General features: G+C 70.5%; 59 protein-coding genes, 3 tRNA genes and 2 riboswitches (1 of these 64 running past the window's edge). Of the genes, 26 read left to right on the forward strand and 36 right to left on the reverse strand.

Annotated elements, in window-relative coordinates:
* The 8 genes from N2041_RS05945 to N2041_RS05980 form a co-directional block, all read right to left on the reverse strand.
* Positions 1–476: cbb3-type cytochrome c oxidase subunit I (locus N2041_RS05945; protein ID WP_297676791.1), on the reverse strand; the 476-nt coding region annotated here is incomplete at its 3' end.
* Positions 477–564: 88 nt separating this feature from the next.
* On the reverse strand, positions 565–1,365 hold the full coding sequence (gene coxB, locus N2041_RS05950; RefSeq protein ID WP_297676793.1) for a cytochrome c oxidase subunit II: 801 nt from the start codon (positions 1,363–1,365) through the stop codon (positions 565–567).
* Between the two features lie 209 nt (positions 1,366–1,574).
* Positions 1,575–2,471, reverse strand: a complete 897-nt coding sequence (locus N2041_RS05955; protein WP_297676795.1) for a heme o synthase — start codon at positions 2,469–2,471, stop codon at positions 1,575–1,577.
* On the reverse strand, positions 2,468–3,412 hold the full coding sequence (locus N2041_RS05960) for a heme A synthase (protein WP_297676798.1): 945 nt from the start codon (positions 3,410–3,412) through the stop codon (positions 2,468–2,470). The genes N2041_RS05955 and N2041_RS05960 overlap by 4 nt, the downstream gene beginning before the upstream one ends.
* A 175-nt stretch (positions 3,413–3,587) precedes the next feature.
* Complete coding sequence (locus tag N2041_RS05965) at positions 3,588–4,556, reverse strand: M23 family metallopeptidase (RefSeq protein ID WP_297676800.1); 969 nt, start codon at positions 4,554–4,556, stop codon at positions 3,588–3,590.
* Between the two features lie 56 nt (positions 4,557–4,612).
* Complete coding sequence (locus N2041_RS05970; RefSeq protein ID WP_297676802.1) at positions 4,613–5,173, reverse strand: hypothetical protein; 561 nt, start codon at positions 5,171–5,173, stop codon at positions 4,613–4,615.
* Between the two features lie 13 nt (positions 5,174–5,186).
* Positions 5,187–5,666 carry a MaoC family dehydratase gene (locus tag N2041_RS05975; RefSeq protein ID WP_297676804.1) on the reverse strand — a complete coding sequence of 160 codons (480 nt, stop codon included), beginning with the start codon at positions 5,664–5,666 and terminating at the stop codon, positions 5,187–5,189.
* A 53-nt stretch (positions 5,667–5,719) separates the two neighbouring features.
* Positions 5,720–6,892, reverse strand: coding sequence for an acyl-CoA dehydrogenase family protein (locus tag N2041_RS05980; protein ID WP_297676806.1), 1,173 nt, complete (start codon positions 6,890–6,892; stop codon positions 5,720–5,722).
* Between the two features lie 151 nt (positions 6,893–7,043).
* Between N2041_RS05980 and N2041_RS05985 the strand changes: the two genes are divergently transcribed.
* Positions 7,044–8,384: an MFS transporter gene (locus tag N2041_RS05985; RefSeq protein WP_297676808.1), complete on the forward strand. Its 1,341-nt coding sequence runs from the start codon at positions 7,044–7,046 to the stop codon at positions 8,382–8,384.
* Between the two features lie 80 nt (positions 8,385–8,464).
* Here the strand turns inward: N2041_RS05985 and ccrA are convergent, their stop codons facing one another.
* The gene (gene ccrA, locus N2041_RS05990; protein ID WP_297676810.1) at positions 8,465–9,727 is read right to left on the reverse strand and encodes a crotonyl-CoA carboxylase/reductase; all 1,263 of its coding nucleotides are present in this window, start codon (positions 9,725–9,727) and stop codon (positions 8,465–8,467) included.
* A gap of 154 nt (positions 9,728–9,881) precedes the next feature.
* The gene (locus N2041_RS05995; protein ID WP_297676812.1) at positions 9,882–10,955 is read right to left on the reverse strand and encodes a Gfo/Idh/MocA family oxidoreductase; all 1,074 of its coding nucleotides are present in this window, start codon (positions 10,953–10,955) and stop codon (positions 9,882–9,884) included.
* 298 nt (positions 10,956–11,253) lie between these two features.
* On the opposite strand from N2041_RS05995, the gene N2041_RS06000 reads away from it, so the two are divergent.
* Together N2041_RS06000 and N2041_RS06005 are read left to right on the forward strand one after the other, a co-directional pair.
* A tRNA-Asn gene (locus tag N2041_RS06000) sits at positions 11,254–11,328 on the forward strand.
* Positions 11,329–11,423: 95 nt separating this feature from the next.
* Positions 11,424–11,528, forward strand: a riboswitch (SAM-I-IV-variant riboswitch).
* A 152-nt stretch (positions 11,529–11,680) separates the two neighbouring features.
* Positions 11,681–11,776: riboswitch (SAM riboswitch) on the forward strand.
* A 7-nt stretch (positions 11,777–11,783) separates the two neighbouring features.
* Positions 11,784–12,035, forward strand: a complete 252-nt coding sequence (locus N2041_RS06005; protein ID WP_297676813.1) for a hypothetical protein — start codon at positions 11,784–11,786, stop codon at positions 12,033–12,035.
* Between the two features lie 61 nt (positions 12,036–12,096).
* On the opposite strand, the gene N2041_RS06010 is transcribed toward N2041_RS06005, so the two are convergent.
* Positions 12,097–12,172, reverse strand: a tRNA-Phe gene (locus tag N2041_RS06010).
* Positions 12,173–12,249: 77 nt separating this feature from the next.
* Here N2041_RS06010 and N2041_RS06015 point away from each other — a divergent pair.
* On the forward strand, positions 12,250–13,386 hold the full coding sequence (locus N2041_RS06015; protein WP_297676815.1) for an epoxide hydrolase family protein: 1,137 nt from the start codon (positions 12,250–12,252) through the stop codon (positions 13,384–13,386).
* Between the two features lie 7 nt (positions 13,387–13,393).
* Here N2041_RS06015 and N2041_RS06020 read toward each other — a convergent pair whose 3' ends face one another.
* Genes N2041_RS06020 through N2041_RS06030 form a run of 3 tightly spaced genes read right to left on the reverse strand, consistent with a single transcriptional unit; the run spans position 13,394 to position 15,151 of the window.
* Complete coding sequence (locus tag N2041_RS06020; RefSeq protein WP_297676817.1) at positions 13,394–13,747, reverse strand: nuclear transport factor 2 family protein; 354 nt, start codon at positions 13,745–13,747, stop codon at positions 13,394–13,396.
* Between the two features lie 60 nt (positions 13,748–13,807).
* A complete protein-coding gene (locus N2041_RS06025; protein WP_297676819.1) occupies positions 13,808–14,350 on the reverse strand; it encodes a hypothetical protein in 543 nt (180 codons plus the stop codon).
* A 45-nt stretch (positions 14,351–14,395) separates the two neighbouring features.
* Positions 14,396–15,151, reverse strand: a complete 756-nt coding sequence (locus N2041_RS06030) for a response regulator transcription factor (RefSeq protein WP_297676821.1) — start codon at positions 15,149–15,151, stop codon at positions 14,396–14,398.
* 198 nt (positions 15,152–15,349) lie between these two features.
* On the opposite strand from N2041_RS06030, the gene N2041_RS06035 reads away from it, so the two are divergent.
* The 13 genes from N2041_RS06035 (at position 15,350) to tilS (ending at position 24,095) form a co-directional block, all read left to right on the forward strand.
* Positions 15,350–15,496 carry a hypothetical protein gene (locus tag N2041_RS06035; protein ID WP_270056702.1) on the forward strand — a complete coding sequence of 49 codons (147 nt, stop codon included), beginning with the start codon at positions 15,350–15,352 and terminating at the stop codon, positions 15,494–15,496.
* A gap of 105 nt (positions 15,497–15,601) precedes the next feature.
* Positions 15,602–17,257: a methylmalonyl-CoA mutase family protein gene (locus N2041_RS06040; protein ID WP_297676826.1), complete on the forward strand. Its 1,656-nt coding sequence runs from the start codon at positions 15,602–15,604 to the stop codon at positions 17,255–17,257.
* Entirely contained in the window at positions 17,257–17,790 is a 534-nt protein-coding gene (locus tag N2041_RS06045; protein WP_297676828.1) for a DinB family protein, read from the forward strand. Before N2041_RS06040 ends, N2041_RS06045 begins: the two co-directional genes overlap by 1 nt.
* Positions 17,791–17,804: 14 nt before the next feature.
* A complete protein-coding gene (gene mce, locus N2041_RS06050) occupies positions 17,805–18,221 on the forward strand; it encodes a methylmalonyl-CoA epimerase (protein ID WP_297676830.1) in 417 nt (138 codons plus the stop codon).
* Between the two features lie 10 nt (positions 18,222–18,231).
* On the forward strand, positions 18,232–18,654 hold the full coding sequence (locus tag N2041_RS06055; protein ID WP_297676832.1) for a VOC family protein: 423 nt from the start codon (positions 18,232–18,234) through the stop codon (positions 18,652–18,654).
* Positions 18,651–19,046, forward strand: coding sequence for a VOC family protein (locus N2041_RS06060; protein ID WP_297676834.1), 396 nt, complete (start codon positions 18,651–18,653; stop codon positions 19,044–19,046). Before N2041_RS06055 ends, N2041_RS06060 begins: the two co-directional genes overlap by 4 nt.
* 46 nt (positions 19,047–19,092) lie before the next feature.
* Positions 19,093–19,503 carry a cobalamin B12-binding domain-containing protein gene (locus tag N2041_RS06065; RefSeq protein ID WP_297676836.1) on the forward strand — a complete coding sequence of 137 codons (411 nt, stop codon included), beginning with the start codon at positions 19,093–19,095 and terminating at the stop codon, positions 19,501–19,503.
* Position 19,504: 1 nt separating this feature from the next.
* On the forward strand, positions 19,505–20,446 hold the full coding sequence (gene meaB, locus N2041_RS06070; protein ID WP_297676838.1) for a methylmalonyl Co-A mutase-associated GTPase MeaB: 942 nt from the start codon (positions 19,505–19,507) through the stop codon (positions 20,444–20,446).
* A gap of 26 nt (positions 20,447–20,472) precedes the next feature.
* On the forward strand, positions 20,473–21,165 hold the full coding sequence (locus N2041_RS06075) for a TIGR03936 family radical SAM-associated protein (protein WP_297676840.1): 693 nt from the start codon (positions 20,473–20,475) through the stop codon (positions 21,163–21,165).
* Entirely contained in the window at positions 21,138–21,662 is a 525-nt protein-coding gene (locus N2041_RS06080) for a GNAT family N-acetyltransferase (protein WP_297676842.1), read from the forward strand. Before N2041_RS06075 ends, N2041_RS06080 begins: the two co-directional genes overlap by 28 nt.
* Complete coding sequence (locus N2041_RS06085; RefSeq protein WP_297676844.1) at positions 21,659–22,306, forward strand: histidine phosphatase family protein; 648 nt, start codon at positions 21,659–21,661, stop codon at positions 22,304–22,306. Before N2041_RS06080 ends, N2041_RS06085 begins: the two co-directional genes overlap by 4 nt.
* Before the next feature lie 3 nt (positions 22,307–22,309).
* Positions 22,310–22,651 carry a septum formation initiator family protein gene (locus tag N2041_RS06090; RefSeq protein ID WP_297676846.1) on the forward strand — a complete coding sequence of 114 codons (342 nt, stop codon included), beginning with the start codon at positions 22,310–22,312 and terminating at the stop codon, positions 22,649–22,651.
* Positions 22,575–24,095 (forward strand): tRNA lysidine(34) synthetase TilS, encoded by a 1,521-nt coding sequence (gene tilS / locus N2041_RS06095; protein WP_297676848.1) that lies wholly within the window; start codon positions 22,575–22,577, stop codon positions 24,093–24,095. The genes N2041_RS06090 and tilS overlap by 77 nt, the downstream gene beginning before the upstream one ends.
* Here tilS and N2041_RS06100 read toward each other — a convergent pair.
* The 4 genes from N2041_RS06100 to N2041_RS06115 all read right to left on the reverse strand — a co-directional run bounded on the left by N2041_RS06100 (position 24,070) and on the right by N2041_RS06115 (position 28,288).
* Positions 24,070–25,020, reverse strand: coding sequence for an LLM class flavin-dependent oxidoreductase (locus tag N2041_RS06100; RefSeq protein ID WP_297676850.1), 951 nt, complete (start codon positions 25,018–25,020; stop codon positions 24,070–24,072). The genes tilS and N2041_RS06100 overlap by 26 nt on opposite strands.
* A gap of 19 nt (positions 25,021–25,039) precedes the next feature.
* Positions 25,040–25,807 (reverse strand): inositol monophosphatase family protein, encoded by a 768-nt coding sequence (locus N2041_RS06105; RefSeq protein ID WP_297676851.1) that lies wholly within the window; start codon positions 25,805–25,807, stop codon positions 25,040–25,042.
* 34 nt (positions 25,808–25,841) lie between these two features.
* On the reverse strand, positions 25,842–26,747 hold the full coding sequence (locus tag N2041_RS06110; protein WP_297676853.1) for an LLM class flavin-dependent oxidoreductase: 906 nt from the start codon (positions 26,745–26,747) through the stop codon (positions 25,842–25,844).
* 71 nt (positions 26,748–26,818) lie between these two features.
* Complete coding sequence (locus tag N2041_RS06115; protein ID WP_297676855.1) at positions 26,819–28,288, reverse strand: amidohydrolase family protein; 1,470 nt, start codon at positions 28,286–28,288, stop codon at positions 26,819–26,821.
* A 72-nt stretch (positions 28,289–28,360) separates the two neighbouring features.
* On the opposite strand from N2041_RS06115, the gene N2041_RS06120 reads away from it, so the two are divergent.
* A complete protein-coding gene (locus N2041_RS06120) occupies positions 28,361–30,436 on the forward strand; it encodes a thioredoxin domain-containing protein (protein ID WP_297676857.1) in 2,076 nt (691 codons plus the stop codon).
* A gap of 13 nt (positions 30,437–30,449) precedes the next feature.
* Here the strand turns inward: N2041_RS06120 and N2041_RS06125 are convergent, their stop codons facing one another.
* The 4 genes from N2041_RS06125 to N2041_RS06140 form a co-directional block, all read right to left on the reverse strand.
* Positions 30,450–31,199 (reverse strand): acetoacetate decarboxylase family protein, encoded by a 750-nt coding sequence (locus N2041_RS06125; RefSeq protein ID WP_297676859.1) that lies wholly within the window; start codon positions 31,197–31,199, stop codon positions 30,450–30,452.
* A complete protein-coding gene (locus N2041_RS06130) occupies positions 31,199–32,311 on the reverse strand; it encodes an LLM class flavin-dependent oxidoreductase (RefSeq protein ID WP_297676861.1) in 1,113 nt (370 codons plus the stop codon). Before N2041_RS06130 ends, N2041_RS06125 begins: the two co-directional genes overlap by 1 nt.
* A 92-nt stretch (positions 32,312–32,403) precedes the next feature.
* A complete protein-coding gene (locus N2041_RS06135; protein ID WP_297676862.1) occupies positions 32,404–33,093 on the reverse strand; it encodes a hypothetical protein in 690 nt (229 codons plus the stop codon).
* 1 nt (position 33,094) lies between these two features.
* Positions 33,095–33,958, reverse strand: coding sequence for a DegV family protein (locus tag N2041_RS06140; RefSeq protein ID WP_297676864.1), 864 nt, complete (start codon positions 33,956–33,958; stop codon positions 33,095–33,097).
* 79 nt (positions 33,959–34,037) lie between these two features.
* Here N2041_RS06140 and N2041_RS06145 point away from each other — a divergent pair, with 79 nt between their 5' ends.
* Complete coding sequence (locus tag N2041_RS06145; RefSeq protein WP_297676866.1) at positions 34,038–35,195, forward strand: LLM class flavin-dependent oxidoreductase; 1,158 nt, start codon at positions 34,038–34,040, stop codon at positions 35,193–35,195.
* A 16-nt stretch (positions 35,196–35,211) separates the two neighbouring features.
* Here N2041_RS06145 and N2041_RS06150 read toward each other — a convergent pair whose 3' ends face one another.
* From N2041_RS06150 to N2041_RS06175, 6 genes are all read right to left on the reverse strand, one after another.
* Positions 35,212–35,616 carry a DUF6285 domain-containing protein gene (locus N2041_RS06150; RefSeq protein ID WP_297676869.1) on the reverse strand — a complete coding sequence of 135 codons (405 nt, stop codon included), beginning with the start codon at positions 35,614–35,616 and terminating at the stop codon, positions 35,212–35,214.
* Positions 35,616–36,626, reverse strand: coding sequence for a phosphotransferase family protein (locus N2041_RS06155; protein ID WP_297676871.1), 1,011 nt, complete (start codon positions 36,624–36,626; stop codon positions 35,616–35,618). Before N2041_RS06155 ends, N2041_RS06150 begins: the two co-directional genes overlap by 1 nt.
* A gap of 4 nt (positions 36,627–36,630) precedes the next feature.
* Positions 36,631–37,593 (reverse strand): hypothetical protein, encoded by a 963-nt coding sequence (locus tag N2041_RS06160; RefSeq protein ID WP_297676872.1) that lies wholly within the window; start codon positions 37,591–37,593, stop codon positions 36,631–36,633.
* Between the two features lie 71 nt (positions 37,594–37,664).
* The gene (locus N2041_RS06165; RefSeq protein WP_297676874.1) at positions 37,665–39,836 is read right to left on the reverse strand and encodes a copper resistance protein CopC; all 2,172 of its coding nucleotides are present in this window, start codon (positions 39,834–39,836) and stop codon (positions 37,665–37,667) included.
* Complete coding sequence (locus N2041_RS06170) at positions 39,833–40,402, reverse strand: copper resistance CopC family protein (RefSeq protein ID WP_297676876.1); 570 nt, start codon at positions 40,400–40,402, stop codon at positions 39,833–39,835. Before N2041_RS06170 ends, N2041_RS06165 begins: the two co-directional genes overlap by 4 nt.
* 127 nt (positions 40,403–40,529) lie before the next feature.
* Positions 40,530–41,702 carry an acyl-CoA dehydrogenase family protein gene (locus N2041_RS06175; protein WP_297676878.1) on the reverse strand — a complete coding sequence of 391 codons (1,173 nt, stop codon included), beginning with the start codon at positions 41,700–41,702 and terminating at the stop codon, positions 40,530–40,532.
* A gap of 166 nt (positions 41,703–41,868) precedes the next feature.
* Between N2041_RS06175 and N2041_RS06180 the strand changes: the two genes are divergently transcribed.
* Genes N2041_RS06180 through N2041_RS06190 form a run of 3 tightly spaced genes read left to right on the forward strand, consistent with a single transcriptional unit; the run spans position 41,869 to position 45,072 of the window.
* On the forward strand, positions 41,869–42,957 hold the full coding sequence (locus N2041_RS06180) for a TIGR03617 family F420-dependent LLM class oxidoreductase (RefSeq protein WP_297676880.1): 1,089 nt from the start codon (positions 41,869–41,871) through the stop codon (positions 42,955–42,957).
* Positions 42,958–43,002: 45 nt separating this feature from the next.
* Positions 43,003–44,685, forward strand: a complete 1,683-nt coding sequence (locus N2041_RS06185; RefSeq protein WP_297676882.1) for an alkaline phosphatase — start codon at positions 43,003–43,005, stop codon at positions 44,683–44,685.
* Between the two features lie 33 nt (positions 44,686–44,718).
* Complete coding sequence (locus N2041_RS06190; protein WP_297676884.1) at positions 44,719–45,072, forward strand: DUF192 domain-containing protein; 354 nt, start codon at positions 44,719–44,721, stop codon at positions 45,070–45,072.
* Here N2041_RS06190 and N2041_RS06195 read toward each other — a convergent pair.
* The 5 genes from N2041_RS06195 to N2041_RS06215 form a co-directional block, all read right to left on the reverse strand.
* The gene (locus N2041_RS06195) at positions 45,069–45,575 is read right to left on the reverse strand and encodes a hypothetical protein (protein WP_297676886.1); all 507 of its coding nucleotides are present in this window, start codon (positions 45,573–45,575) and stop codon (positions 45,069–45,071) included. The two genes, N2041_RS06190 and N2041_RS06195, sit on opposite strands and share 4 nt — an antisense overlap.
* A gap of 118 nt (positions 45,576–45,693) precedes the next feature.
* Entirely contained in the window at positions 45,694–46,656 is a 963-nt protein-coding gene (locus tag N2041_RS06200; RefSeq protein WP_297676888.1) for a sulfurtransferase, read from the reverse strand.
* A gap of 15 nt (positions 46,657–46,671) precedes the next feature.
* Positions 46,672–46,956, reverse strand: a complete 285-nt coding sequence (locus tag N2041_RS06205) for a sulfurtransferase TusA family protein (RefSeq protein ID WP_297676890.1) — start codon at positions 46,954–46,956, stop codon at positions 46,672–46,674.
* Between the two features lie 22 nt (positions 46,957–46,978).
* Positions 46,979–48,163 carry a YeeE/YedE family protein gene (locus tag N2041_RS06210; protein WP_297676892.1) on the reverse strand — a complete coding sequence of 395 codons (1,185 nt, stop codon included), beginning with the start codon at positions 48,161–48,163 and terminating at the stop codon, positions 46,979–46,981.
* Between the two features lie 394 nt (positions 48,164–48,557).
* Positions 48,558–48,634: transfer RNA gene (locus N2041_RS06215), tRNA-Met, on the reverse strand.
* A 329-nt stretch (positions 48,635–48,963) separates the two neighbouring features.
* Between N2041_RS06215 and N2041_RS06220 the strand changes: the two genes are divergently transcribed.
* Positions 48,964–50,211 carry an exonuclease domain-containing protein gene (locus N2041_RS06220; RefSeq protein WP_297676894.1) on the forward strand — a complete coding sequence of 416 codons (1,248 nt, stop codon included), beginning with the start codon at positions 48,964–48,966 and terminating at the stop codon, positions 50,209–50,211.
* On the opposite strand, the gene N2041_RS06225 is transcribed toward N2041_RS06220, so the two are convergent.
* The 3 genes from N2041_RS06225 to N2041_RS06235 are packed head-to-tail and all read right to left on the reverse strand — an operon-like array spanning position 50,162 to position 52,141.
* On the reverse strand, positions 50,162–50,977 hold the full coding sequence (locus N2041_RS06225; RefSeq protein ID WP_297676896.1) for a DNA repair exonuclease: 816 nt from the start codon (positions 50,975–50,977) through the stop codon (positions 50,162–50,164). The genes N2041_RS06220 and N2041_RS06225 overlap by 50 nt on opposite strands.
* Positions 50,970–51,476: a DinB family protein gene (locus tag N2041_RS06230; RefSeq protein ID WP_297676898.1), complete on the reverse strand. Its 507-nt coding sequence runs from the start codon at positions 51,474–51,476 to the stop codon at positions 50,970–50,972. The genes N2041_RS06225 and N2041_RS06230 overlap by 8 nt, the downstream gene beginning before the upstream one ends.
* Entirely contained in the window at positions 51,473–52,141 is a 669-nt protein-coding gene (locus tag N2041_RS06235) for a bifunctional 2-polyprenyl-6-hydroxyphenol methylase/3-demethylubiquinol 3-O-methyltransferase UbiG (protein ID WP_297676900.1), read from the reverse strand. The genes N2041_RS06230 and N2041_RS06235 overlap by 4 nt, the downstream gene beginning before the upstream one ends.
* Positions 52,142–52,230: 89 nt before the next feature.
* Between N2041_RS06235 and N2041_RS06240 the strand changes: the two genes are divergently transcribed.
* From N2041_RS06240 to N2041_RS06250, 3 genes are all read left to right on the forward strand, one after another.
* Complete coding sequence (locus tag N2041_RS06240; RefSeq protein ID WP_297676902.1) at positions 52,231–52,533, forward strand: putative quinol monooxygenase; 303 nt, start codon at positions 52,231–52,233, stop codon at positions 52,531–52,533.
* A gap of 56 nt (positions 52,534–52,589) precedes the next feature.
* Positions 52,590–53,414: an undecaprenyl-diphosphate phosphatase gene (locus tag N2041_RS06245; RefSeq protein WP_297676904.1), complete on the forward strand. Its 825-nt coding sequence runs from the start codon at positions 52,590–52,592 to the stop codon at positions 53,412–53,414.
* A 61-nt stretch (positions 53,415–53,475) separates the two neighbouring features.
* A protein-coding gene (locus N2041_RS06250; protein WP_297676906.1) for an SDR family NAD(P)-dependent oxidoreductase crosses the window boundary here: on the forward strand, positions 53,476–53,708 show its beginning. The gene runs 610 nt beyond the window's last position; the window shows 233 of its 843 coding nt (coding positions 1–233); its start codon is at positions 53,476–53,478; its stop codon lies beyond the right edge, outside the window.

Below are 53,708 nucleotides of genomic sequence, written 5' to 3' on the forward strand. Positions count from 1 at the left end.
GCGATGATCCACAGGTCGAGGCCCACGCCCGCCCCCCTCGCCAGCGGGCTGTAAGCCGTCCAGCCCGCATCCGCCGCACCGCCGAAGAGGAACCCGGAGAACATCAACAGGCCCGCCGGCGGGATCAGCCAGAACGAGAGCGCGTTGATCCGCGGGAAGGCCATGTCGGCCGCGCCGATCTGGAGCGGCACGATGTAGTTCCCGAACCCCGCCCACACCGGGATGATGAAGAGGAACAGCATCGCCGACGCGTGCATCGTGAAGATCTGGTTGTACGCGTCGTTGTTCACGAACGTGTTGTCCGCCACGGCCAGCTGCGCGCGCACGAGCAGCGCCAGGATGCCGCCGACCGCGAAGAAGAACATCGTCGTGTAGAGGTAGAGGATCCCGAGCTTCTTGTGGTCGACCGTCGTCAACCAGTCGAGGATCCAGGGCCGTTCGGCATACGCCGGTCGTGGGATTGCGATGCTCGTCATGCTTCCTCCCGGGCCTCCTTGGCCTCAGCGTTGCTGACCCGCCGGGCTGCCGTCCGGCGTTGAGCCCATCGTGATTCCGCCGCTCCGCTCACGGCTGCCGCACGGTGGCCGTATTCGCCACCTGGTCCGCCACCCATTTGTCGAACTCCGCCCGCTCGACAACCCGTAGATGGAATCGCATCAGCGCGTGGTTCAGGCCGCACAGCTCTGCGCACTGGCCGGTGAACTCGCCTGTCTGGTTCGCCGTGATGACGAACCGGTTGTCGCGCCCCGGTACCACATCGAGCTTGTAGTGGAAGTTCGGCAGGTAGAACGAGTGGATCACGTCGTTCGACTTCAGCCGGAACTCCACCGGCTCGCCCACCGGGATGACGAACGTCGGCTCCTGCGCCGCCGTGCCGATGATGGAGAAGGTCCCCTCCTGCGCCGGCGCCTGCCCCTGGCCGAGCCGCGCGAGGTCGTACGTGAACTGCCACGAGAACTGGAACCCGTCGACTTCGATGCTCAGGGCATCGCTCGGCGCCTTCTTCTCGACATCCCGCAGCACGATGAACGAGTACGAGAACAGCGTGATGACGATGAGCACCGGGATCGTCGTCCAGACGATCTCGAGCGCCGTGCTGCCGTGCGTCTGCTTCGGGAGCTCATCGCTCCGCTTCCGGTAGCGGAAGATGGCGTAGAGCAGCGCGCCTTCGACCGCAAAGAACACCGCCAGCGCGATGATAAGCGTGAACACCCAGAGGTCCTGGATGCGCTTCGCCTGGTCGGTAATCGGTTCCGGCATGCCCCAGCCGGCGAAGGCGGGCGAGATGCTTGCGATGGCCAGGAGTGCCGCGGAAATCAGCAGGTTGACCCGGCGGATGACTCGCAGTTTCCCCGTAGACGGCATACTCCTGGCTCCCCTCCCGACCCGTCGCATCCCCGGCTCGCAGGCACACTTCGCGCCAGGGTTTCGGTTGTGAACGGCGTCGCAATCGAGTTATAGACCCGCCCCTCTACCCTGTCAAGGAACGGAAACCCGGCCCCTGAACGTTGCCCCATCGGTCCTTGTCAGCTGGCTGGCACCAGCCCTCGAACGGCGTTCGAACCCCGCTCGGGCTACAGCGCCGCGTCCACGCCCATGGCGACGAACAGCAGCCCGAGGTACAGCAGCGAGAACTTGTAGACCCGCATCGGCGGCATCGAACCCGGCTCCCGCCAGAGCCGCCAGGCCATCCAGGCGAACGCGGCGCCCAGCCCCGTCGCAGCTGCATAGTAGACCCAGCCCATGTCCGCCGCCGGTCCGAGCAGCAGCGTCACCGGGATGAGCATGAGCGTGTACCGCAGGATTTGCGCCCGGGTGTACGCCGGCCCATCCGTCACGGGCAGCATCGGCACGCCGGCCCGCGCATAGTCGCCTTCCAGCCGGAGCGAAAGCGCCCAGAAGTGCGGCGGCGTCCAGAAGAACACGATGGCGAACATGATCCACGCCGCGAGCGGCGCCTCGCCCGTCACCGCCGCCCAGCCGACGACCGGCGGGAACGCCCCCGCTGCGCCGCCGATGACGATGTTCTGCGGCGTCCGCCGCTTCAGCCATACCGTGTAGATGAAGACATAAAACAGCAGTGCGGCCAGCGCCAGCACTGCCGCCGCGAGCGTCGTCGTCGCCCACAGGAACACGAACGCGCCGGCGCCCAGCGCGATGCCGAACGCCAGCGCATGCCCCGGCGGCACGGCCCCCGTCACGGTCGGCCGCTCCCGCGTCCGCCGCATGATGGCGTCGATGTCGCGGTCGTACCAGCAGTTGATGACGTTCGCGCCGGCCGCCGAAGCCGTCCCGCCGATGAGCGTCGCGAGCACCAGCCACGTGCCGGGCCAGCCCCCCGCGGCCACCACCATCGCCGGCACCGTCGTCACCAGCAGCAGCGAGATCACCCGCGGCTTGGTCAGGATGATGTAGTTGCGGACCGTCGCCGCCAGCGAACTCCGGGCCGCAAAGGCCATCTCAGCCGTCATGCGGGCGCCTCAGCCCGCGGCAGGGAGCGCGCCCCGGCCGCTGCCCGGTACGGCTCGTAGAAGGCCAGCGCTGCCCCGGCGCTCAAGACGCCCCAGATGCACCCGGCAATCGCCGTATGCGCCACCGTGAGCGGGTCCGGGAACGTGTACCAGACGTTCAGCGCCCCGACCAGCACCTGCGCCGCGTAGAGCGTCCCCAGCGCCAGCGCATACGGCTTCGCCCACGGCAGGTCGCCCCGCCGTCGCCAGGCGGTCACCAGCGCCGGCACCACGAGGAACACGAAGCCCCCCGCGAGGTACCGGTGCAGCATGTGCGTAATCTCCTGGTCATCGGCCGCGGGCAGCACGCCGCCGTTGCACAGCGGCCAGCCCGAACATGCCGTCGCCGCCCCGCTTTCCGCCATGTACCCGCCGACCCAGAACGTCACCGCCAGCCAGCCCAGGCCCGCCAGCGCCCATGCGCCCGGCACTCGGCCGATTCCCCGCGTCCGTTCGAAGAAGCCCCGGTGCCGCTCGTCCTCCATGTACATGCCCACCGCGACCACGATGACGCAGGAGAGGACGACCATCGCCGTCACCAGGTGCGTCGCCACGATCTCCGGCGGCAGCTCCCGCACGACCGTGATCGCGCCCAGCAGCCCCTGGAACCCGACCAGCGGAACCGTCGCCGTCGCCAGCCACGTGATCAGCGGGACGTGGCGGTAGTACTTCCACGCCATCACCGCGACGGCGATCACCAGCACCCCGACGACCGAAGCGACGAACCGGTGCGAGAACTCGATCCACGCCTCCTGGTGCCCCGGCGGAATCGCCTGCCCGTGACAAAGCGGCCAGTCCGGACAGCCGAGGCCCGAGCCGGTGGCCCGGACGAACGCTCCAACGCCGATGAGGAAAACGGTGAGAATCGCGGTGAGGATGGCGAGGCGCTGCGCGACGATCATGCCCTGCTACGTAGCCTTTCCTGGCGGCATGGCCAGCCTCGAGCTCTGCTTCGTGCAGGCGGTCCCCGCGCCTGCGTTCCCCTGTGCTCTCAGCGTGCCACCGGGCGCAACCCTCGCGCAAGCGGCCCCGGAAAAAGGGACTGGTCGGTCCCCTGTCGCGCGGCCGTCCGGCCCCTCAGAAGCCCTGCGTCCCGTCCAGCCACCGCAGCCCGTCGACCAGCACGCCCGCCACCGAAAGCTCCCAGTGCAGGTGCGGCCCGCTCGAAAGCCCGGTCGAACCCACCCGCCCGACCACGTCGCCCCGCCGCACGGCCTGCCCGACTTCGACGCTCCGCTGCGACAGGTGCCCGTAGCACGAGAGCACGCCCCCGCCGTGGTCCACCACCACGAGGTTGCCCCGCACGAGCGTCAGCTCCGACAGCACCACCGTCCCGTGGTTCGTGCTCCGCACGGGGGTGCCTGCCGGCGCGGCGATGTCCGTCCCGCCGTGGTGCCCCGTCCGAGGCCCCCCGTTGAACGACCGCTGCTCGCCGAAATAGCCGCTCACCCACACCTCGCCGCCGAGTTCAATCGGGATGATGAACGGCAGCTGCCATTGCCGCGGCGTCACCGTCGCATACAGGGCATCGAGCCGCGGCTGCTCCGGCTCGAGCGGCGGCCCTTCCGGCGGCGGCGCGTTCGGGTCCGGCGGCGGGAGCCAGATGTCGTCCCACGTCCACTGCGTGGCGCGCACCGTAATCGGCTCCGAAAACCGGAACGTCCCCCCGACGGCGTCCGTCGCCGTCACCTCGAGCACCGCCGGCCCCGGCGGGTCGGCCACACCGAACCCGACGAACCCTTCCACGCCCCGCGGCCCCGGGCTCAGCGGCGAGACCCGCCCGAAGGCCCGGGCCGCCGCCGTCACTGCATGGTCGACCTCGAGGTAGATCGCGCCGCCCTGGAACGGCGTCCGGAACGACAGCCGAACCGCCGGCCGCGGCCCGTCCGTCCCGACGCCCGGGAGCACCACCCGATGGGGCAGCGCCGCCTGCGCCTGCGCCATCCCGCCCGGCGCCCCGGCAGCCCGCACCGCCTGGCCGAGGACCGCGCCCGGGGCTGCTAGCCCGAGCCCGAGCGCCGCAATCACCCGCCGCCGCGTCGCCATGCCGAGAGGCTACCCGCTCCCGTTCGGTCCGTCATCACCCCCGGGCAAACGGGCCGTTACCGGGTCGTATCGACCGGGCCGAGCGCCCGCCGCGCCGCGTCCCGCGCCCCGTCCACCACCGCCAGCAGCCGCGCCGGCTGCGGAATCCCCCGGAGCACGAAGTTCTGCACCACGCCCGCCGTCTGGCACTGCACGTCGCCGAAGTCGAACAGCGTCTGCAGCACGCCGTGCCGCTCGACCCGCAGGTCCTCGACATCGACGAGGTCGGTCGAGGCCATCTGGTGGTGGAACCAGTGCCGCTTCAGCGAATCGACCAGCCGCTGGTTCGTCACCACCCAGATGTCGTTCTGGTACCGGTACCACGTGAAGTAGCCGCGGACTGCCCAGTAGGCTACCCACGCCGCGATCACGAGCCCGCTCAGCAGCCCCGGCAACCCGCCGAACCCGTACGTCATCGCGACCGCCGCGATGGCGATGCCAGCCCCGCCGGCGCCCGCGATGACGATCCACGCCATCTTCAGGCTGAAGTACAGCCAGTGCCGCCGCACGAACGCCAGCACCGTCTCCCCGGGCTGGAGCGCGAACGGGAGCTTCTTCGAACTCGGGTCGCCGGGCATCGCGCCCGCCATCCTACCCCGCCGCCGGCCGCTTCGGCACCATCACCTTCCGCCGGAAGTAGCACACCTCTTCGCCGCGCTGGTTGAAGCCCCGCGTCTCCACCGTCACGATGCCGCGCGTCCCGTCCGACGTTTCCTTCTTCTCGAGCACGGTCGTCTCCGCACGGATCGTGTCGCCGTGGAAGGTCGGTTTCAGGTGCTTCAGGCTCTCGATCTCGAGATTCGCAATCGCCTTCCCCGAGACGTCCGGCACGCTCATCCCCAGCACCAGCGAATACACGAGGTTCCCCACCACCACGTTCTGCTTGAAGTGCGTCTCCTCCTCCGCGTACCACCGGTCGCTGTGGAGCGGGTGGTGGTTCATCGTGATGTCGCAGAAGAGGTGGTCCATCGCCTCGGTGATCGTCTTGCCGGGCCAGTGCTTGTAGACGTCGCCGACTTCGAAATCCTCGTAGTAGCGCCCGAACTTATCCCTGCCGTCGTGCACGGTCATGCTGCTCTTCCCTCCCTTGGCCGAAATTCCGCGTTTCGCCGCGTCCCCGAACGCTAGACGGGGTAATCCTTCACGATGTTCCGGGCGATGACGATCTTCTGGATGTCGCTCGTCCCCTCGGCGATGACCATCAGCGGCGCGTCGCGGTAGTACCGCTCCAGCGGCAGCTCCTTGCTGTAGCCGAGCCCGCCGTGGATCCGCATCGCATCGAGCACGCACTCCTGCGCGATCTCCGTCGCGAACAGCTTCGCCATGCCCGCGTCGAGGTCGCTCCGCGCGCCCGAGTCCTTCTTCCGCGCCGCATCCAGCGTCAGCAGCCGCGCCGCGCGAATCTTCGTGATCATCTCCGCCAGCCGCAGCTGCTGCGCTTGGTGCTCGAAAATCGGCTTGCCGAACGCTTCCCGCTTCTGGGCATACCGCACCGCGTCGTCGAACGCCGCCTGCGCGACGCCGACGCCGCGCGCCGCGACGTTGATGCGCCCGACTTCGAGCGCGCTCATCACGTGCTGGAAGCCCTGCCCTTCCTTCCCGCCGAGCACCTGCGAGGCCGGCACCCGGGCGTCATCGAACGTCAGCTCCGTCGTCTCGACGCCCTTGTAGCCGAGCTTCTCCAGCTTCCGCCCCGGCGTGAATCCCGGCGTCCCGGCATCGACGAGGAACGCGGTGATGCCTCGGTGCCGCGGCTGCGCCTCCGGGTCCGTCTTCGTCAGCACGAGGTAGACGCCCGCCCGCTGGCCGTTCGTCACCCACATCTTCTGGCCGTTGATGATGTAGTCGTCGCCGTCCCGCCGCGCTGTCGTCTTGATCGCCTGCGCATCCGACCCCGCATCGGGCTCCGTGATGCTGAGCGCGCACCGGATTTCCGGCTCCACGAGCCGCGGCAGGTACTTCTGCTTCTGCTCCTCGGTGCCGTACTCGCTGATGGCGTACCCCACGAGGACGTGCGTGTTGATGATGCCCGCGAGGCTCATCCAGCCCCGCGCCAGCTCCATGCAGACGCCAGCGTAGCACTCGAAGGTCAGGTCCAGCCCGCCGTACTTCTCCGGGATCTTGATGCCGAAGAGCCCCATCTCCGACATCCCCTTCACCAGCGGCTCCGGGAACTCGTCCGCGTGTTCGTAGTGGCTGGCGACCGGCTTCACCTCCCGGTCGACCCACACCCCGACGTTCGTGACGATCTCCCGCGCAATCGGGTCGGCGATGTCAGCTGCGTAGTCCCTGGCCATGCAACAGTCCTGTTTGAATTCGTGTGTGCGAAGTATCACCCACCTGCCGCCTAGGGACGATGCGCCCGCCCACCTGCCGCGCGCGAACCCGTTAGAATTGCGCGAATGAACGGCAGCCGAACCGCCCTCGGGTTCGCGGGGAGCCGCTCTGGTGGCTGAATTCCGGCCCGCCCCCGCGCTGCCCGGCCGTTCCCGCGGCCCCTCCTTCCGCGCGGCCCTCGTCGTCTTCGACAACCGGCACTACCGGCTGCTCTGGCTCTCCTCCCTTTTCTCTTTCACCGGGATGCAGATGCAGATGGTCGCCCGCGCCCTCCTCGCGTGGGAGCTGACCGGCTCGTTCGGCGCCGTCGGGCTCATCTCGCTCTCCTTCGGCTTGCCGATGCTCCTCTTCTCGCTCGTCGGCGGATCTCTCGCCGACCGCTTCGAAAAGCGGAACCTCACCCTCGCCTCGCAGGTCGCCACCGGCACGCTCGCGCTCATCAGCGCCCTCATGCTCGTGACTGGCACCATCACCATCGGCTGGCTCTTCGTCCTCGGCCTCGGCGGCGGCACGGCGATGGCCCTCGGCATGCCCGCCCGGATGCCGCTCATGGTCTATCTGGTCGGCCCGCAGAACCTCATGGCCGCCATGGCGATGTCCAACGCCGCCATGAACGCGACCCGCCTCTTCGGCCCGGCCGTCGCCGGGGCGATGGCCGCCGCCTGGAACCTCGAGTCCGTCTACTTCACCCAGGCCGCGCTCTACGCTGTTGCCTGCCTCGCCCTCCTGGGCATTCCCACCGGCCTCGGCAGCGCGATGCCCCACCCCGGCGCCGCCCGCCAGGGCATGTGGCGCGAAATCGGCGATGGCCTCCGTTACGTCCTCTCCGACCCGCGCCTCCGCACGCTCAACCTGATGATGTTCACCGTCGCCTTCTTCGTGATGCCCTACGTCATGCTCCTCGCCGGCTTCGTCCAGGAAGACCTCGGCAAAGGCGAACGCGAATACGGCCTCCTGCAGTCGGTCTCCGGGGTCGGCGCGCTGCTGGCGTCGCTCGTCATCGCGTCGCTCACCGAATTCGACCGCAAGGCGCTCCTCCAGTGGGCTTCGGGCATCGTCGGCGGCGCCGGGCTCGTCGCGCTCGCCGCCGGTTCCCAGGCGTTTGGATTCGGCGGCGCGCTCGCCGCGACGCTCGTCCTCGGCCTCGCGCTCACCGCCTACCAGACCATCAACAGCACGCTCACGATGGAGGCCGCCCGCCCCGAGTTCTACGGCCGCGTCATGAGCATCAACATGCTCAGCTTCAGCGCCATGCCGCTCATGGCCTGGCCGCTCGGGCAGCTCGCCGACGCCATCGGCGCCCGCGCGATGTTCACCGGCCAGGGCATCTTCGTCGCCGCCTTCCTCGTGCTCATGGCGCTCCTCCAGCCGCGGCACATCTTCGGCCGCTCGGCGGCGCCAGCCACGCCCGAAGCGCCGCGCCCCGCGCCGGGACCCGCGCTCGGCAACTGACCGGCCCCCGCGCGAACGAACGCCCGGCCGCATGCGGCCGGGCGTCTCGGGTTCCAGCGTTTCCGCAAGGGAACGGGGCGCTACGCCCCCTTCAGCGTCTTCAGGCCCTCGCGCGGCGCGCCGACGAGGATCGCCATGTTCCCGTCCGGGTGCCGGTTCTCGTACATCAGCTGGTGGCACAGCCCCGTCTCCTCGAACTTGAACACCTTCGAGAGGCACGGGTCGATCTTCCCGGCCACCACGAGGTCGTTGAACGCGTACGACTGCTCGTCGTTCGCGAAGTGCGAGCCCTGCAGCCGCTTCTGCCGCATCCACAGGTAGCGCAGGTCGACGTCGGCGTTGTAGCCCGTCGTCCCCGCGCAGATCACCACCATGCCGCCCGTGTCGCACACGAACATCGAGGTCGGCACCGTGTCCTGGCCCGGGTGCTCGAACACGATCCGCGGGTTCTTCCGCTCGCCGAGGATGTCCCAGATCGCCTTGCCGAACGCCCGCGCGCCGGCCGTGAACCGGGCCATCGCCTCGTTATCCTGCCAGTCCGGCAGCCGGCCCCAGTGGTCGAAATTCTTCCGGTTGATGCAGCCCACGGCGCCCAGCCGCATGCAGAAATCGAACTTCGATTCGTTCGAAACCACCGCAATCGGCTTCGCGCCGACCTGCGCCGCCAGCTGGATGGCCATCGAGCCGAGCCCGCCGGCGCCGCCCCACACCAGCACCACGTCCCCTTCCTTCACCGTATGCGGCGGCCACCCGAACAGCATCCGGTACGCGGTCGCGCCGACCAGCGTCGGCGCCGCTGCCTCCTCCCACGTCAGGTGCGGCGCCTTCGGCATGCACTGGTGCGCCTGCACCTTGGTGAACTGCGCGAACGACCCCCACGTCGTCTCGTACCCCCAGATGCGGTAGCTCGGGTGGTACATCGGGTCGAGCCCGGCCTTGATCTCCGGCGCGTGCACGTCCCACGTCCCGCAGTGGATGACGACCTCGTCGCCCACCTTCAGGTTCTTCACGTTCGAACCCACCGCCCAGACGATGCCGGAGGCATCCGACCCGCCGATGTGGTGGTCCCACGGCTGGCCTTCCTTCTGCCGCGCCGCGATGACGTCCACCGGGACGCCGAGGCCCGCCCAGACGTTGTTGTAGTTCACGCCGGCCGCCATCACGTACACCAGCACGTCGTCCGGCCCCGGTTCCGGCACGTCGATGACTTCGACCTGGAACGCCTGCGTCGGCTGGCCGAAGCGGGACTGCCGGATGACCTGGGCGTACATCTTCTTCGGCACGTGGCCGAGCGGCGGCATCTCGCCGATGTCGTAGAGATCCTTCAGCACTTGCGTCGTCATTCCTTGCTCCTCGGGCAGGCCTCGCGGCCCGTCCCTTCGCGGGTCTGGCACCGGTCCACGGGCCGAATGGACCCAATGCTAGCCGATCGCTATCGACGGGTAAACGGGCATTCGCTTCCAGCCATAGACGGCGCGTATACGACAGCGATTTCGTCTATGCCAGCGCAACCTCAGCGCCGTCCCGGGCGCTCCGGTAGCAGGCATCGACCACCCGGTGGGCCGCCAGCGCCGTCCGGAAATCCGGGAACGCCGGCCGCCGCTCGGCCGCGCACCGGAGGAACGCCACATCCTCCATCATCCCCGCCCGTGCCAGCTCGGCCGTCCCCTCGTCCAGCCCCGTCAGCTCCACGTACCGCTCGAACACCTCCTCCGCGCTCATCTCGCGCACCGGTCCGCTGCGGCCCTGCACCCGGATCGGCCCGAGGAAGTCGTGCTCGGTCGCGAAATACCCGCCTTCGAAGAACACCTCGAGGTAGCGCGTGGACGGCCGGTCGTCGAGGCCGTGCCACACCGACGTCAGCGTGGTCTGGTGCCCGCCTTCGTGCTGGAAGGTCACCAGCGCCACGTCTTCGATGCCCGGGTGCCCCGGCGTCGCCTCCCGTGTGTGGCACCGCACCGCCGTAACTTCCCCGAACAGCCATCGGAAGACGTCGACGTCATGAATCGAGTGCTCGATGAGCGTCCCGCCGCCGGCCCGTTCGAAACTCCCCCGCCACGTGCTCCGGTAGTGGCCCCGGATGGGGAAGAACTGGTCGTCCCGCAAATGCGCCGTGAGCAGCGGCCCGAGCCCCGGGTCGCGCATGAGGTCCGCCAGCACGGTCAGCACCGGCGAGTACCGCAGCACGAGCCCGACCTGGTTGATGACCCCGGCCCCCTCGACCGCCGCGACCATCTCTTCGACTTCCGGCAGCGTCCGCGCGAGCGGCTTCTCGCAGAACACGTCCAGCCCCCGCCGCGCCGCTTCCCGGACGAGCGCCGGGTGCTCCGCCGTCTCTGTGCAGATGTAGACCGCCGTCAGCCCCGGGAACCCGAACAGCTCCGCCGCGTCGTCGGTCACCAGCTCCGCGCCGACGATCGCCCCGAACGCTTCCGCCCGCGCCCGGTCCCGGTCGCACACCGCGACGTAGCGCGCCTCCGCTGCCCCGGCCCGGATGGCGCCGCGCAGGTTGCGCGAGTGGAACCGGCCGATATGGCCGCAGCCGATGAGTCCAACGACGGGAACGGGCACGGGGCGTACCGCCTTCGCGAGTTTTCCGGCATTTTACGGCCGCCTTGCCCAACGCCGGGTGAACGCCCCCGCCGCCCGTGCCATGCTCGATTCGCGGCCACCGGCGGGGGGATCCACCTGGGGGCGCACGTGACTCCCCGCCGGCGGCCGTTCCCGTTGAAACGAGACCAGATGAAACGAGGCCGGAACGCCCGCCAGTGATCTTGAGCGAGACCACGCCGGCATCGGAATCACCGCGCGCCCGTTTCGGGCATGCCCCGGTTGCGCGTCCCGCCCCGCCGTCCGAAACTCAGGGTGTTCCCCGGTAGCTCAACGGTAGAGCGCGCGGCTGTTAACCGCTAGGTTCGAGGTTCGAATCCTCGCCGGGGAGCCACCGCCTGTTGGCTGCGATCGAAACGGCGCGCTCGAGCGAGCGTGCCGTTGTTCGTTGAGGCCTTGACAGCCCCCGCGCCGTCCCTATCCTTTCCCTCGAAGCGTCCCGAGCGGCAGCGCGAGCTGCCCGGCAACCTGGTAACGCCGCCAAGGTGCCACCATGACGCGGCCCCGAACGACGGGGCAACCAACGGCGGGTAACGTCTACCCGCCCCTCGAAGCCGGAGGGGCGCCGGCATCCCGAACGCCAGCCCCTCCCCCGTGAGGGGCTTTTCGCTGCCCCGGAAAGGAGTTCGCACCCGCACGTTCGCGCCCCCGGCGCAATACCCCGCGGCACCCCGCCGCAACCCCGTCCCCAATCACGAGTGGCGCGAGGGACCTGGCCCGATGACCGCCCGGCAACCCCGGGGGAAGCCCCCGGAAGGTGCCCCAGCCAGGACCGATTGGAGGTGTCCCATGCGCGAAACCCGCTCCTTCCCTGTCACCAACCGCAAGACGCTCACGGCCCCCATCTCCGGCCGCATCGAGGCCATCCACCACCAGGGCTACGCCGTCGAAGTCCGCCTCGACACCCGCAACTCCTTCCACCTCCTCTTCGAAGACGTTCAGGACATCGTCCGCGCCTTCAAGTCTGACCTCCGCGGCCGCTTCGCCGTCTTCGATGGCCGCTTCGTCCACTTCCCGGCCGAGGCGCCGGCCGCCGCCTGACGCTTCCCCAGGAACGCAGCTGGCCCGGCCAAAATGGCCGGGCCAGCGTTGCTCGCATGCCTGGTGCTGAGGCTCGGGATCGAACCGAGGACACCGGCATTTTCAGTGCCGTGCTCTACCAACTGAGCTACCTCAGCGCCGTCGCTTCATGCTAGGTTCACCCCCGCCGCCCGGTCAAGGCGTCCCCGCCCGACCGGCGCTATCATTCCCCGCCATGAGCATCCGCCCCTTCGCCATCCACGTCCCCGACGAGGTCCTCGCCGACCTCCGCGAACGCCTCGCCCGCACCCGCTGGCCCGACCAGTTCGCCGATGCCGGCTGGGACTACGGCGCGAACCTGGGCTACATCCGCCAGCTCTGCGACTACTGGGCGAACGGCTACGACTGGCGCCTCCACGAAGGCCACCTCAACCGCTACCCCGGCTTCCTCGCCGACGTCGACGGCGTCGATATCCACTTCTGGCACATCGAGAGCGGCAAGCCCGGCGCCCTCCCCCTCCTCCTCATCCACGGCTGGCCGGGCTCTATCTTCGAGTTCTACTTCATCATCGACCGCCTCGTGAACCCGGCCGCCCACGGCCACACCGACGCCGACGCCTTCGACCTCGTCATCCCGGCCCTGCCCGGCTTCGGCTTCGGCGGCAAGCCCCGCGAGCGCGGCTGGGGCATCAGCCGCATCGCCGCTGCCTTCCACACCCTCATGACGCAGGAGCTCGGCTACCAGCGTTACGGCGTCCAGGGCGGCGACTGGGGCGGCATCATCTCCGCCAAGATGGCCTCGGCCTACCCCGGGCACGTCATCGGCGCCCACCTCAACTTCCTCTTCGTCCAGCCCCCGCCGGACCTGACCGACGACGACCGCCAGCGCATCGCCGAGCGCGACGCCTTCCAGGCGAACGAAACCGGCTACTCCCTCACACAGGGCACCAAGCCCGATTCGCTCACCCTCGCCCAGTCCGATTCGCCCGCCGGCCTCGCCGCCTGGATCGTCGAAAAGTTCCACACCTGGGGCGACGTCGGCGAGGACATCGAGAAGACGTTCTCGAAGGACGTCCTCCTCACCAACCTCATGTTCTACTGGGCGCCCAACAGCATCGCCAGCGCCGCCCGCATCTATTACGAAGCGCGCCGCGACCCCGCCGGGTTCGTCTACCCGAAGGTCGAAGTCCCCACCGGCGTCGCCGTCTTCCCGCGCGAACCATGGCGCGTCCCGCGCCGCTGGGCCGAGCAGCGCTTCAACATCGTCCACTGGACCGAGATGCCGCGCGGCGGCCACTTCGCTGCGCTCGAGCAGCCCGGCCTCCTCGCAGGCGACGTCATCGCCTTCTTCCGCCAGCCGCGCGGCTCCTGACCGGCGCCTAGGGGAGGTTGTGGGTATAGACCTCGTTGAAGGTGATGCGGTCGCCATCGAGCAGCACGAGGTCGAACCCCCGCAGCCGCCGCGTCGACCCGTCCGGCAGCGAAATCGTGCAGTACCAGCGGCCGCAGTAGCCCCCGGGAATCGGCCACACCTCATCGGGCGTGTACGCCATCGGCGGCGTCGCTGCGAACAGCCCCTCGAGGTACTGCTTCAGCGCCCCGTGGCCCTTGAGGCCGTTCGGCACCTGCGCATCCCGGTATTCCGTCTCCGGGTGGTAGAACTCCAGCAGCCGCGGCACGTCCTTCTCCGTCCACGCCCGCAGCCACTCCGCGTTGTACCGTTCGATGTCCACGCGCGCCTCCGTCCGGCTCAGCAGAGCCGGGGGCAAGTCTACCGCCTGCCCGCCGCCGCGCTAGGCCAGCTCGACGATCAGCGTCGCCCGCTCGTTGTCGATGGCGTTGATGGAGACGCGCGCCACGCCCGGCAGGTGCATCAGCCGCTCCTGGAAGTCGAGCAGCTCGCCGAATCCGCTCCCGCGCACGTCCACCTGCACCCGCTGCGGCGGCCGCGCGCCCGCGGGCTCGGCCCGTTCCGGCGGCTCTGCCGCGGGCCTCGCGCTGTGCTGACCTTTCAGTCCGCCAGCCAGCCCTTCGAGCCCCGACACCACCTGCGCGATGCCTGCCGCCGCCGCGAGGTACTCCTGCCGGAGCTGCATCAGGGGCGCGGCCAGCGCCTCCGCCAGCGCGGCGCCCACGGGCGTCGCCGGGGCTGCCTGCGCCCGGGTCGCTGCCGCCAGCCGCTCCTCGAGCTCGCCCAGCCGGTCCAGCAGCCGCTCGTAGTCCTGCCGGAGCAGGTCGTACCGCCGCCGGAGCTGGCGCACGGTGGCATCACCCGATGCCGCCTCCTGCAGGCGCTCGAGGATCACATCCTCAGGCTCGCTGTCGTGCTCTCCCACGTCAACCTTCCCGGGAGGCGAGCGCCCGGGAGCCGCGGCCGCGCTTCAGGCCTGCCGCGCCGGGAGCGCCACCCGCTCCCGCCCGCCCTCGAGCCGGTACCCGAAGCCCCGCACCGTCACGAGGTACTGGGGCGCCTCTTCGTTCGGCTCGAGCTTCCGCCGAATCCGGCGGACGTAGACCTTGAACACGTCCTGTGCTTCCCGCGGGAGATAGCGGTAGTCGTCCGAGACGGCGTTCAGAATCTCGTGGGGTTTGAGTACCCGCCCGCTGTTCCGGGCCATGTACTCCACGATGCGGAACTCCGCCGCGGTCAGGGGAACCACCATCCCCCCGCGCTGCACCTCGCACCGATCAACATCGACCACCAGGTCGCCGACCTGAAGGACCCCGCTGTTGCCCGGCGCACCTGCATCATACGCGCCCGCCCGGCGCAGCACGGCCCGCACCTGCGCCACCACCACCCGCGGGTCCGCCTCCAGCTCGAGGCACGCATCCGCCCCGGCCGCGAACGCTTCCGCCACCAGCTCCGGCTGCGCCTCCCCGAAGACCGCCACCACCGGCCGCCCGCAGCCCGCCAGCCGCGCGATGTCGACCAGCCCGCCCACGCCGTCGCCGTCCACCGCCCGGCAGACGATGTCGAACTCCCCCGATTCCGCCATCCGCAGCGCCGTCTCGCCCGGCTCCCGCTCGAGCACCGCCAGCCCCCCGCCGTGCAGCGCGCGCACGAATCCCCGCGTCTCCAGGCCAGCTGGCGCGACCAGGAGGCAGCTGAGGAAGCGGTACGCGCCGGTGTCGTCCACGTTTACCTGCCGTTTCCCAAACCTTCACCGGCGCGCACGCCGGCATGGTGGCGGAGATTATAAGCACGATTGTCAAGAGGTAAATACCCTCATTCTGTCAACCGGAATCCCCGAGGCCGCGGCCCTCGCCCGCGCTCTTGCCGAAATCAGGTCAATCCCGCATTGCAGATAGCCAGGCACCCTGCCGAACATCCCCGTATGGGACAGGCACAGCGCATCCACACCTACGACGACGATCTCCACGAACGCCGGCGCCGCCTCGCGATCGTCCGGCCCATCGTCGATTTCGAAGAGGAGCGCCTGAAGCGGCTCCGGGAGAAAGCGCGCGACACCCGCGACCCCTGACGGGCCGCTGCCGCGTTTGCCGCCCCCGCCCGCCCGCTCCTATACTTCGGAGACTGCACCGCCGTTCGCCAGAACGCGCCCAAGCGTCCCCGGAGTCGCCAGAGCATGCCTATCACCACCAAGCGCGAGTGGCTGCAGGGCCCCTACGCCAAAGCCATCCAGCGCGCCCCCGAGCGCCAGCCCTCCTTCGAGACAACCGGGCGCATGCCCATCGAGCCCATCTACACCCAGGACGACCTCGAAGGCTGGGACCCCGTCACGCAGCTCGGTTTCCCCGGCGAGTTTCCGTTCACCCGCGGCATCCAGCCCACCATGTACCGCGGCCGCTTCTGGACCATGCGCCAGTACGCCGGCTTTGGCACCGCCGAGGAGTCCAACCAGCGCTACCGCTACCTCCTCGCCCAGGGCCAGACCGGCCTCTCTGTCGCCTTCGACCTCCCGACCCAGATCGGCTACGACTCCGACGACCCGATGGCCGCCGGCGAAGTCGGCAAAGTCGGCGTCGCCATCGACTCCATCGAGGACATGCTGACCCTCTTCGACGGCATCCCGCTCGATAAGGTCACCACCTCGATGACCATCAACGCGACCGCCGCCATCCTCCTCGCCCTCTACGTCGCCGTCGGCAAGCAGCAGGGCGTCTCGCCCGACAAGCTCGGCGGCACCGTCCAGAACGACATCCTCAAGGAATACATCGCCCGCGGGACCTACATCTACCCGCCGAAGCCCTCCATGCGGCTCATCACCGACATCTTTGCCTACTGCAAAGACCACGTGCCGCAGTGGAACACCATCTCCATCTCCGGCTACCACATGCGCGAGGCCGGCTGCACCGCCGCCCAGGAGATCGCCTTCACCCTCGCCAACGGCATCGCCTACGTCGAAGCCGCCATCGGCGCCGGCCTCGATGTCGACGACTTCGCCGGCCGCCTCAGCTTCTTCTTCGCCTGCCACAACAACTTCCTCGAGGAAGTCGCCAAGTTCCGCGCCGCCCGCCGCCTCTGGGCCCACATCATGCGCGACCGCTTCGAAGCGAAGAACCCGCGCTCCCAGATGCTCCGCTTCCATACCCAAACCGGCGGCGCCACCCTCACCGCCCAGCAGCCCGAGAACAACATCGTCCGCACCACCGTGCAGGCGCTCGCGGCCGTCCTCGGCGGCACCCAGTCCCTCCACACCAACTCGATGGACGAAGCCCTCGCCCTCCCGACCGAGAAGGCCGTCCAGATCGCCCTCCGCACCCAGCAGATCCTCGCCTACGAAAGCGGCGTCGCCGATGTCGTCGACCCGCTCGGCGGCTCCTACTTCGTCGAAGACCTCACCAACCGCCTCGAAGCCGAGGCGCGCGACTACATCGCGGCCATCGACAGCATGGGCGGCGCCCTCGCGGCGATCGAGCAGGGCTTCCAGCAGAAAGAGATCCAGGAAGCCGCCTACCGCTACCAGATGCAGGTCGAAAACAAGGAGCGCATCATCGTCGGCGTCAACGACTTCGTCGTCGCCGAAGAAGAGAAGCCCGAAATCCTCCGGGTCGACCCCGCCATCGGCCAGCGGCAGGTCGAAAAGCTCCGCAAGCTCCGCGCCACGCGCGACAGCGCCGCCGTCGAGCACATGCTCTGCCGCATCGAAGAAGCCGCCCGCGGCACCGAAAACCTCGTCCCCCTCATGGTCGAGGCCGTCGAAAACCGCGTCACCCTCGGCGAAATCTCCCACCGCCTCCGCAAAGTCTGGGGCGAACAGCGCGAACCGGTGTTCATCTGATGAGCGACGACGACGTCCGGACCCGCGCCGACGAGCGGCGCCGCCTCCTCGCCGAGCTCGAGCTCGAGCGGAACCAGCTCATCCGGAACGTCGAAACGTGCCGCATCCGCGACATCGAGCGCCCCTTCATCGGCGAGTGGTCCGTCAAAGACATCGTCGGCCACGTCGCCAGCTGGGAAGCCGAAGTCGTCACCGCCATCCGCGAACTCCGCGAAGGCCGCCGGCCCGAGCTCTACGACTTCAACCGCGCCCGCCTCGATGCGTGGAACCGCGAGCACGTCGAACGGAAGCGCAGCCTCGACTTCTTCAGCGTCCTCGAGCAGCTCCGCACCGGCCGCCAGCGCCTCCTCGACGAACTCGCGCACATCAGCGACGAAGACCTCGCCGACGAAGGCTCGCGCTACCGCAAGCTCGTCGCGGCCGTCATCGACCACGATCGCGAACACTGGCACGCCATCGCCGCCCGCCTCGCCGGCATGGACGGCGCGCGCCGCACTGGCGCCCAATCCATCATCGAAGAAGCCACGTCCTGAGGGGTACCACCAGCATGCTCACCAAGATCCACCACGTCGGCATCGTCGTGCATTCCGCCGATGAGGCCCTCAAGTTCTATCGCGACGCCCTCGGCCTCCCCGTCACCGCCGACCGCGTCGTCGAAGACCAGGGCGTCCGCGGCGTCCTCCTCCAGATCGGCAACTCCGAGATCGAGCTGCTCGAACCGACCCGCGACGACACCGGCGTCGCCCGCTTCCTCGCCAGCCGCGGCGAAGGCATGCACCACATCTGCTTCGAATCGGACGACGTCGCGAAGGAGCTCGAAGCCGCCCGCCAGAAGGGCATCGAACTCATCGACCAGGCGCCCCGCGTCGGTCTCGCCGGCATGATCTGCTTCCTCCACCCCCGCTCCAACCACGGCGTCCTCGTCGAATTCGCCACCCCCATCGAAGGCCAGCACGGGCACTAGGCCACCAACCATGGACGGCATCGGCGCCACCCACATCGACCACATCGTCATCGCCTCGAACGATTCCGGGGCGGTCGCCGAGACGTTCCAGCGCAACCTTGGCCTCGAAATCAAACGCACGATGACCCGGCCGGGCACCGGCGCGCAGCTCGCCTTCGCGAAGCTCCAGGAAGTCGTCCTCGAATTCGCCGGCCCGCCCGAGCCGAAGCCCGGCGAAGAGGTCAAGGCCCGCCTCTGGGGCCTCGTCCTCGCTGTCCGCGATATCCGCGCCGCCGTCGACCGCCTCCGCGCCTTCGGCTGCGAGGTTGGCGACCCGAAGCCCGCCGTCCAGCCCGGCGCCCTCATCGCCACCGTCAAATCCGGCACTCACGGCGTGCCGTTCGCCCTCATCCAGTACGAAGCCATCTCACCAGCCACAGGAGCACCCGCATGAAAGCCCTGCGCATCGACCACGTCGGCATCGTCGTCAAGGACATCGACCAGGCCACGGCCACCTACGCCCGCCACTTCGACCTCCAGGTCGATCCTTCCCGCGGCGGCGAAATCCCCGCCCTCGGCATCAAGAACGCCTTCATGCCGATCGGCGACAGCGCCCTCGAGTTCATCCAGCCCCTCACCGACCAGGGGCCCGTCGCCCAGTTCGCCAAAGAGCGCGGCGAAGGTCAGTACCTCCTCTCCATCGAAGTCGATGACGTCGCCGCCGCCGTCGAACACCTCCGCGGCCTCGGCTACCGCGTCGGCGACCCGAACAACGGCATCGCCTTCGTCTCGCCGAAGTCCTCCCACGGCGTCAACCTCCAGCTCATCCAGCGCTCCGCGCGCTAGCCCGCTACCATAACCCTCACCTGCACCATCACCTCCGAGGGGAGCCATGTCGACAGCAACCGCAACCGGCAAAATCAGGGTGCTCATCGCGAAGCCCGGCCTCGATGGCCACGACCGCGGCGCCAAGGTCGTCGCCCGCGCCCTCCGCGACGGCGGCTGCGAGGTCATCTACACCGGCATCCGCCAGACCCCCGAGATGATCGCCGAGGCGGCGCTCCAGGAAGACGTCGACGTCGTCGGCCTCTCCATCCTCTCCGGCGCCCACCTCGAGCTCTTCCCTCGCGTCGTCGAAGAGCTCAAGAAGCGGGGCCTCGATGACGTACTCCTCTTCTGCGGCGGCATCATCCCCGAAGAAGACACCGAAGCCCTCCAGAAACTCGGCTTCAAGGCCATCTTCCGCCCCGGGACGAACACCCAGGACATCGTCAAGTTCGTCTACGACAACGTGAAGAAGTAACGTGGACGAGCTCGTCCAGCGCTTCCTCGCAGGCGACCGCCGCGCGCTCGCCCGCGTCATCACCCGGGTCGAAAACCGCACCCTCGAGGGCCGCGATTACGTCCGCGCCCTCTTCCCCCACTCCGGCCGCGCCCACATCGTCGGCATCACGGGGGGCGCCGGCTCCGGCAAGAGCACCCTGACCGGCGCCCTCGCCACGGAGCTCCGCCGCCGCGAGAAGACGGTCGCCATCATCGCCGTCGACCCCTCCAGCCCCTTCACCCACGGCGCGCTCCTCGGCGACCGCATCCGCATGCAGGACGTCACCATGGACCCCGGCGTCTACATGCGCTCCATGGCCGGCCGCGGCGCGCTCGGCGGGCTCGCCCCCGCCATCGCCGATGTCGTCGCTGTCGTCGATGCCTTCGGGTTCGACTACGTCATCATCGAGACCATCGGCGCCGGCCAGGACGAAGTCGAAATCGCCGGCACCGCCATGACCACCGTCCTCGTCAACAACCCCGGCACCGGCGACGACATCCAGGCCCTCAAGGCCGGCATCATCGAGATCGCCGACATCCTCGTCGTCAACAAAGCCGACCACCCGGGTGCCGACGTGCTCGTCAGCCAGCTCCAGGCGCTCCTCGCGCTCTCCCCCGGCGACCAGCGCCGCCCGCCCATTCTCAAGACGATCGCCACGCGAGGCGAAGGTCTCGCCGCGCTCGCCGATGCCATCGATGAGCACCGCGCCTACCTCGAAGCCTCCGGCCAGCTCGCCGCCCACCGCGCCGAGGATGCGCGCCACCAGCTCATGGCCATCACCCAGCAGCTCATCCTCGAGGAGATCCGGAAGGCCGCGCCCGAGGTGGTCATCGCAACCCTTACCGAGCGCATCGCCAGCCGCGAGCTCGACCCCCACACGGCTGCCGAAGAGCTCGCCGCCCGCGTCCTCCCCCGGCCCTGACCCCGCGCCGTGCTACCATCGGCAGCGTGAGCAGCCCGCAGCGCATCCGCACGTGGTTCCGCAAAGGCGAGCGCGTCCGCTACATCTCCCACCTCGATGTGCTCCGCTTCTGGGAGCGCGCCATCCGCCGCGCCGGCCTGCCGCTCGCCTACTCTCAGGGCTTTACGCCCCACCCGAAGCTCTTCTTCGCCTCGCCGCTCCCCCTCGGATTCATGGCCGAGCGCGAAGTGATGGACGTCATCCTGGAGGAGCGCATCGACCCCGCGGACTTCCACGCGCGCCTCGCCGCGCAGGCCACCGGCGACCTCGCCCTCGTCGGCGCCCGCGAAGTTCCCCTCGGCGCGCCGCAGCCCCAGGCCGCGATGCTCTGGTCCGATTACCGCGCCGCCATCCCGGGGCTCGACCCGGCATTCGCGCGCGCCCGGGTCGATGAGTTCCTCGCCCTGCCCGCGCTCGAATGGCGCGAAGAGCGCGGCGAGCGCGAACGCACCTACGACCTCCGCGCTGCCACCGCCTGGCTCACCGCCCGTCCCATCGACGGCGGCACCGAACTCGCCATGCGCCTCCGCACCGACCAGCACATCACCGCCCGCCCGGAAGCTATACTGGCGGCGCTCGTTCCCGGCTTCGAGCCGCAGAGCTTCGTGCGAACCGGCATCGTCCTCGACGACCGCTCGCCAGCGAGGGAACTATGGCGACGCCACGGCCAGTACCTCTGACGGCTTTCCAGGTCCGCCCCGCCGTCCCGGCCGACGCCGGCGCGCTCTACCCCCTCTGGCTTCGCGCCCGCGAACACAACGCCCGCGTCGACCCTCGCGTCGTCCTCGCGCCCGTCGGCCCCGACCAGTTCGAAGTCGCCCTTCGCAGCCAGGTCGAACGCGGCGCCGCCAGCGTCTTCGTCGCCGAGTGCGGCGGCGGGGTCGCCGGCTTCATTTCCGGCGCCATCGAATCCGCCGGACCGGACCGGCTCCCCGAGCGCCACGCGACCATCGGCTACCTCTGGGTCGAACCGGCCTACCGCCGCCGCGGCATCGCCCGCGCCCTCGTCGCCGCCATCGCGCGGTGGGCCGCCGCCATCGACGGCGTCCGCCATTTCGAGATGCCCGTCCTCGCCGCCGATGAAGAGGCCGCCCGCTTCTGGGCCGCCCTCGGCTTTCGCCCCTTCATCGTCCGCCTCTGGGCGCCCCTCGACCCCGGCGAGGAGGCCCGGCCGTGAGCCTCCTCTACCTCGTCCGCCACGGGGAAACCAACCATAACGCGGAAGAGCGCGGCCTCGGCCGCGCCGACGTGCCGCTTTCGTCCCGCGGACGCCTCCAGGCCAGCCTCCTCGCTGCCCGCTTCGCCCGCGTCCCGGTCGATGCCGTCCTCTCCTCCCCGCTCCAGCGCGCCCTCGAGATCGCCCGCGCCATCGCCGACCACCACGCCCTCGCCGTCGACGTCCGGCCCGAACTCACCGAGCTCGACGTCGGCGATACGGAAGGCCTCACCTACGCCGAGATCCGCGAGCGCTTCCCCGATTTCTACCGCGCCTGGACCGGCGATGACCCGGTCGCCGTCCCGATGCCCGGCGGCGAATCCCTTGCGGAGCTCGCCCGCCGCCTCGAACCGCTATCCGCCGAACTCCTCGCCGGCCCCGACCGCGTCGCCGTCATCGTCTCCCACAACTTCACGCTCCGGGTGCTCGTCTGCCAGCTCCTCGGCATCCCGGTCGCCAGCTTCCGCAACTTCCGGCTCGACCTCGCGTCCGTCACCACGATCTCCATCCAGCACGGGCGGGCCGCCATCCAGGCCCTCAACGACGTCTGTCATCTCGAGGAACCCTTGAACCTTGCTGCCCCCGCGCGTAGCGTCTCCACCTGAATCATGGCGCCGCCCCTGCTGAGCCGCTCCCGGGTCATCATCGCCGTCAGCCTCATCATCGGCGGCTACTTTGTCTACACGGCCGTCCTCGGCATGTACCGCTCCAGCCAGCTCGGCGAATCCCGTGCGCGCGCCGAAGAGCAGCTCCGCGCGCTCGAAGAACAGAAAGCCTACCTCGAAGCCGTCCGCGCCTACGTCGCCTCCGATGCGTACGTCGAACAGGAGGCCCGCCGCCGCTACGGCTACATCCGCGAAGGGGAAATCCCGTTTGTCGTCATCAGTCCCCCGGCCGCCGAAGAAGCGCAGCCCTCAGGCACCTGGTGGCAGCGGCTCTTCCCCCGCTGAGCAATCCCCCGTCCCGGGCTTCGCTCCCTTCCCCGGCGCGCCTGAGCCGCCCGAGCCGCCCGCTCGCCTTCCCCGTGCCCTCAGGGACGCGCTCCAGCGCGTCGCACGCTTCGCCGCCGAGGAGCGGCTCTTCCGCGGCCGCAGCCGCCTCCTCGTCGCCGTCTCCGGCGGTCCCGATTCCCTCGCCCTCCTCCACCTCCTCTTGCGGCTCCGCGACCGGTTCCGCCTCGAGCTGAAGGTTGCCCACTTCGACCACCAGCTCCGTCCGGGCTCCGCCGAAGACCTCCGGTTCGTGCGCGAGCACGCGGCTGCCCTGGGGCTCGAAGCCGTCACCGGCGAAGGCCCGGTTCGGGAGGTGGCCGCCCGCCAGCGCCGCGGCATCGAAGAGACCGCCCGCCTGATGCGCTACCAGTTCCTCGCCTTCGCCGCCGAAAAGGAGCAGTGCGACGCGGTCGTGACCGGCCACACCGCCGACGACCAGGCCGAGACGGTCCTCCTCCACCTGCTCCGCGGCAGCGGCGTCCGCGGCCTCCGCGGCATGCTCCCGGCGGGACAGGTGCCCGGCGCCCCCGGGCGCGCCCTCCTCCGCCCGCTGCTCTGCCTCCGGCGCGCCGACACCCTCGCCGTCTGCCGCGACCTCGGGCTCGAGCCCCGCGTCGACGAGTCGAACCGCGACCCCTCGCACACCCGCAACCGCATCCGGACGGCGCTCCTGCCGGCCCTCGCAGACTTCAACCCGTCCATCGATGCGGCGCTCTTCGGCCTCGCCGAAAGCGCCCGCGAGGCCTTCGCCCTCCTCGAGCGCCGCTCGTTCGAGGCGCGCGCGCTGGAACGCGGCCCGGTCGGCGCCGTCTACGAAGCAGCCGCGCTCGCCGGCCTCCCCGGGGAATCGCTCTGGCTCGTCGTCGAACGGGAGGCCGCCTTCTTCCACCTCGAGCCCGCGGTCAACCGCACCCGGCTCGAAAACCTCCGGCAGGCGCTCCGCCGCGGCTCTGGCTCGGTCGCTTTCGGCGACACCGCTGTCGAGGTCTCCGCGGGCCGTGTCCGCATCGGTCCCCGCCTCGAACCCGTCGAGCCCGCCGAGCCGGTGCTCCTCGACGTCCCCGGCAGCCGCCGCTTCGGACCGTGGCGGGTCGATGTCCTCACATCCCCCGCGGAGGCCACCCCGCAGGCGCCGGTCGCGGGCCTCGCCTCCGCGAGCCTCCGCGGCGCCCTCCGGGTTCGCCACCTCCAGCCCGGCGACCGCATCGCCTGGCGCGGCCTCACGCGGAAGGTCTCCGACCTGCTCATCGACCAGAAGGTGCCGGCGTGGGAGCGTCCCGGTGCGGTCGCCGTCACCGATGCGAGCGGCCCGGCAGCCATCTTCACCGCCTCGAGGGTGTTCACGCGCGATGCCGGGGAGCCCCCCGACCTCTGGGTCAGGCTCGCGCCGCTCTCCCGCTGACCTTCGGCGGCGCGAACAGCGGCACCACCTCGTCGAGCAGCCGCGCGGTTTGCGCCATCAGGTCATCGTCGTTCTCCGCGATGGGCCGGACGACGAACTTCGAGACCCCGGCCGCGATGAACTCGCGGATGCGCTGCGCAATCTCCGCCGCGCCGCCCACCGCCGCGAGCCCCAGCGGGTCGCCGACCCCGGGCAGGCGCGCTAGCCCGGCCAGCTGCCGCTGCACCACCGGCTCGTCGGCGCTCCCGAACCGGTAGGAAAACCCGGCCCCGTAGTGGTCCTCGTCAATCGTGCGCCCCGCCTCTGCCGCCGCCCGTTTGATCGCCGCCACGATGGGCGCCACCTGCGCGGGCGTCTGCAGCCCGGCAAGCCAGCCTGTCCCCAGCCGCGCCGTCCGCCGGACCGCGGCCTCCGAACTCCCGCCAATCCAGAGCGGCAGCGGCTGCTGCACCGGCAGCGGCGAAATCACGGCCTCCGTGTACCGGTAGTGCTGCCCCGCGAACGTCAGCCGTTCGCCTGCCCACAGCCGCGCCATGATTTCGAGCGCTTCGTCCGCTGCGGCCCCGCGGCCCCGCGGGTCGCGGCCGGTCGCCCGCCATTCCGGCGCCCGCTCGTCGCCTACCCCGAATACGGGCAGGAGCCGCCCGCCGCTCAGGTAGTCGAGCGTGGCGCACTCCTTCGCCAGCACCAGCGGGTCGCGGAACGGCACGACCACGGCGTTCATCCCCGCTTTCAGCCGCCGCGTCCGGCCCAGCGCCATCCCGATCGCTGCCATCGGCTCAAGCGTCGGCGCGCTCGAAACGAGCCGTTCGCTGAACCAGACCGAATCCGCGCCGCGCTCCTCCAGCAGGTCGATCCACCGCCCGAACGCATCCGCCGACGAAAACGGGAACCCGGCCACGCCGAACCCGATGCCGATGCCCATGACCTGCCTCCCCTGCGGGCTATCCCCGCGCGAACTGCTTGAAGAAGCGCGTCAGCCGTTCGTGCAGCCCCGGCTCCGCCGCCAGCAGCCCGCGCACCACCGGCCGCGGCTGGTTGAACCGGATCGGGTCGCCCAGCACCCCGGTGACCCGGAGCCCCGCCGCCCGGCAGAGCGCCGCGCCCGCGGCGACGTCCCATTCCGCACGGCCGAAGCCGGTCAGCGTCGCGTTGCCGTCGCCCTGCGCCAGCCGCGCCAGCCGGTAGGCGACGCTCCCCATCGGCCGCACCAGCGTGCCCTCCGGCAGCGGCGGCAGGTCGTCCCACGCGTGCTCGCCGCGCCCGACGAGCGCCTCGAACGGCTGGCCCGTCGGCTCGGTCGCCGGGCGCTCCATGGCGCCGCAGCACGCCGCTGCGAACAGCTCGCCCGTCGCCGGGTTGTGCACCACCCCGAGCACCGGCTCGCCGTTCGCCACCAGCGCGATCGAGACGGCGAACTCCGGCACGCCTTCGAGGTACTCCCGCGTCCCATCGATCGGGTCGACGACCCACGTGCGCGCCGCCCGCAGCCGCGCCGGCGAATCCCGGTGCTCTTCGCTCAGCCAGCCGTCCTCGGGAAACGCGCCGAGCAGCCGCCGTTCGAGCAGCGCCGCCGCCGCGAGGTCAGCTTCCGAGACGAGCTCCCGGCCGGCCTTCCGCCCGTACCGGACGCCCTCCCGCCGGAAGCGCTCGATGACCTCCCCCGCGGCGAGCGCCGCCTCCTTCGCCGCCTCCAGCTCGCGCTCGAACACGTCTCCCATTGTAGGGACGGCGCGACCGGCGGCGTCAGGCGAAGGCAGCGAACAGCTCCTCGAACGCCTTCACCTGCCCGCCCTTCGTCGAGGACGGCACCACGATCGGCGTCTTCACCCCGGCTGCGAACCACTGCTCCAGCCCTTCCAGCACCTGCTTCCGCGTGCCGTACAGCGTGCAGTCCGAAAGCCAGCGCTCTGACATCAGCCCCGGCAGCGCCTCCCGGTCGCCGCGCGCCAGTGCCGCCTCGATCGCCTCCATCTCCTCGACGTAGCCGGCTTCCTTCCAGTAGTTCCGGTAGTTCGGCAGCATCACGTAGCCGGTCAGCACCCGCTTCATCACCTTGGCCGCCGCCGCCGGGTCGTCGTCATCGATGCACATCGGGATCATGTCGCCGATGAAGAAATCGCCCTCCCGTTTCTCCGCCGGGATGTGCGCCAGCGACTCCGGCATGTGGCTCCGCGCCGCGTTCGCCCAGACCGCGCCCTCCGCGATCTCCACGGCCAGCTCGACCATCTTCGTCCGCAGTGTCGCCAGAACGATCGGCGGCAGCGGCCCGACCTGCTGCGACGCCGCCCGCATCGCCTCGACGTACTGCCGCATGTCGCTCAGCGGCTTCCCGGGCTTCGCCCCGATACGCGCGTTGGCCGGCGCATGGCTCACACCGATGCCGAGGTAGAACCGCCCGTCGCTGATCTCGTGGATGTACGCCGCCGATTGCGCGAGGTCGAATGGCACCCGGTAGTAGATCGGGATAATCGACGTCCCGAATTTGATCGTCGAGGTGGCGTGCGCGATCGAGAGGCACAGCCCCATCCCGTCGCCGAAGCTCGCGCAGTAAATCCCGGCGAACCCCGCCGCTTCGAGCTGCTTCGCCGTCTCCACGGTCCATTTCCGGCGGCCGACTGCCGCCGCTAGCGCCACTGCCGGCTTCTGCATGCGAATCCCCTCCTGGGCTGAACGTCGTGCCCGCGACTATACGGCCCCCGGCCCTTACCGGCCCGGCCCCGTCAGGCCTCCTGCCGGTACCGCAGCATGCGCCCGCTCCCTGCCCCGGTGTGCCGGCCGTCGTCGTACGCGACCTGCCCGTTCACGACCACCATCCGGATGCCGCGCGGCTCCCGCTTCGGCTGCTCGTAGGTCGCGAGGTCCTCCACCGTCGCCGGGTCGAACAGGACGAGGTCGGCGAACCAGCCCTCGCGCACCTGCCCCCGCTTCGCCAGCCCGAACCGCTCGCACGGCGCCGAGGTCATCTTCCGGACCGCCTCCTCGAGCGTCAGCACCCCGCGCTCGCGCACGTACCGCGCCAGCACCCGCGGCATCGTCCCGAACAGCCGCGGATGCGGGTTCCCCTTCAGCACCGGGATGCCGTCCGAGCCGATGAACATCCGCGGGTGGCGCAGATTCGTCTCGATGTCGGCTTCATCGATGATGAACTGGATGCAGATGACCTCCTTCCCCCGCGGCGCGGTCAGGATCTGCCGCACCGCCTCCTCGACCGTCCACCCCTCGCTCGCCGCGATGTCGGGGACCATCCGCCCTTCGAACTCCCGCCGGTCCGGGCAGCTCGCGATCATCACGTTCTCGGCCCACTCCCGGTCGATCGCCTCGAGGTTCACGTACTGCCACATCGGCCCGCTGCCTGCTGTGTAGGGGTACACGTCGAGCGTCACGCTCGTCCCCGCGGCGTGAGCCGCGTCTGCCTTCGCGAGCGATTCGCCCACCCGGCCCCAGTTCCGCCGTCCCGCCGCCTTGTGGTGCGAAATGTGCAGCCCGACGCCCGCCTCCCGCGCGACCGTGATCGCCTCGTCCACTGCCTCCAGCAGCCGGTCTGCCTCGTTCCGCATGTGCGTCGCATACAGCCCGCCGAACGGCGCTGCCTCGCGCGCCAGCGCGATGACCTCCTCGGTGCGCGCGTACCGCCCCGGCTCGTAGATGAGCCCGGTCGAGAGCCCGGCAGCGCCCTGCTCCATCGCCCGCGCGACGTGCCCCCGCATCGCCGCCAGTTCGTCCGCTGTCGGCGCCCTCCGCTCCATCCCCATCACGTGCGCCCGGACCCGGTTGTGCCCGACCAGCATCAGGTTGTTGATCGCCGGCTGCTTCGCCATGCAGGCCGCGAAGTAGCTTGCGAGGTCCGTCCAGCCCGCGCCCGGGCCGGAGATGTCCCCCGGCATGTACTCCCGCCCCGGTTCGTTCGGCACCGTGCTGAAGCCGCAGTTCCCGCTCACGTCCGTCGTCACGCCCTGCGCCAGCTTGAACGCCATGTCCGGGTGCCGCAGGAACGCGCCGTCGTCGTGCGAATGCGTGTCGACGAAGCCGGGGCACAGCGCCTGCCCCCGCGCGTCGACTTCCCGCCGCCCCGCCGGCGCTTCCCCGACCGCCATGATGCGGTCCCCCTCGACCGCCACGTCTGCCGGGAAGCCCGGCGCGCCCGTCCCATCGATCACCAGCACGTTCCGAAACACGAGGTCAGCTGCCATGCGCGGCATTCTGCCCCCGCCCGGACGGGCTGTCGACAGCAGCGCTCACGCGAATCCTGTACCGTGGAACCCATGCCGAACCGCCTCGCGAACGAAACCAGCCCCTACCTCCGCCAGCACGCCGACAACCCCGTCGATTGGTACCCGTGGGGCAGCGAGGCGTTCGAACGGGCCCGCGCCGAGCAGAAGCCGATCCTCCTCTCCGTCGGCTACAGCTCCTGCCACTGGTGCCACGTCATGGCCCACGAATCCTTCGAAAACCCGGCCATCGCCGACCTCATGAACCGCTACTTCATCAACGTCAAAGTCGACCGCGAAGAGCGTCCCGACGTCGACGCCGTCTACATGGCCGCGGTGCAGGCCATTTCCGGCCAGGGCGGCTGGCCGATGACCGTCTTCCTCACCCCGGAGGGCGAACCGTTCTACGCCGGCACCTACTTCCCGCCCGAGGACGCCCACGGCCGCCCCGGCTTCCCGCGCGTCCTCCAGTTCCTTGCCGAAAAATGGCAGACCGACCGCGACCGCATTCTCGAATCGGCCCGCGGCCTCACGGAGCACCTCCGCGCCGCCGCCGCGCGTGCCGCCGGCCACGGCGACGGCATCGCCCCCGCCACGCTCGCCCGCGCCGTCGAACAGTTCGCCGAGGTCTTCGATACCGCCTGGGGCGGCTTCGGCATGGCGCCGAAATTCCCCTCGCCTTCGAACCTCGAATTCCTCCTCGCGCACTTCGCCGCTAACCCCGGCGCCGAGACCGGCCAGGCCGCTGCCGCCATGGCGCTCCACACCCTCCGCGGCATGGCCACCGGCGGCATGTACGACCAGGTCGGCGGCGGCTTCGCCCGCTACAGCGTCGACGAAGCGTGGATCGTCCCTCACTTCGAAAAGATGCTCTACGACAACGCCCAGCTCGCCCGGGTCTACCTCCACGGCTACCAGCTCACCGGCGACGGCGGCTTCGCCCGGGTCGTCCACGAAACCCTCGAATTCCTCCTGCGCGAAATGCAGGACCCTGCGGGCGGCTTCTACGCCGCGCTCGACGCCGACAGCGAAGGCATCGAGGGCAAGTACTACCTCTGGACGCCCGCCGAGGTCGAGCAGGTGCTCGGCGCCGATGCCCCCCTCGCCATGGCCTGGTACGGCGTCACCCCGGACGGCAACTTCCGCGACCCCCACCACCCGGAGCTCACCGGCCGCAGCGTCCTCACCGCCCGCCCCGACATCGAAGACCTCGAACGCCGCTTCGGGCTCTCCCAGGACGACATCCTCGACCGCATCGAGGAGATCCAGGAGCGCCTCTTCTACGCCCGCCAGGAGCGCGTCCCGCCCGGCCTCGATGACAAAGTACTCACCGACTGGAACGGCCTCGCCCTCGCTGCCTTTGCCGAAGCCGCCCGCGTGCTCGAAGAGCCGGCCTACGCCATGGCCGCGACCCGCCTCGCTGAGTTCCTCCGCGCCAGCGTCTGGCGCGACGGCGTCCTCTACCACACCTGGAAGGCCGGCGAAGCCCGCGTCCCCGGCATGCTCGAAGACTACACGTACCTCGGCCTCGGGCTCGTCGAGCTCTACAAGACCACCGGCGAACTGGCCTGGCTCGACTGGGCCCGGGAGCTCTGGGAGGCCACCCTCGCCCGCTTCCGCGACCCGGAAACCGGCACGTTCTTCGACACCGCCAGCGACGCTGAGCAGCTGATCGTCCGCCAGCGCAGCTTCTTCGATGCCGCCACCCCGTCCGGGAACGGCGCCGCGGCGCTGCTCGGCCTCTGGCTCGGCCGCTACTACGGCCCCGCCGAGTGGGAGCGGGTCGTCGACGACGTCGTCGCCGCCGTTGCCGACCACCTGCTCCGCGCCGTGACCGGCTTCGGCACCATCCTCCAGGCGATGGAGTTCGCGCTCGCGCCGCACCGCGAAATCGTCATCGTCGGCGATGCGGCCGCCCGCGCGCCGTTCGAAGGTGTCCTCGCCGCGCGCTACCTTCCTTTTACCGTCGTCGCGCCGACCGCCGATGCCGAGGGCCTGCCCCTCTTCGAAGGCCGCGAGCCGGCGGGCCGCGCCCTCGCCTACGTCTGCGAGAACATGGCCTGCATGGCGCCCGCCGAATCCCCGGCCGAGCTCGAACGCCAGCTCGGCCCCGCGCCCGCCTTCGCCTGAGCCGTCCCCCGCCTCAGGCGTGCAGCCGTTCGACCGCCGCCAGCGGCGGCTTCGCCGGGTCGACCAGGTACCGGAGCTCCGGCATCGCCACGTCGGCGACGGCGTAGGAAGCGCTCACCGGCCAGTACGGGTCCGCCCCCGGCAGCCCCCACGCCTCGCCGTCGAACGCGAGCAGCTCCGGCATTCCCCGGTCTGCGCTGTGGAACTGGTACTCCGGGTCGACCTGGATGAGCCGCGCCGTGGCCGCGCCGTCCCGCTCCACCCGCGCCGTGTTCAGCGTCGCCAGGTACTGGATGTCGGCCCCGCTGATCGCTTCCGGGTCGACGAGATGCGCGTCGAGCACCGTGCGGCCGCCCGCCCGGACCGTCACCCAGCTTCGGTCGTACCGCCGCGCGAAGTCGATGGTGCCCTCGCTCACCGGGTAGCCCCAGCGCGCCGCCAGCGCCTCCCGCGCCGCCGCCGAGTCGCAGTACGCCCGCACGGAAAGCGCCCGCGGCCGTGCCCCGGAGCGGCAGCCGACCTTCGCCTCCGCGAGCGTGAACGGCCCCGCCGGGCTCTCCGGCACCCGCCACGCCGTCACGACGAGCGTCGGCGGGATGGTCGGGTGCAGCGCCGGCGGCAGGAGGCTCGTCATCGCGCCCTGCTCCAGCTCGTACATCACCTGCAGGATCTGCACGCGCGGCAGCACCCACGGCTCGCCGTCCGGCCGCAGCAGCGGTCCGTGCTCGAAATCGGTCGTCGGCCGGGTTCCCACGAGCGGCATCAGTTCCCTCCCACCGCCGCCGGGGCCTTCGCCGCCGGCTTCTCCGCGAACTTCGGCATCACTTCCTTCGCGAACAGCCGCAGGCTCGCCAGCACCTCCTCCTGCGGCACCGTCTCGATGGCGTTCAGCAGGAAGTTGATCCGGTCCACGCCGACCGATTCCCACTTCTTGATGACCTCGATGATCCGGTCCGGGTTGCCGATGCACAGGCCTTCAGGGATTTGCCCCTCCGGCGCGCTCGTCGCCTCCCGGCGCAGCGCCGGCAGCAGCCCGAGGTTCGGGTACGACCGCGTCGGGTAGGCCTGCCGCGCCGCCAGCAGCTGCTCCGCGAGATAGTTGAACGTCCCCGCCAGCCGCTGGCCCGTCTTCGCCCCGTACTCGTTGTCCTCGTGGCAGAAGAGGAAGTTCACCGTGTTCACCTGCTCGTTCACGAACGAGCCGACCGGGTTGCAGTACTTGATGCGCCGCCGGTACTCCGCGATCTTCTGCTCCTGCTCCGCGAAGCCCCCGAACGTCAGCCCGAGGCTGCCCATCCCTCGGTCCGCCGCGTCGAGCTCCGTCCCCGGGCTCGTCACCGCGACCCACATCGGCGGGTGCGGCTTCTGCAGCGGCTTCGGCAGCACCGCCCGCTGCGGCATGCTGAACGCCCGCCCCTGGTAGCCGAACCGCTCCTCCGTCCACATCTTCGGGATGATCCGCACCCACTCGTCCCACGTCTTCTTCGTCTCGTCCGGGTCGGCCGACATCCCGCCCAGCTCCGTCCACGTCGCCGACCGCCCCGTCCCGAACTCGAGCCGCCCGCCGGAGACGATGTCCATCGTCGCCGCCACTTCCGCCGCCTTGATCGGGTTGTTGAACTCGGGCACGCAGACCACGATGCCGCGCCCGATGCGGATGTTCTTCGTCACCATCGCACAGGCGGTGAGGAACACCTCCGGCGCCGAGCAGTGCGAGTACTCCTCGAGGAAGTGGTGCTCCACCGCCCAGACCTGGTCGAAGCCGAGCTCATCGGCCAGCTTCACCTGTTCGAGGCAGTTCTGGTACACCTCGTACTCGGTCGTCGGCCCCCACGGCCGCGGCACCGAAATCTCGTAGAAAATGCCGAATTTCATCGCGCAGGCTCCCTTCTCCTTGCTGTCTGCCCGCCCGGTGGGCGGAATCTAGCACAGCGGCGGCTGCCCTGCCCGCCGCGAGTGCCTCTGCTTCAGCCGAGCAGCATCGGCGCCGGGACTGCTGCCGGTCCCACCCGCAGCGTCCCTTCGACGATGCACGCCGAAATCGGCAGCAGCGTCCGCAGCTGCCGCCACGGGCTGCCCCGGTCGAGGCCGGCCGCCGGCGTCATCGCCGCGCCCTTCGCCAGCCGCGCTGCGGCCGCGTCGACGCTCACCGGCGCCTCCGCGAGCACCGTCTTGCCGCCCTCCGGCGCGTACACCACCCAGCCGTCCCACCGCAGCATCGCCGGGTCGATGGCGTACGGCGCCGGCAGCCGCGCCTCCGCGAGCGGGCCGGACGTCCCGGCGATGCGCACGGTCACGTCGTCGCCCTCCCGCTCGATGCGAACCTCGCCGGGTTCCGCCGGTCCCGCCAGCGCGGGGAGCCGCCCCGCGCCCTCGACGACGGCCGCTGCCAGCACGTTTCGCGGCATCATCCGGAACCGCCCGCCGACGCCCAGCGCCGCGAACCGCAGCGGCCCCGCCGCTGTCTCGCCCTCGGCGACCAGCAGCCGCGCGTAGCACGGGATCGGCCGCGTCACGTCCGCCGGCAGCCACCGCAGTGCCGCGTCGCGGTCCACCTCGAACGTCAGCTGCAGCCAGCGGCCGCGCAGCTCCAGCGGCCCGGCGTCGAACTCCGCCGGCGCCAGCCCGTCGATCGCCAGTGTTCCCCGGTCTGGCATCTCAATTCCCTCCCGCGCCCGCAGGCGCCGCGCCGATGGCGACCGCGCCCGGCCCCACGACCGCGCCGATCGCCATCGAAAGTTCCGTCACGATGAGCCGCTCCACCGCGTACGCGCGCCGCACCCGGTCGGCCGCTTCCTCCGCCAGTCCCGGCGCCGCCGCGTGCGCCACCACCACGTTCAGCTGCGCGCCCCCGGCCCGCTGCCCCACCCGCCGCACCGCCTCCTCCAGCGCGGCTTCGTGGGTCGCTGCCCGCGCGACCCCCGTCACCCGCGTCCCGATCCGCAGCACCGGCAGGCCGTCCTCCAGCTCGCCGAGCTTCTCTTCGACCAGCGCCAGCCGCCCGCTCTCCTCCAGCCACCGCGTATCAGCCGGCACGACCAGCGCGTCCGCCCGCGGCTCCAGCTCTTCGAGGTGCGCCAGCAGGTCGTCGAGTGGTCTCCCCTCCTGCACGAGGCCTGCGGCCGTCGTCAGCAGCGCCCCGAGCCCCGCATGGCCCACGCCGGGGTTCGAAATCTTGATCCGCGCGTCCGGCAGGTCGTCCTGTACCGTCAGCATCGCCGCCGAGGCCGTCGTGAAGCTCGGGCTCACGTCGAACGGCGTCACGAGGCAGAGCACGTCCTGCCCGGCTTCCGCTGCGGGCCGAAAGTGTGCGAGGTACGCCGCTTCCGGCGGCGCGAACGTCCGCGGCAGCCGCGCCCCCGCGCGGATGCGCTCGTACGCCGCCCGCCACGCCCGCTCATCGTCGGCCATCCGCTCATCTTCGAACGCAAAGCTCCCCGCCGCCGTGAGCACGCCGAGGTCCGCCGCCGCTTCCGCACCGAGGCAGGTCGTCGAATCCGTCACCAGCTGAACCTTCGTCACAGGCACCCCCAAACCGGGCTGGCAGGATGCTAGCATAATCGTTAGCCTTCGGCTTACGACCTTCCCGGGTGGTGCACCAGTGAAATTCGGCATCTTCTACGAACACTCCGTCCTCAAGCCGTGGGACGACCGCTCCGAGCACCGCGTCCTCCACCAGGCCGTCGAACAGGTCGTCCTCGCCGATGAGCTGGGCTTCGACCAGGTCTGGGAAGTCGAGCACCATTTCCTGGAGGAGTACTCCCACTCCTCCGCGCCGGAGGTCTTCCTCTCTTTCTGCGCCGCGAAGACGAAGAACATCCGCTTCGGCCACGGCATCGCCCTCATGCTCCCGCCCATCAACCACCCGGCCCGCGTGGCCGAGCGCGCCGCCACCCTCGATATCCTCAGCGACGGCCGCCTCGAATTCGGCACCGGCCGCTCCGCGACCTGGACCGAGCTCGCCGCCTTCGGCTGCGAACCCGACCTCACCAAGGAGATGTGGGACGAATGCACCCGCGCCGTCGTCAAGATGTGGACGACCGACAACTTCTCCTGGAACGGCCGCCACTTCACGATGCCCCAGCGGAACATCATCCCCAAGCCCCTCCAGAAACCCCACCCGCCCCTCTGGGTCGCCGTCCAGTCGCCTGAAACGGCTGTCCAGGCGGGCGAGCGCGGCATGGGGATGCTCGGCGTCACCCTCGGCGCCCCGCTCGACTACCAGCAGATGGTGAAGGACTACCGCCGCGCGATCCGCACCTGCGAACCCGTCGGCGAAACGGTCAACGAGCAGGTCAACGGCGTCGCCTTCATGTACTGCGACGAAGACGACGCCCGCGCGAAGGCCGTCGGCGGCATGGCCGCCCTCCAGTTCGGTCTCCGCGCGGCCCACCTCGTCGGCGTCGGCGGCATCTACCCCTCGCCGGCCTACCACGCCCACGCCAGCGCCGCACCGCTCCGCAATCGCCCCGGCGACGTCGTCGGCCCCGTCCGCGAAGGCACGCCCATCGGCGACCCGAAGGCCTGCATCGAGGCGCTCAAGTGGTGGGAAGAGGTCGGCGTCGACCGCATGGTCTTCCTCATCAACACCGGCGAAACCATCCCGCAGGAGCAGGTGCTCAACAGCCTCCGCCTCTTCGCGCGCGAAGTGATGCCGGAGTTCACGCGAAAGGAGCGCGCCGAGGCGAAGAAAGCCGCCGAGGCCGCCGCCCGCGAGGCGGCCCAGCGCGCCGCTGCCGGCACCCCGATGCCCGCCTGAGAAGGCTCCCGCGCCGTCAGGCCCGGTCGCGGTACTCCGCTGCGAGCCCCGGGTTCGAAACCTCCAGCTTGTCGAGCGTCACCGTCCGCAGGTGGCTGAGGACCGCCAGCCGCCACGGCCCTTCGTCCGCGTCGCCCTTCCGGATGCGCTCGCACAGGTCGGCATTGCGCCGGAGCAGCGCCTCGCGCACGCCCGCCAGCCGCGGCGGCATCGGCTCGACCCCCAGCAGCCGGTCGAGCCCGTCCCACTCCCGCGCGAGGTGCTCCTCCATCGTCGCGAGCTCCCGCCGGAGCATCTCGACGACGTTCATCGAGACCCGCGCGTGGAAGCTCAGCCGGCCCTGCGTGTTCGGCATCACGTCGTCCCGCAGGTAGCCCGCCACCGCCTCCAGCAGCTCATCGAACGTCGGCCGGTCCTGCATCAGTCCCACCTCCCTTCGAGCAGCTCCAGCAGCACGATCTCCGTCTCCGCCGTCCGCCGGCCGATGGCCGCCAGCTCGACGCTCCGGTTCCGGCCGGTCAGGTAGGTCGCTGCCTGCGTCATCGTGATGACGCCCCACTTCAGGTTCCCGAACATCTCGTACCAGAGGAAGTGCTGCCGGTTCACCGGCCGCCCGCCGGCCGCTTCGTATGCCTCGATGAACGCTTCCCGCGTGCCGACGCCGGCGATCGGCTGCTTCCCGCCGAACCGCCACGACTTCACCGCCAGCCAGCCGAGGTCCTCCATCGGGTCGCCCCAGTGCGCCAGCTCCCAGTCGAGGATGCCGCGCACGCCCGTCTCATCGAAGATGAAATTCCCGAGCCGGAAGTCGCCGTGCACCAGCACCTCCTCGCCCGGGGGCGGCAGGTGCTGCCGCAGCCAGCGAATCGCCAGCTCGAACACCGGGTGCGGGTCCAGCTCGGCCGTCCGGTAGTTGTTCTCGTAGTAGTCGAGCTGCGCCTCGGCCGAGGTCTTCCCGGCCGGCGGGTGCTCGAGCCGGGCCAGCTCCGGGTGGTCCGCCTCCCGGATGCTGTGGATGCGCGCGAGGTCGCGCGCGAGCTGGGCCGGGACCACCTCGCGCGCCTTCGCGTACTGCTCCCCCCGGATGAGCCGCGCCCCGAGCGTCTCGCCCGGCACGCGGCGCATCACGAAGAAGGCCACCGGGAACGTGTCGTCGCCGTCCCAGAGCGGCTCAGGGACCGTCACGCCCGCATCCCACGCCGCCTTGATCAGGTGGTACTCCAGCTCCCGCCCGGGAATCGTCGGCGCGCCCGGCACCGGGTCCGCCCGCAGGATCCCTTCGATCCGCCCCGCGGGCGTTTCCGCATCGAACGACCACGTCTCCCGCGACGCGCCCCCGGAAAGCCGCACCAGGTTCGAGACCGTCACCGGCCCCCCGGTCCGCGCCGCGATGAACCGCTCCAGCCCCTGCTGGACTTCGTCCTTCTGCACGGCCCTACTCGACCTGGTCGAGGTACTCGCTCAGGCCGTAGCCCTTGCGCTCCCCGTCGAGGAGGTATTCGGTCATCCCCTCCCCGATGTGGGTGAACATCCCCGCGCGCCGGTTCCGCAGCGGGATGAACCCCCGCACCGTCCCCTCGACCCGGTGCACCTCGCCGTTCGCGAGCGTCACCGTGGCTTTCAGCGCCTTGTGGTAGTTCGTATCGCCCTCGTACTCAGTCTCGAGCTCGATGTTCTTGACCTGCACGATGGTGTCTTTCCCCTTGTGGAACACCCCGCCGATGCGGTCGCCCACGATGGAGAGCACCATCCCGAGGTCGTCGCCGAAGTTGCCCGTAATCCAGCGGTAGCTCGGCGTCGATTGCCAGTACCGCGGCCCCCACGAGTGGTCGCGCAGCCCGTGCCCGCTGATGTGGAGCACCGGGCCGTCTTCCACCTGCAGCGTGCCGGTCACGCGCATGTGCTGCTCATAGTGCGCCCGCGCGAACTCGTTCTGCGCGCCGGCGCCGCCCGGCTCCGCCACGTGCCCGTAGATCGGCCCGACCCCTTCGTGCACGAGGTCCAGCCGGATCCGCTTGTGCGGGTTCTCCTTGAACGCCACGCTCGGCTCCCGCATCTCCCGCGGGTCCTTCAGGTACACGACCGAGCCCTCGTACGTCGTGCGGAGCCGCTCGCCCGGTTCGAGCACCTCCACCTTCAGGCCGCCAGCATTCCAGCCGTCGTTGCTCGAAATCTGGGGCCGCTTGTAGTTGAACAGCGCCGAACCATCGGGCTGGTAGACGATGACGGTGACTTCGGCGTACCCCTCGTTCGCCCGGTTGCCGATGCGCAGGAACCCGCCCATCTGCTGCTCCCGGTCGAAGAAATTGAAGTAGACCGACTCGTTGAAGTTTTCCTCGGGCCCGAGCGGGTGGGTGTAGTCGTCCTCGGGCTTCACGTTGCCGATGATGGTGACCATCGTTCGAACCTCCTGCCGGTGCTGTCTCCCGGCAGGCCCGGATCATACCGGAGCCGCGCCCCGGCCGCCCGTTACTGCGTCGCAGGCGCCAGCGTGCGCAGGTAGTTCACGAGGTGCCAGATCTCCTCGTCGGTCAGCCCCTGTTCCTTCCACGCCGGCATCGCCGTCCCCGGGATGCCGTCCGCGATGAACCGGAACAGCTGCCCGTCCGGGTGCTGCGGCACGTGCACCGTCAGGTCCAGCGGGTACGGATTCAGGTCGAGCCCCGGCGGGGGCACGCCCGTCCGCCCGTGGCAGGCGATGCAGTTCGCTTCGTACAGCGCCCGCCCCCGCGCGATCGAATCCGCATCCGGGAATACCGGGTTCGTCGGCAGCCCCGCCTGCGGCTCGTGCGCGTGCACCCCGAACAGCAGCAGCACCCCGAGCCCGAAGCCGGCCATCGTGCCGGTGCTCGCCGCCCACCCGAGCCGCCGGTTCAGCTCACGCGCCGTCCCGCGGCTGAGCGCGAACCCGAGCCCTGCCAGCAGCAGCACGAGCCCGCCGAACTGGTTCCACGTCAGCCCCGCCGTCGGCAGCGACCACGCGCCGCCGCCCCGGCTCACTGCCGCCGCGAACGCCCCCGCCGGCCGCACGTCGAAGAACGTCCGCGCGTCGTCGGCATCGGCCCGCCGGACTTCGACCTCCACCCGCCAGCGCCCCTCGAGCGGCATGTACGGCCCCTGTCCGCCGAACTCGCCCTGCCCCACCGGCGCCAGCACCAGCGTCGAGGGCCCGAGCGACTGGTCCTCCTGGTACCGGAACACCAGCCGTACCCGCTGCGCGTCGACCGGCGCGCCCGAGCCGTCGGCCAGCGCGACCCGGTAGGTGTTCAGGCCCGTCTGGTTCGGGTCGATCCGCAGCGTGACTTGCAGGTCGCTCGCCGGCGCGGTCATCTCGAACGGCCGCCGCTCCGGCTCGATGACGATCGAGCGGCTCGTGGTCGTCTGGCTCATCAGCGCTGCCGCCCCGACGACTGCGACGCCGAGCGCGACTTCCGCTGCCGCGCCGAACATGAACCGGCGCGGTTCGCCCGGCCGCTCGCCCACCAGCCGCGCCTTCCCCCAGCGCGCGTTGTACAGCGCGACCGCCAGCAGCGGCGCCGCCAGCGCCAGCTTCGCCAGCAGCACCAGCCCGTAGCGGGTCTCGGTCAGCTTTTGCACCGAATCGATGTGGATGAGCGCGCCGAGCAGCCCCGTCGCCAGCAGCACGAAGACTAAGACCGATGCCAGCCGGGCGAACCGCCGCATCATCGGCCGCCACGCGTCCCGCCGCCTGCCGAACCGGGCCGCGACGACGGTCCCCGCGACTGCGCCCAGCCAGCCCACCGCCGCTGCGGCGTGAGCGAAGTCGATGGCCATCGCCCACGCGCTTCCCGGCACGGCCGCCGCGTGGCTCGTCGCGGTGAACGTCACGAGCTGCCCCGCCGCCAGCGCGATGAGCGCCCACGCAGCCGCCCGCGGCCGCCGCCCGTACAGCGCCGCCGCCCCGGCCGCGGCCGCGGCCAGCAGCGCCCGCGCCAGCCAGTACCGCCCGAACCGGGTTTCGAAAACGGCTGCCGCGGCGCCGACCCCGGAATACGTCTCGAGCAGCAGCGCAAGGCTGAGCCCCGCCGCCACGACGCACGCCGCCGCACCGAGCGCTGCCGCCTGCCCGAGCCGCCGCCGGGTGGAAACCGGCGCCTCGGGCCATAGCAGCGTCACCAGCCCGGCCCCGGCGGTCAGCATCAGCCCGAGCAGCGCCAGCAGCCGCGTCGCGGTCCCGTCCGGCCGCCCGAGCCGGTCCGCCCCCGACCCGACCGCGCCGACCGTGTTCACCGCGTCCGGCACCGTCCCGTCCGGGTTCAGCACCGTGAACGGGTACGAGCCGGTCAGCGCGTGTCCATCGACCAGCGACACGTTGTTCCAGATGACGTTGTAGATGCCGGGCTCGAGCGCCGGCAGCTTTGCCCGCATCCGCCCCTGCGTCACGACCGGCGCCCCGATAGCGATCTCACGCCCCGCCCCGTCGAGCAGACGGATGGCGCTCGCGCGCGGGTCGATTGGCTCCGTGAAGTCGAGGATCACCTCCGCCGGGGCCTGCCGCAGAAACGCGTTCGCCGCCGGCTCGGAAGCCACCAGCGCCGCGTGCGCCCGCCCGTCGCGGACCGGCACCGCGAGCGCCAGCACCGTGACGGCAGCCAGCAACGCCAGCAGTGCCCGCTTCATTCCCCCCGCCTGCTGAACACCACGCCCGCGCCGACCCCGACAATCAGCATCGTCGCGCCGACGGCCGCCGCGAGGACCCAGCCGGTCCCGCTCGCCTCACCCCGCGGCACCGCCGCGGCGGGCGGCGCCTGCGTCGGACCTCCGCCGAGCAGGCTCTCCTGCAGCACTTCGCGGCCCGGGTTCGGCGCCGCCGCCGGGTCGTACCGGAACCGCAGCTCGCCGCTGGCCGTATCCCCATCCTCCGCGCTGAGGGTCGTCCATCGAACGACATAATCGCCGGGAGCAAGACCGGCCGGCAGCGCCACCGAAAGCCGCCGCCGGTCGTTCGGGTCGATGACGGCCGGCTCACGCGTCACCTCGTTCCCGGCGGCATCGAAGACCTTGATGTCGTTCGCGCCCGCCTGCCGCGCCATCTCCTGCGTCATCACGAGGACCACGTCCGTCGGCGGCTCGTTCAGCACCGCGCCGTCGCCCGGCCGCGCCCGGCTCGGTTCCGCATGGGCGAAGGCCGCCGTCGCCCACACGAGCCCGAGAAGCCCCGCGAAGAGCGCCGCCGCCAGTCTCATGCAGCCCAGTCTAGGCCCTCCGCCCCGGCGGACAAGGCGGGGTGCCCCGGGCGGTGGCGGCCTTTCCCGAACGCGAACCGGCCCGGCGCGCTCGCCGGGCCGGCACTGAGGGAGGAACCTCCTCGAATCAGCCGCGCGGCAGCCCCAGCCCCCGCGTCGCGATGATGTTCCGCTGAATCTCGCTCGTCCCGCCCGCGATCGTCGACGACACCGTCTGCAGGTAGCTCCCCGGCGCGCGCCCCTTCATCGGCGCATCCCGGCCGGTCAGCAGCGCCGACGTGCCGAGCGCCTTCATCGCCGTCCGCGCGATGCGCTGGCTCAGCTCGGTGTTGAACAGCTTTGCAATCGACGCCTCGTGGTTCGGCACCCGGCCGGCGGCCTGGATGCTGATGACGCGGTAGCTCAGCATCTTCGCCGTCGCTGCCTCGATCCACCGGTCCGCGAACTCCGAGGCGAACGCCGCGCTCGCGCTCGCCGTCTCCGGCTTCCCGCGGTGCTCCTTCCAGTACCGCAGGTAGTACTCCAGCGTCTGCCGCTGGCCCACCGCGTTCCCGATCGACGAACGCTCGAAGTCCAGCGTCGTCGTGCCGATGTACCAGCCCCGGTTGATCTCGCCGACCACGTTCCGCGCCGGCACCCGCACGTCTTCGAAGAACACCTCGTTGAACTGGTGCCCGCCCGCCATGTTGATGAGCGGCCGCACCGTGATGCCCGGGCTCTTCATGTCGACCAGGAAGTAGGTGATGCCGCGGTGCTTCGGCGCGTCCGGGTCCGTCCGCGCCAGCATGAACATCCAGTCGGCGTTGTGTGCGCCGGAGGTCCAGATCTTCTGCCCGTTGATGACGAAGTCATCGCCGTCGCGCACGGCGCGGGTCTGCAGGCTCGCGAGGTCCGAACCCGAGCCCGGCTCGCTGTACCCCTGGCACCACTGCACCTCGCCCCGGAGGATCGCCCCGAGGTGCTCCCGCTTCTGGTCGTCGTTCCCGTGGATGATGAGCGTCGGCCCGATCATCGAGACGCCCATCCCGCCGACCTGCGGCGCCCGCGCCTCGGCGAACTCCTCGTTCATGATGAACTGCTCCATCACGCCGAGGCCCGCGCCGCCGTACTCCTTCGGCCAGGCCGGCGCGATCCAGCCCTTCTTCGCCAGCTTGTCCCGCCACTCCCGGAGCGCGCCGCCCCGCTCCCGCGCCAGCTCCATCGGGTTGATGTCGGGGTCGACGCGCGGCCGCTCCTTCTCGAGGAACTCGCGCACTTCGGCCCGCCACGCCGCCTGTTCAGGCGTATCCCGGAAATCCATCGCCTTCTCCTGCCGTGTCGTTAGGGGCTTTGCGGCACTGTAGCGAACCGCAACCCTGACGTAAAGGGAAAGGTCGCGCCGTTCCCCGTTTCCGTGCAGGGCCGTTCCGCTCCGCGTAGACTTCGCCCCGCACGCCCACTCCCAATCCCGAGAAAGGACAGCACCCATGAAGGTCGGTTCAGGCTTCGGCGGCACCTGGCTCACCGCCGTCCCCGAGCAGGCGCGCCGCGCCGAAGAACTCGGCTACGACTTCGCCAGCACGCCCGAAACCCAGCACGATTCCATCCTCGCCGCCACCCTCGCGGCCTACAGCACCGAAAAGCTCGAAGTCCAGACGAGCGTGACCATCGCCTTCCCCCGAAGCCCCACCGTCCTCGCCATGGAAGCCTGGGACATCCAGCACATGAGCAAAGGCCGCTTCGTCCTCGGCCTCGGCTCGCAGGTGAAGGGCCACAACCAGCACCGCTTCAGCGTCGACTGGCCCGGCGCCCCCGCCACGCGCATGAAGGAGTACATCAAGATGCTCCATGCCGTCTGGGATTCCTTCCAGGACGGCAAGAAGCCCGAGTTCATCGGCAAGTTCTACCACTTCACCCTCATGACCCCGAACTTCAATCCGGGGCCCATCCCCTACCCGCGCCCGAAAGTCGGCCTCGCCTGTGTCGGCGATGCCATGGCCCGCGTCGCCGGCGAAGTCGCCGACGTCGTCATGCCCCACGGCTTCATGACCGACAAGTACATGCGCGACGTCGTCCTCCCCAACGTCGCTATCGGTCTCAAGCGCTCCGGCCGCACCTGGCAGGACATCGAAATCGCCGGCGGCGGCTTCACCGTGTTCGGCGAAACCGAGTCCGAAATCGAGCAGGGCCTCGAACGCCTCCGCCAGCCTATCTCGTTCTACGGCTCCACCCGCTCCTACCACGAAGTCTTCGAAGTCCACGGCCTCAAGAGCCTCGGCATGCAGCTCCACGAGCTCTCGCTCCAGGGCAAGTGGGACGAGATGCAGCGGGTCATCCCCGAAGACGTCCTCCGCGTCTTCGCTCAGACGTCCACGTACGACAAGCTGCCTGAGTTCGTCGCGAACCACCGCGAATACGCCTCCCGCATCAGCCTGGCCCTGCCCGCCTCGACCCCTGAGCAGCGCGAGCGCGCGAAGTACATCATCGAGCAGGTCCGCAAGGTCCAGGTTCCCCGGGTGCCGCGCGGCCTCGAAGACCTCTCCGCCGTCCCGGACCGCCCAAAGGCCACCGCCTGACGGGGTTCGCCCGCGCTGCCGCGCCGCCCGTGCGAGAATCCGGCCATGACCGGCACCGCTCTCGCGCGCGGCGGCGCACTCACGATTGGCGCTGCGGGAGTCGCGTTCGTCGCAGCGGCCGGGTGGCAGCGCGCCGGCGAATTCGCCCTGCTCGAGCGCCCGTGGGACGCCTCAGCGCTGACGTGGGCGGCGCTCGTCGGCCTTGCCGGCTGCGGCGCCGGGCTCCGCTCCTCGCTCGGCGCCGCCCTGCTTTTCCTCGCCGCCGCCTGGTCGGTCGCCGTTGTCGCCAGCCTCGGCACGGTCGAACCGGCCGGCATCGCCGGGGCCGCATTCCTCGCCGCCGCCGGGCTCGCGCTGGCTGCGCCGGAATTCCGGAACCGGCCCCGAACGGCGCTGGCAGCATTCGCCTCGCTCGCAGCGGTCGCCGCGGCCGCGACGTTCGCCGGCGTCCGCGTCCACGACGTCTACCTTGGCCCCACCCACCCGGCCTCGCCGCTGCGCGCCGCCCCCGTCGACCTCGTTGAATGGGCGTGGGCCGGCGGCGTTACCTCAACATCGTTCGCGGTCACGGCGCAGCTGGCCGACACTCAGCCTGCCGATGACCTCACCCTCGTCGTTCGCAGCGAGCCCTCTGGCGAGGAAGTCGGCCGCTTCCCGCCGGCTTCCCTCAGCCCCGCCGGCGTGGCCCGCTTCGATGTCGCCGGCCTCCAGCCCGCGACACGCTACCGCTGGGCCGTCGCTGCCGGCGGCCGCGAAGACCGCTCCCGCAGCGGCTCGCTGACCACCCTCCCCGCCGGGCGGGCCTCGTTCACCCTCGCTTTCGGGTCCTGCGCGAGCACCGGCTCGAACGGCCAGGTGTTCGATCGCATCCGCGAAGCCGCCCCGCTCCTCTTCATCCACACCGGCGACTTCCACTACGAGGACATCGACGACGACGCCCCGGGCGCCATCCGCGCCGCTTTCGCCCGCTCACTCCGTGCCCCCGCCCAGCAGGCGCTCTGGCTCGACGTGCCCATCCTCTACACCTGGGACGACCACGATTACGGCGGCGACGACAGTGACCGCACCACCCGCTCCCGCGCCGCCGCGCGCGCCGTCTACCGCGAAATCGTCCCCCACTATTCGCTCCCGCTCGATGGTCCCATCGCCCAGGCGGTCACCGTCGGCCGCGTGCGCGTCATCGTCACCGACAGCCGCTCCGAGCGCGACCCCTCGCGCTGGCAGGATGGCCCCGGGAAGTCTATGCTCGGCGAAGCCCAGCTCGCGTGGCTGTTCGAGGAGCTGCTCCGCGCCCGCGGCGAGGCGGCGCTCATCATCTGGGTCAACAGCGTCCCGTGGATTTCGAGCGAAACCGGCAGCGACAGCTGGGCGGCCTACGCCGATGAGCGCCGCCGCATCGCCGACTTCCTCGTCGAGCACCGCATCGACAACCTCGTCATGCTCAGCGGCGACGCCCACATGCTCGCCGCCGACGACGGCTCCAACAACCGCTTCGCGTCGGACGGGAGCGGCCCCGGCTTCCCGGTCTACCACGCCGCCGCGCTCGACCGCCGCGGTTCGGTGAAGGGCGGCCCCTACAGCGAAGGCGTTCACCCCGGGGGCGGCCACTTCGGCCTCCTCACGGTCGACGACCTCGGGCCCGAAATCCGCGTCACCTTCAGCGGCCGCGACTGGCGCGGCGCCGAACTCCTCCGGCACGAACGGGTCTTCACCGTTGCCCAGCGGTAGCCACTTGCGCCGGGCGCCGGTACGCTCCCGCGCATGGCCCGCAACGTCCGCGTCGTCAACACGCGAACCGGCAACGTGGTGGCCGACCGTGTCGCCGTCGCCGATTCGTTCTGGAGCCGGTTTCGCGGGCTGATGCTCCGCCGGCCGCTGGAGCCCGGCGAGGGCCTCCTGATCGAGCCCTGCTCCTCCATCCATATGCTCTTCATGCGCTTCGCCATCGATGCTGTCTTCATCGACGGCGACGGCCGCGTCCTCCGGGTCGCGCGCCGCGTGCGCCCGTGGGTCGGGCTGGCCGCGGCCCGCGGCGCCCGTGCCGTCATCGAACTCCCGGCCGGCGGCGCCGAGGGGCTCGCCGGCGGCGACCTCCTCCGGTTCGAACCCGCCTAGCCGCTCTCGCAGCCGACCCCGTCGCGGTCCCGGTCGAAGCCGTGCGGGTCAGCCCCGACCACGCGGAACCTCCGGAACGGGATGTCCCCGCAGTCGAGGTCCGGCGGATACGGCGGGATGCACACGTCCGGGTACGAAGGGTCGCAGTTCGCCCGCCGCGTCGCCGTCGGCGTCGGCAGCGCGGGCCGCGGGGTCGGGGTTGGCGGTGTCGTGGGCGTCGCCGTTGGCGTTGGGGTGGCGCGCGGGCTCGGTGTTGGCGTGGGCGAGGCCGTTGGTATCCGGGTCGGCGTCGGCGTTGCACTGGGGGTCGCGGTCGGCGTTGCCGTCGGCGTCGGGCTCGGTGACGGCGACGCGGCTTCCCGCGCGCTCGCTGTCGACGTCAGGGTGTCGCCCGTCAGCCCGAGCGGCATGCCTGCCGTCGTCACGTCCGCGGAGTCGCCACCACAGGCTGCGGCCAGTCCCGCGCTGGCCGCAGCCGCTGCCCACAGCAGAAATCCCCTCACGTCATGCATCGTACGCCGCATGTCAAGAGCGGATACCTGTCGGAAGCAACGCCCGGCCAAACGACGGGGGAGGCGCTCAGCGCCTCCCCCGCGATGCGAGCCGACCCTGCCGGACCGGCTACTGCTGGACCGGCGTGTCCTTCGAGTTCCCCCACTCGGCCCAGGAGCCGTCGTACACCTTGTTCCCCTTGCCGAGCCCCACCAGCCGGAGCGTGAAGAGCGAATGCGCCGCCCGCACGCCCGTCTGGCAGTAGGTGATGACCTCGGTGTCCTTCGTGATGCCCGCCTTCGCGAACTGCGCGCGCAGCTGGTCGGCCGGCTTCCACACCTTCGGATCGCTGTCGGTCAGCGACGCCTGCCAGTCGAGGTTCACCGAGTTCGGCACGTGGCCGCCCCGCGCGGCGCGCACGTCCGCGCCCGTGTACTCCGCCTGCGACCGCACGTCGAGGATGACCACGTTCGGGTTCGGGCTCGTCGCCTTTTCTTTCACATAGTCGAGCGCGCAAATGACGTCCGGGTTCGGCTTTGCCACGAAGGTCGCCTTCGTCGGCGTCGGCGCCTCCTTCGAGACCGCCTTGCCCTCCTTCTCCCACTTCGCCCAGCCGCCGTTCAGCACCCGGGCCTTGTTGTGCCCGTAGTAGTCGAGCACCCACCAGAGCCGCGTCGCCCACAGGCCGGTCCCGTCGTCGTAGATGACGACTTCCTTCGAATTGTCGATGCCGAGCGCGCCGACCTTCTCGGCGAACAGGCTCTCGCGGATGACGTACAGCTTCTCGTCCGGGTCCTTCAGCGCCGCCTGGTCGTACCAGACCGCCCCCGGGATGTGGCCGGCGTCGTACGCTTCCTTCTTCCGGATATCCACGACCACCAGCGAGGCGTTGCCGAGCTGCCCCGCGAGCCAGTCCGTCTCGGCGAGCAGGTTCGGCTCCGCGTAGCCCGCGGGCTCCGTGCTCCCGCCGTCTGCTGGCGCCGTGCCCGAATCGTCATCATCGCCGCCGCAGGCCGCCGCCAGCGGGAGCGCCAGCAGCACTGCCAGCGCGAGCCCCAGCCACGGCAGCCGAAGTCGCATCAGTCGTTCCATCGTCGAACCTCCCGGTTAGCCCTTCGAAAGTTCCGCGGCGCGGCGCGAGATCTCCGCCAGCGCCTGCTTCTGGTCGAGCTTGCCCTCCGCGGGCTCGAGGCGAATCCGCCACGTCCCGCGCCCGGCCGGCTCGATGGTCGAGCGGTAATTCAGCTTCGCCCCCTCCCACGGCACCGTCGAAAGCGCCGGCGCGTGGTCGGTCAGCACCTCGAGACATTCGCCCGCCGGCAGCTTCCCGAGCGCCTCCCGCGCCTTCATCGCCGGGTAGGGGCACATCTCACCGCGGACGTCGAGTTCCATCGTTCCCTCCTTCGCTCATCGATTACGGCAGCCGCCGGATCAGCGCCACGCCGATCCAGGCTCCGCCGAAGAGCGCGATGCCATAGACCCACCCCGCCAGCGCCAGCGAGGGGATCGACGAGAAGAACGCGCCGATCGTGCAGCCGATGGCGATGACCGACGCGTAACCCATCAGCAGCCCGCCGGCGCCAGCCTGCACGTACCGGCTCCACTGCCGCGGGCGGCGAATCCGGAACTCGCCCGACAGCATCGAGGCCGTGAACGCCCCGGCCACCAGCCCCAGCATCGTCGCGGTCCGGACCGTGAACCACTTCTCCGCGCCCCCGGGCGTGCAGCCTGCGAGCAGCTCGCTCCCCTTCAGCGGCAGCGAGCTCGCGTTGAACCACCCGAGCACGTTGTCCGCCCAGAGCGAAATCCCTCCCGTCACGCCCAGCGGCACCTGCAGCCCGAGCGCGAACACCGAGACGACCGCGAGCGCGATGGCGCCCGTCGCGTAGCTCCAGCCGTGCCCGCCCCAGACCTTCTCCCAGCCCTGCCGAAGCTGGTCGCGCCAGCCGAAGGCCGGCTCCGGCGGCGGCGCCGGGAACTCCGGCATCTTCGGCGTTCGCGATTCCCACCACAGCACCGCGATGTAGAGCGCGGCGAGGCCCGCGAGGGTCAGCGCCAGCGCCGCCGGGTAGCCGCCCAGCTCCGCCGGCAGCCAGACCGCCGTCCGCTCGCGGATGTCGTTGTCGTACCACCACGTCCACTGGCGGTTCGCGACGATGGTGCCGGCCACGATGCCCGCCATCGCGACCCATGAGGCCACGTACCCCTCACCCATTCGCCACAGCGAGCCCGAGACGCACCCGCCCGCGAGGACCATCCCGACGCCGAACAGCACGCCGCCGACCACCGTCGCGATGCCGACCGGCTGGATATGCGGCCCGGCCGGTGCGATGCCGAAACCCGGGTTGGGCGCCAGCCGCGCCTCGAGCAGCACGAAGCCGACGGCCGCCACCGCGAGCCCGATCAGGATCGCCCGGAACAGGCGCCCGTCGCCCAGCAAGATCAGGTCGCGAAACGCCCCGGCGAAGCACAGCCGGCTCCGCTGGAGGATGACCCCGAACGCCACGCCGATGAGCCAGAACGCCCCGATGGCGAATCCGCGCTGGTCGAGCAGCAGCCACACGGCCACGATGGCGGTGCCGAGCGCGAGCGGCTTCACGGGGGCGCGTTCTCGCAGCGAGGGAGCGGGAGCAGCAGGTTCAGCGACGGCCATGGCCGCTACACTAACAAAGTTGACCAACTCGGTCAACTAATGACGGCGCGGCGTACCTGGCACTGGCGGGGCTGGCCGGCCGGCCAGGCGGCGATTCAGGGCGCTCCGGTTGCCTCGCGCCGGCGGTTTCGGGTCCGCATCCTCCTGTCGGCGGGCTCCTTCCGCTCCTGCGCCGCCCGCAAACCAGAGACCGTCTCCGGCTTCGAAGGCCGGGAACGCGTGTTCCCCGTCGCGCCGAAGCGCATCCTCCAACCTCGTCGGGCCGTGGTGCTCCCGGTCGCGTGCCGGGCGATGGGCCGGTGAGGCGGAGTCAGGCCGGGGAAATGGAGGCGGTTCGTCGTGGTAGCAGGGGGGAGGCTCGAACTCCCGACCTCACGATTATGAGTCGTGCGCTCTGACCGGCTGAGCTACCCTGCCCCGTCTCTCCCTCAATCTACCACGCCACTCCCCAACGCGGCAGCGGCGCCAGGCGGCATCCCCTTGGCCGTCGGGTGGGAACCGAGACCCGCTGGTGGGAACCCGTCCTGGAATTGGGAGCGCTGGCGGCCCTGCCACGGGCTGCTGCGACCATTGGCGCGGCGGTGCCTGCTTTTCGGCGCGCAATGGGGTTGATACACTCCGTGGCCAAGGAGAAACCTCGAATTCGAGGATCAAAGGTAACCAAAAGGTAAGGCGCATTTCCTAGACGAGAATGAACTTTCGAGGGTCGTCACGTGGCTCGCCCTTCCATTCCGCTCCCCTCCGACTTGGCGGTCATCGACCTCGAGACTACCGGCTTCGATGCCGACGGACGAGACAGGGTTGTCGAAGTTGCAGTCATCCTGGTCAACAGAGAAGGGATGATCGAAGCCACGTTCGAGACGCTCGTAGACCCGCTTCGAGACCCCGGTCCCAGCCACATTCATGGTATCTCGGCCCAGCATCTCCGGCATGCTCCGGAGTTCGGTGATATCGCTGGCTACCTAGTCGATCTTTTCCAGGGGCGGGTAGTCGTCAGTCACAACCTCGCATTCGACGGAAGGTTCATCGAGGCTGAGTTCAGGCGGATCGGTGTGCGAATCCCCTCGTTTGCCGGGCTCTGTACGATGAGGTACGCAAGGCGCCTGGTGGATCCGCCGAACTTGCGGCTCGCTACGGTTTGTAAAGAATGCGGCATAGCATACACCAGGCATCACACGGCCCTCGGCGACGCCGTCGCCGTCGCACAGCTCACGGGCGTGCTCTGGCGAGCCTGCCCTGACGTGAGGGTCATGCGAGAAGCCATGACGAACGCCACAGCCCGCCATGTCAAATGGCCGTCCATTCCGACACGGGCATCACCGGTGCCAAGGCGCGAAGCCAGACCGCCAGTTCGCCCTGTCCTTGCGGAATTGCTCGATGCTCTGCCCGCCGCACCGGGGCTCAACCCAGGACGTTCCGCTGAATACCTGGAACTGCTGTCTCGGGTACTCGAAGACCGGCAGGTCACCGATGAAGAGATCGACGCGCTTCAGGGCGCTGCGCTCGAATTCGGATTGGACCGCGGCACCCTCTCCCATCTGCATCGGCGCTACCTCGTTGGCCTCGCCAGGGCAGCCTGGGCCGATGGGCGGCTCACCAGGCCAGAACGTGACGATCTCGTGCAGGTCGCCACGATTTTGGCTGTCCCGGTTGCGGAACTCGAACCCCTTCTCAAAAAGAGAGCCGGTTCAGATTCGGAATCTCTTGCTTTGGAACCAATGACCCTCGTCGAAGACCTCCGCGGAAAAACGGTCTGCTTCACCGGACAGTCGATGTTGACCTATCGAGGGCAGCCATTGTCGCGCGACTTGGCCGAATCGCTCGCGGCTGCTGCAGGCCTGGTGGTGAAGAGCTCCGTCAGCCGAAAACTCGACCTGCTCGTCTGCGCCGACCCGGAGTCCGCATCGACGAAGCTCAGGAGAGCCCGCGAGCTCGGAGTTCGCGTCATGGCTGAAATAGAGTTCTGGCGGCGGATTGGTCTGCCCATCGAGTAGATCCCCCTTCGCCGTCCACCCGCTCCGTTCGCCAGCGCACGCCCCACGGGCCGAAATCCACCACCGCGCACAGCCCCGCCCGCTTGTTCGCATCGCTCAGCGGCATCGGCGCGCCCGAATACACCGCCGTCACCCCGCCCCGGCTCACGTCCGCGTGCGGCTCCCAGTGCCCGAGCGCCACGTAATCCCACGCCCCACGCGCCGCCGCAATCTCCCGCTCATGAATCGGCAGCGACCGGTAGGTCTCCCCGCCTTCGGGCACGAAATGCCCGTGCGCCAGCGCGATGTGCCAGCGGCCGTCCTGCCGGCCCGGCAGCCCCTCCAGCGGCCGGAAATGCCAGTCGCTGTCCAGGTACGCCCGGCCCCAGAGCACCAGGTCCAGCCCCTCGGGCTCGATCAGTTCGCCCCGGTGCTCCCGCACGATCGTCAGCCGCCGCGCGATCGCCTCCATGTCGTTCCGCCAGTAGATGCTGCCCGGGTCCATCGGATCGTGGTTTCCGGGGATGAGGAACGCCTGCCCTTCGAACCGCGCAATCTGCGCCGCGGCCCACTCCACCGTCTCCGCCGGCACCCGGTCGTTGTCGAAGATGTCCCCGGCCAGGATCAGCGCGTCGGCGCCTTCCCGGTTCGCGAGGTCGATCACCCGGCAGAACGCCGCTTCCATCCTCCGGCGCCGCTCCACCCACGCCGGGCTGTCGTTCCCGGCGTAGGCTCCGAGATGCACATCCGACGTATGCACCACCCGCAGCGGCCGCGGCTCACGCACCGAGCGCCTCCCGCATGCCGGCCAGCTGCCGGGCGTGGTCTTTCGCGTGCAGCCGCAGGAAGAGGAACCACTCCCGCCAGTTCAGCGGCCCGAAGAACGGGTGCTCCCAGCGCAGCTCGAGGAACGCCGACGGGTCCGCCGCCCGCACGTGCTCGTACAGCGAGGCGATGCCCTCGTCGTGCGCCGCCAGCATCCCGTCGCGGTCGCCCGGCAGTTCGACCGGCCCATCCGCCGGGAGCTCCCCCGTGAGCGCCGCATGCAGCACCGCCCGCGCGACCCGCAGGTTCCACTCCACCACGTGGCCGAGGCAGTCCGCCGGGCACCACTCGTCGCCCGGCGGGTGCTCGCCGTACCGCTCGGCCGGGATCGCCAGCGCCGCTGTGCGCAGCTCCTGGACCCCTTCTTCGACCCTGCCGATGAGCTCCTCGATTCCCTTTCCGGCCGCCTGTTCGACCAGGTACTGCCGAATGCGCTCCCGTTCCGAAGCCGGCATCGTCATGGCTGCGCCTCCTGCCCGGCATGGCGCCGGTAGAACGTTACCCGCGAAAATCCCGCCCCCCGGACGGCAGCAGCCCGGACGCCCGGCGGCACCGGCCACCGGTGCCACGGGTGCTCGACGGTCACGATGCTGCCGCCCGGCCGCGCCGCCCGGGCCGCCGCCGCAAACGCCGGCCCTCGCTCGTCGCCCGGCAAGTGCCCGACATAATGCGCTTCGATCACGGCATCGAATACGCCGGCGACCTGCTCCAGCCGACGCGCGTCGCCGTGCACCACCGCCGCGTTCCCGCGCCGCGCGCGCGTCCCGGCCACGAAGTACGGCGAGAGCTCCACGGCCCGGAACTCCACGCCGGGCAGCCGCTCGCTCAGCCGCGCCAGCAGCCGCCCCGGTCCAGGCGCCAGTTCGAGCACCCGGCGAGCCCCCGTCCGCTCCAGCCACCGCGCGATGAGCCGCGCGACGCGTCCTTCGCTCCCCGCCCAGTACACCGGCCGAATCACCCGGTCGTACAGCGTCGCGCTCCGCTCCGAAAGGTACCCCTCCGGCAGGAAGTGCCATCGCTTGAAGTACCAGTCGGGATAGCTCACGCCTTCCGCTGCCGCAGGGTGCCGCAGCGCCTCGTCCCGCAGCCGTTCCGCCTGGTCCGCCGGCATCGTCTGCAGCCACATCGCGCGCATTCTCGGCCCCGCCGTGGGTTTTGTCACGCAACCCGATCCGCCCCGTAGAATGCCCCGGCATCACCCCGGAGGTTCGAAGCATGATCACCATTGTCGCCAGGCTCCAGGCCCAGCCCGGCAAGGAGGCCGAGCTCCGCGCCGCCCTCACCGAAATGGTCGCCGCCGTCAAAGCCAACGAGGCCGGGGCCGTGCCCGCCTACTCCCTCCACGTCGCCGACAACGACCCCACTACCTTCCTCTTTTACGAGAACTACCGCGACGCCGCCGCCTTCGAGGCCCACGGCAAGACCGACCACATGCGCGCGCTCGGTGCGAAGCTCGCCGGCCTCCTCGCCGGCCGCCCGGTCATCGAGCGCTACATGAAAATCGCCGGCGTCGACTGAACCGCGGCTTTCCGCCGCCGATTGCCTCTTAGGCCCGGCACGGCGAACGTTCCCCCGTGGATCTCGTTCGGGCCGTCATCCTGGGGATCGTGCAGGGCGTCGCCGAGTTCCTGCCGATCTCCAGCTCGGGCCACCTCATCCTCGTCCCCGCTCTCTTCGGCTGGGAAGACCAGGGCCTCGCCTTCGACGTCGGGCTCCACGGCGGGACGCTGCTCGCGCTGCTCGCCTACTTCTGGCGCGACTGGTACGTGATGTTCCGCACCGGGCTGGCAGACCTCGCCCGGCACGGCGCCCGCGTCTCTGCGTGGCGCACCGACACCCGCCTCCTCTGGCTCCTCGCCATCGGCTCCGTCCCTGCCGCCGTCGCCGGCCTGCTGCTCGATGACTGGATCGAATCCCACGTCCGCCAGCCCTGGCTGGTCGCCATCATGCTCGCCCTCATGGGCACCGTCATGCTCGCCGCCGACAGCCTCGCGCCGAAGCGCCGCCCGATGGCCTCCGTCGGCATCCTCGATGCCGTCGTCATCGGCGTCGGCCAGGCGTTCGCGCTCATCCCCGGCGTCTCCCGTTCCGGCGCGACCGTGACCGTCGCGCTCGCCCGCGGCCTCCGCCGCGAAGACGCTGTCCGCTTCGCGTTCCTCCTCGGCACGCCGGCCTTCGTGGGCGCGCTCCTCCTCAAGTCGGCCGACCTGGCTGCGCTCGCCGGCCCAGAAGCCCGCCAGATGGCCGTCGGCTTCGTGACGTCGGCCGTCGTCGGCTTCGCCGCCATCCACTTCCTCCTCCGCTGGGTGCGCACCCGTTCGCTGCTCGTGTTCGTGCTCTACCGCTACGCCGTGGCCATCGTCACGCTCGCCACCGGGGCCTACCGCATCGCCGGCTGAGCGGCCCCCAACCGCGCTCCCCCGTATCATGGCCCGCACCACACCACCCCCGGAGGTTCCCATGGTCCTCGAACGTCTCCGGCTCGATGGCCCCCCGCGCCGGGTCGTCATCGTCACCGGCGGCGGCCGCGGCCTCGGCAAAGCGATGGCGATCGCCCTCGCCGAAGCCGGCGCCGACATTTGCATCGCCAGCCGCACCCGCGCCCAGCTCGAAGAAGCCGCCGCCGAAATCCGCGCCGCCAGCGGCCGCGACCCCCTCATCGTCCCCACCGACGTCCGCGTCCGCGAGCAGTG

Source organism: Tepidiforma sp. (assembly GCF_026419595.1).
Taxonomy (GTDB): domain Bacteria; phylum Chloroflexota; class Dehalococcoidia; order Tepidiformales; family Tepidiformaceae; genus Tepidiforma.

What these genes read in the sequence shown, in the direction of transcription:
- N2041_RS06120 (WP_297676857.1), top strand. Translation starts at nt 28,361, where the DNA reads ATGCCGAACCGCCTCGCGAACGAAACCAGCCCCTACCTCCGCCAGCAC.
- N2041_RS05955 (WP_297676795.1), bottom strand. Translation starts at nt 2,471, where the DNA reads ATGACGGCTGAGATGGCCTTTGCGGCCCGGAGTTCGCTGGCGGCGACG.
- mce (WP_297676830.1), top strand. Translation starts at nt 17,805, where the DNA reads ATGCTCACCAAGATCCACCACGTCGGCATCGTCGTGCATTCCGCCGAT.
- N2041_RS06125 (WP_297676859.1), bottom strand. Translation starts at nt 31,199, where the DNA reads ATGCCGCTCGTGGGAACCCGGCCGACGACCGATTTCGAGCACGGACCG.
- N2041_RS06175 (WP_297676878.1), bottom strand. Translation starts at nt 41,702, where the DNA reads ATGGATTTCCGGGATACGCCTGAACAGGCGGCGTGGCGGGCCGAAGTG.
- N2041_RS06160 (WP_297676872.1), bottom strand. Translation starts at nt 37,593, where the DNA reads ATGGTCACCATCATCGGCAACGTGAAGCCCGAGGACGACTACACCCAC.
- N2041_RS05960 (WP_297676798.1), bottom strand. Translation starts at nt 3,412, where the DNA reads ATGATCGTCGCGCAGCGCCTCGCCATCCTCACCGCGATTCTCACCGTT.
- N2041_RS05970 (WP_297676802.1), bottom strand. Translation starts at nt 5,173, where the DNA reads ATGCCCGGCGACCCGAGTTCGAAGAAGCTCCCGTTCGCGCTCCAGCCC.
- N2041_RS06045 (WP_297676828.1), top strand. Translation starts at nt 17,257, where the DNA reads ATGAGCGACGACGACGTCCGGACCCGCGCCGACGAGCGGCGCCGCCTC.
- N2041_RS06170 (WP_297676876.1), bottom strand. Translation starts at nt 40,402, where the DNA reads ATGAGACTGGCGGCGGCGCTCTTCGCGGGGCTTCTCGGGCTCGTGTGG.
- N2041_RS05975 (WP_297676804.1), bottom strand. Translation starts at nt 5,666, where the DNA reads ATGACCGTGCACGACGGCAGGGATAAGTTCGGGCGCTACTACGAGGAT.
- N2041_RS06130 (WP_297676861.1), bottom strand. Translation starts at nt 32,311, where the DNA reads ATGAAATTCGGCATTTTCTACGAGATTTCGGTGCCGCGGCCGTGGGGG.
- N2041_RS06180 (WP_297676880.1), top strand. Translation starts at nt 41,869, where the DNA reads ATGAAGGTCGGTTCAGGCTTCGGCGGCACCTGGCTCACCGCCGTCCCC.
- N2041_RS05965 (WP_297676800.1), bottom strand. Translation starts at nt 4,556, where the DNA reads ATGGCGACGCGGCGGCGGGTGATTGCGGCGCTCGGGCTCGGGCTAGCA.
- N2041_RS06110 (WP_297676853.1), bottom strand. Translation starts at nt 26,747, where the DNA reads ATGCAGAAGCCGGCAGTGGCGCTAGCGGCGGCAGTCGGCCGCCGGAAA.
- N2041_RS06185 (WP_297676882.1), top strand. Translation starts at nt 43,003, where the DNA reads ATGACCGGCACCGCTCTCGCGCGCGGCGGCGCACTCACGATTGGCGCT.
- N2041_RS06190 (WP_297676884.1), top strand. Translation starts at nt 44,719, where the DNA reads ATGGCCCGCAACGTCCGCGTCGTCAACACGCGAACCGGCAACGTGGTG.
- N2041_RS06015 (WP_297676815.1), top strand. Translation starts at nt 12,250, where the DNA reads ATGAGCATCCGCCCCTTCGCCATCCACGTCCCCGACGAGGTCCTCGCC.
- N2041_RS06080 (WP_297676842.1), top strand. Translation starts at nt 21,138, where the DNA reads ATGGCGACGCCACGGCCAGTACCTCTGACGGCTTTCCAGGTCCGCCCC.
- N2041_RS06040 (WP_297676826.1), top strand. Translation starts at nt 15,602, where the DNA reads ATGCCTATCACCACCAAGCGCGAGTGGCTGCAGGGCCCCTACGCCAAA.
- N2041_RS06165 (WP_297676874.1), bottom strand. Translation starts at nt 39,836, where the DNA reads ATGAAGCGGGCACTGCTGGCGTTGCTGGCTGCCGTCACGGTGCTGGCG.
- N2041_RS06240 (WP_297676902.1), top strand. Translation starts at nt 52,231, where the DNA reads ATGATCACCATTGTCGCCAGGCTCCAGGCCCAGCCCGGCAAGGAGGCC.
- N2041_RS06135 (WP_297676862.1), bottom strand. Translation starts at nt 33,093, where the DNA reads ATGCCAGACCGGGGAACACTGGCGATCGACGGGCTGGCGCCGGCGGAG.
- coxB (WP_297676793.1), bottom strand. Translation starts at nt 1,365, where the DNA reads ATGCCGTCTACGGGGAAACTGCGAGTCATCCGCCGGGTCAACCTGCTG.
- N2041_RS06230 (WP_297676898.1), bottom strand. Translation starts at nt 51,476, where the DNA reads ATGACGATGCCGGCTTCGGAACGGGAGCGCATTCGGCAGTACCTGGTC.
- N2041_RS06055 (WP_297676832.1), top strand. Translation starts at nt 18,232, where the DNA reads ATGGACGGCATCGGCGCCACCCACATCGACCACATCGTCATCGCCTCG.
- N2041_RS06205 (WP_297676890.1), bottom strand. Translation starts at nt 46,956, where the DNA reads ATGGAACTCGACGTCCGCGGTGAGATGTGCCCCTACCCGGCGATGAAG.
- N2041_RS05980 (WP_297676806.1), bottom strand. Translation starts at nt 6,892, where the DNA reads ATGGCCAGGGACTACGCAGCTGACATCGCCGACCCGATTGCGCGGGAG.
- N2041_RS06200 (WP_297676888.1), bottom strand. Translation starts at nt 46,656, where the DNA reads ATGGAACGACTGATGCGACTTCGGCTGCCGTGGCTGGGGCTCGCGCTG.
- N2041_RS06090 (WP_297676846.1), top strand. Translation starts at nt 22,310, where the DNA reads ATGGCGCCGCCCCTGCTGAGCCGCTCCCGGGTCATCATCGCCGTCAGC.
- N2041_RS06150 (WP_297676869.1), bottom strand. Translation starts at nt 35,616, where the DNA reads ATGCAGGACCGGCCGACGTTCGATGAGCTGCTGGAGGCGGTGGCGGGC.
- N2041_RS06035 (WP_270056702.1), top strand. Translation starts at nt 15,350, where the DNA reads ATGGGACAGGCACAGCGCATCCACACCTACGACGACGATCTCCACGAA.
- N2041_RS06065 (WP_297676836.1), top strand. Translation starts at nt 19,093, where the DNA reads ATGTCGACAGCAACCGCAACCGGCAAAATCAGGGTGCTCATCGCGAAG.
- N2041_RS06005 (WP_297676813.1), top strand. Translation starts at nt 11,784, where the DNA reads ATGCGCGAAACCCGCTCCTTCCCTGTCACCAACCGCAAGACGCTCACG.
- N2041_RS06235 (WP_297676900.1), bottom strand. Translation starts at nt 52,141, where the DNA reads ATGTGGCTGCAGACGATGCCGGCGGACCAGGCGGAACGGCTGCGGGAC.
- N2041_RS06100 (WP_297676850.1), bottom strand. Translation starts at nt 25,020, where the DNA reads ATGGGCATCGGCATCGGGTTCGGCGTGGCCGGGTTCCCGTTTTCGTCG.
- N2041_RS06115 (WP_297676855.1), bottom strand. Translation starts at nt 28,288, where the DNA reads ATGGCAGCTGACCTCGTGTTTCGGAACGTGCTGGTGATCGATGGGACG.
- ccrA (WP_297676810.1), bottom strand. Translation starts at nt 9,727, where the DNA reads ATGACGACGCAAGTGCTGAAGGATCTCTACGACATCGGCGAGATGCCG.
- N2041_RS06060 (WP_297676834.1), top strand. Translation starts at nt 18,651, where the DNA reads ATGAAAGCCCTGCGCATCGACCACGTCGGCATCGTCGTCAAGGACATC.